Origin of the sequence: Enterococcus sp. (assembly GCF_032555305.1) — a bacterium.
Taxonomy (GTDB): Bacteria; Bacillota; Bacilli; order Lactobacillales; family Enterococcaceae; genus Enterococcus_A.
Genome location: NZ_JAWGOQ010000020.1, coordinates 1 through 57,671, shown reverse-complemented (window position 1 = coordinate 57,671; position 57,671 = coordinate 1). Strand labels below are relative to the sequence as shown.

Here is a 57,671-nt window from a genome sequence, read left to right as displayed (position 1 = left end):
ATTGAAAAGAATTCATTGCTCGATTTCGAACCTAACGAACTGCCAAAAGCAGAACTGGCAGCTAGCTCATAGTAAAGGAAGTATTTTCGTACGCATACCATTCTGCTAAACTACTAGCTCTCTTTAATAAGTTAGAAACAATTTATCCAGTCCACGCTTAGTAAACTGCCAAAAGCAGAACTGGCAAATTCGGTTATATATATCTTAGCGGAAATGAAAGAAAAAGCAAATTTATTTTCTCCTCGACTTCCACAGAAAATAAGAAAAAATTTCTTTCAGAAAGCTTGATTTTTAAGCGAAAGTTCGTATACTAAAATGGTGCTATTAAACATGAAGTTTACTATTAGCAAACAACGAATGGAGGACTGAGAGTATGGAGATTGGTGAGAAGCTGCGAAATCTTAGAATCCAAAAGAATTTGACACAAGAAGAGTTAGGGGAACGAACGGATCTTACCAAGGGGTATATCTCTCAGTTAGAACGTGACCTAAGCTCTCCTTCAATGGAGACTTTTTTTGATATTTTGGAAGTTTTAGGCGTGACACCGGCTGAATTTTTCAAGCAAAAGACTGGTGATCAGAAGATCGTTTATACAGATGAAGACACAACTTTTTACAGCGATGAGGAACACGGTTATCATATTAAGTGGTTGATTCCTGAATCAAATGAAAAGGAAATGGAGCCGATTTTACTTACGTTGGACAAAAAAGGCCAATATAAACAATTTACGCCTTCACAATCGGAGACATTCATCTATGTATTAGAAGGAAAAGTTGCCTTACAATTCGGCGAATCATTATATGAAGCAGAAGCGGGCGAAAGTATTTATTACGAAGCGAGCAAACCTCATCGTTTACAAAATCAAGCGAATAGCATCAGCAAGGTGCTGATCGTCGCTACAGAATCTTATTTATAGAAGAAGGACGTGAAGTCATGGCAAATACAATTATTTCATTTAAAGATGTAATTAAACAATACGACGATGATGATCCCGTATTGAAAAAAATAAATTTTGATATCGAGGAAGGACGTTTTTATACCTTATTAGGACCTTCTGGCTGCGGAAAGACAACGATTTTAAGAATTATCGCCGGTTTCACAGACGTTAGTGAAGGCGATATTTTTTTTGAGGGAAAACGGATGAATGACATTCCCGCCAACAAACGGCAGGTTAACACGGTCTTTCAGGATTATGCCTTATTTCCGCATATGAATGTTTTTGACAATGTTGCTTTTGGCTTGAAGATTAAAAAGCTGTCAAAAAAGGAAATCGAGAAAAAAGTTCTTGAGGCTTTAAAACTGGTTCAATTACCTGGCTATGAAAATCGGGAGATCACTGAAATGTCTGGTGGCCAGCGTCAACGGGTAGCTATTGCAAGGGCAATCGTCAACGAACCGAAAATTTTGTTGTTGGATGAGCCTTTATCAGCATTGGATTTGAAACTACGAACGGACATGCAATATGAATTACGAGCGCTACAAAAACGTCTAGGTATCACCTTTATTTTCGTGACCCATGACCAAGAAGAAGCTTTGGCCATGAGCGATGAGATTTTTGTCATGAACAAAGGAAAGATCGTGCAAAGTGGCACGCCCGTTGATATATATGATGAACCGATCAATCATTTCGTTGCAGATTTTGTTGGTGAAAGTAATATTGTAGCAGGTGAGATGGTGGAGGATAATCTGGTGAAGTTTGTCGGCAAAACCTTTGAATGTGTCGATGGTGGGATGCGTCCAAATGAACCAGTGGAAGTCGTTCTACGTCCAGAAGATTTAACGTTGACCACGCCAGAAAATGGCAAACTGGTGGTTACAGTGGATACGCAATTGTTCCGTGGGGTTCATTATGAGATGAACTGTATCGATGCGGATGGCAATGAATGGATGGTCCATTCGACCAAAAAGGCTAAAAAAGGCAGCAAGGTCGGGCTGTACTTTGAACCAGAAGATATCCATGTTATGCGCTTCAACGAAAGTGAAGAAGATTTCGAAGCGCGCTTGGAAAGCTACGAAGATTAGGGAGGGATTGTAATGAAAAATATGCGTCGCTTTTACTCGATTCCTTATTTCTTTTGGCTGCTGTTCTTTGTGATCGCGCCGGTGATTTTGATCGTCTATCAATCCTTCTTTGATATGCATGGTAATTTTACTTTCATGAATTATCACACGTATTTAACATCAAAGACCTATTTGATGATGACGGTCAACTCAGTACTGTTTGCTTTTCTGATTACCTTGATGACATTATTGATCAGTTATCCAACGGCGTACTTCCTGTCAAAATTGAAACATCGTCAGTTATTGCTTTTGCTAGTCGTCTTACCGACATGGATTAATTTATTACTGAAGGCTTACGCATTTATCGGGATTTTCAGTGCGAATGGTTCGGTCAACGATTTTCTGCGTTTTATCGGAATAGGTCAAAAGCAGCTGCTGTTCACGGATTTTAGCTTTATGTTTGTGGCGGCCTATATCGAGCTGCCCTTTATGATCATGCCGATCTTTAATGCATTGGAGGAAATCAATCCTTCCTTGATTAGCGCGAGTCGTGATCTGGGAGCGAATAACTTTGAGACGTTTCGTCGCGTGATTTTTCCGCTTTCATTAAACGGGGTAAAGAGTGGAGTACAGGCTGTTTTCATCCCATCACTATCCTTATTCATGCTGACTCGTTTAATTGGTGGAAATCGTGTGATTACTTTGGGGACGGCGATCGAAGAGCATTTCTTAGTTACGCAGAATTGGGGGATGGGCTCGACGATTGGAGTGATTTTGATTGTGGCGATGTTCATCGTAATGATGCTGACTGGTGAAAGACGTAAAGGAGGTCGGGTGAAGTGAGAAGAAGAAAATTTTCTTGGGCCAATGTTTATTTGATTTTTGTATTTGTTCTATTGTATATTCCGATCTTTTATTTGATTTTCTATTCCTTTAATCAAGGCGGCAATATGAGTTCGTTTACCGGATTTACTTGGGAGCATTACCAGAGCCTGTTCTCTGATCGACGATTGATCAGTATCGTAGTGCAGACCTTCGTTTTAGCCTTTTTGTCGGCATTGCTTGCGACGATTATTGGAACCTTTGGCGCGATGGGAATTTATTATACCCGTAAACGCAATTCACGCAATATCCTATTGGGGCTAAATAATATTTTGATGGTTTCGCCGGATGTTATTATCGGTGCCAGCTTTTTGATTTTATTTACCATGTTGGGCGGTGTCTTGAAGAACTTCCAACTGGGCTTTGTCAGTGTGCTGCTTTCCCATATTGCCTTCAGTATTCCTATCGTGGTACTGATGGTCTTGCCGAAGCTGAAGGAAATGAATGATTCCATGATCGATGCAGCTAGGGACTTGGGAGCAAATAATTTTCAAGTTTTGCGTAATATTATATTGCCGTTTCTAACACCGGGAATCATTGCCGGCTATTTCATGGCGTTCACCTATTCGTTGGATGATTTTGCGGTGACCTTCTTTGTTACAGGGAATGGCTTTACGACCATGTCAGTAGAAATTTATTCACGGGCACGTCAAGGAATCAGTTTGGAAATCAACGCGCTGTCGACGCTGGTATTCATTTTCTCTCTGATTTTAGTAGTAGGCTATTATTTTATTAGTCGCGATACCTCGAAAAAAGCGAAGAAACGGAAACGCGAATTTGAGGAGGTGGCAGTACTGAAATGAGAAAATTACAGTCACTATTTATCGGTGTTGTCGCCATCATTCTCTTGCTGACTTTTTGGGTGGTTCGCCTGAATCATTCGTCCAATGCCAGCTCTAAGGTATTGAACATTTACAATTGGGGTGACTATATTGATCCTGAACTGATCAAGCAATTTGAGAAAGAATATGGCTATAAGGTCAATTACGAAACCTTTGACTCGAATGAGGCGATGGAGGCTAAGATCAAACAAGGTGGTACGGCTTACGATATCGCGATTCCTAGTGAATACATGATTCAAAAAATGAAAAAAGAAAAATTATTGCTGCCGTTGGATCATTCCAAGATTCACGGTTTAGAAAATATCGATCCGCGCTTTTTAGATTTGGATTTTGATAAGGATAATAAATATTCGATTCCTTATTTCTGGGGAACACTGGGAATCGTCTACAACGACAAATTTGTTTCCAGCGACAAGATCAAGCATTGGGATGATCTGTGGCGGCCTGAGTTGAAGAATAATATCATGCTGATCGACGGTGCCCGGGAAGTGATGGGCTTATCGTTAACGACATTGGGCTATTCTATAAATAGCAAAGATCAGGCGCATTTGCGTCAAGCGACAGATAAATTGGCAAAGCTGACGCCGAACGTCAAAGCGATCGTTGCCGATGAGATAAAAATGTATATGGCGAATGAGGAAAGCGCGGTGGCGGTGACTTTTTCTGGTGAAGCAGCCGATATGATGGCTGAAAACGAGCATCTTCATTATGTAATTCCGCCGGAAGGATCAAATCTGTGGTTCGACAATATCGTGATCCCTAAGACTTCCAAGAATCAGAAAGGTGCTTATGACTTTATCAACTTCATGCTGAAGCCAGATTCAGCCAAACAAAATGCCGAGTATATCGGCTACTCTACACCAAATAAAAAAGCGCTGGCGATGCTGCCGAAGAGTATCTCTGGTGACAAACAGTTTTATCCCGATGACGAGACAATCAGTCACTTGGAAGTATATAAAGATTTAGGCCCGAAGTATTTGGGGATCTATAATGATCTGTATTTGGAATTTAAGATGTATAGAAAGTAGTAGTAAAACTCAGTAAAAATGGCTTAAAATCAATAAAAAAAACTGAAAGAAAACCTCCGTTTTTACTGTCAGTTTTCCAATTTTCTACCAAAAACCCGAAAATAACGTCTAAATAGGCGTTATTTTTCTTTTTCTACCAAAGTTTTCTACCACAAAAACCGTTTTTTCATGAACTCAAATTTAAACAATTTGTCTGAAATTAAAAGATTTTCTTAGCACTCTAGGAAATGTTAATTCGTTATTTTAAAATCCTAGATTTTCACTAATTCTTAGAGAAATGTGGTGATTATTTGGAGTGAGAAACAAAGATCCCCCGAAAGGAAGAGCTAAAAGTGCTAAAATAAGCGAATGGAGAAAAAATAAAAAATGAATAGAACACTGCGAACGGCAGCTACAATGTTTAGTCTGATGACGATTGTAGCTGCTTTTTTTATTGGTCCTATTACCAGTTTAGCCGCAACTGTCTCAAATGAAATTGTCGCAAATTATTCATCCACTTGGCATCTAAGCCGATTTGGTGGATTGCACTGGACAGATGATAAAGTTTGGATGAAAAGAGCTGATGGAGTCGCTGCCTTTTGTATTGAGCACGGAGTGGATTTAACTGGAGGTTCAGGATTTACTCCATCTGAACTTACGATTTCTGAAAAAGATCGACTATCATTGATTTCTTATTATGGTTATCAATTAAATCCTTCGCCATTAAACTATACGGTGGTTCAACACATGGTCTGGGAAGAATTGGGAGATCAATTATTGACTACAACTGTACCTAACTATGGGGGATTAAAAAGTTCGATCTTAGCGAAAGTCAGCAAACACAATGCAAAACCATCTTTTAATGGACAATCTATCGAGTTAAACGTTGGAGATTCTATTACGTTGACCGATAGTGCTGGAGTTTTAAGCAACTATCAGCATTTGGTTGAGAATTCTGCTAATTTAAAAGTTGAGAAAAACGGAAATACTTTAAAATTAACAGCACAATCAAATTCAAAAGAAAAAGGAAAGATTCAATATAATATCGCAAGTAATGAAAACATTGGTCAAAGCTTTGTGTATCAAAAAGGATCAGAACAAAAAGTTGCTACTTTCAAATTAGCAAATGGCGGATCATTCAATTTGAACGTTAAAGTCAATTTGAATGGGAATGTGAGAGCGAAAAAGATTGATCAAGATACAGGTAAAGCCTTACCGAATGCCAAATTGAAGTTTGAGTTTAACGGGCAGTCCAAAGAATTTACAACTGGTAATGACGGTTTAGCTCAAATTAATGACATCAAAGCAGGCACAAAGGTAAAAATTTCTGAGGTCACAGCGCCAAATGGATATGTAAATAAAGGCGAAATCAAAGAAGTAACGATCGAACCAAACAAAACGATCGAAGTTGTTCTTAACAATAAGGAACAATTAGGTCAAGTAAACCTCTCTAAAGTCGGTAGGGAATATGGGACATCGATGTTTAATCAGTATTATAAATTGAATGACGCTGTTTATGGTGTGTATACCAAAGCAGGAAAAATAGTGGGAAGTATGACAACCGACAATAACGGTAAAGCATCTTTAGGGAACTTAAAACTTGGTTCCTATTATGCGTTGGAAGAGAAGGCACCAGAAGGATATGTGTTAAGTACTGAAAAGATTCCTTTTGAACTCACGTATGCTGGACAAACTGCTGATATCTCTTACACGAATATAAAAGCAACTGATCAAGAACAAAAAGGGTCAGCTATCCTCAAAAAGGAGGATGAAAAAACGGGAGAGAAACCACAGGGAGCAGCATCATTGGATGGTGCCGTTTATGAATTAAGACGAGCAATCAACGATGCTTTGATCAGTACGGTCACTACACAGAATGGTGAAGTACAAGTGAACAACATTCCGTTAGATGACTATTATTGGCAAGAAAAAGTAGCACCTGAAGGTTACCAATTAGATAGGACGAAATTACCATTCAAGATCGCTTACGCTGGACATACTGTAGAGGTTTCTACGCAACGAACTGTGGCAAAAGAAAAAGTGATTACTGGCGAATTTGATTTGATCAAATTCGGAAACTATGACTGGAAAGAGAACAGTAAAGGTAAAATCAAACCCTTAAAATATGTTGAGTTTTCTGTTACCAGCGATACGACAAAAAAAGTTGTTGCTACCGGAAAAACGGATAATGAGGGTTATTTGAAATTTACCGAACTTCCTTATGACACCTATACAGTGAAAGAGATCAATACACCGGAAGGTTATGAAACAATTGCACCTTTTAAAATATCAGTCAAAACACAAAATGAAACACATCATTATGCGATTGAAAATAAAGTGATCGAGGAAAAATTGAAAGTTGTTAAAGTGGATGAAGAAACTGGAAAAACTATTCCTCGCAGCGATGCTGGATTCAAGATCAAAAACAAACAGACAAATCAATTTGTTCAAATGCCGAAACTGAACGATGAAGGCCTAACCGACACATTCTTCACCAATGACAAAGGCTTTTTGATTTTATCGGAAGCTTTGGCATATGGAAATTACGAGTTGATTGAAGTGCAAGCGCCAGAAGGTTATGTATTAGCTAAAGATCCAATGCCATTCAAAGTGGATGGTTCACACGATGGGTTGATTGAGATTCAATTCAAAGATAAATCTCAAAAAGGTGCAGCTGTACTTACGAAATTTGCGAAAACGCCATTAGGTGTTGAGAAGCAGGACTCTGATTATGGTGATCTCTATCAATTTATCTTCGATGAGAAAAAAATTTCGGATGTAACGTTTGATATTAAAGCTGCTGAGGATATCACGACAAATGATGGTACGATCCGTGCGAAGAAAGGAGAAGTTGTCGCAACAATGACAACGGACGAAAATGGCGAGTTTATGACACCGTTCCTTTATTTAGGAAAGTATGAAGCCATTGAGAAGTCTGCACCAAATGGAGTAGTAATCGATTCAACTCCGATCCCATTTGAATTGAGATATGCGGCACAACAAGTTGAGCTTACTTCTGTCTCACTGACCGCGCATAATGAATATCAATCTTTACTGATTAAACTTCAAAAAAACCAAGAAGCGATTAATCTATGGGAAAATAATCTTCCAGGATTTATAGAAGAAGAAGGCTCAGAACAAGTCTTTGGTATCTTCACTCGTGAAGAACAAGTCGTAAATGAAGAAGTGACAATTCCTGCTAATGCTTTGGTAGGATTTAAAAAAGTGGAAAAAGGAATCGTGACGTTCGAACTTCAATTACCGCAAGGCAAGTATTACGTCAAAGAACTAGATGCCGGTGATGCTCACGTTCTTGATGAAACCGAATATGATTTTGACTTTATCGCAAAAGACAATCAACCAATCCAAGAAATTGAGATTTGGAAAGATCGTGTTTTGTATGGCAAGAAGCAGATCGGCTCAAAAGTCACTCGTACTACAATCGTAAACAAACTTCACCTGAACAAATTCCAGTTCAAAAAAATTAATGAGAAAGCAACTTTGATTGAAAAGGAAGGGTATCAGTTCGAGCATATTGACAATGCCAAAGCAGCGGCATTCACATTAGAAGATGAAAAGCATCAGGTGATACAAACGATCAAGATCGATGAAGACTCGATCGGAACTGTGAAAAATCTACCTGTCGGGACCTTCTATTTAAAAGAAAAGAAAGCTTCAAGTGATCAGTTCATTCTTTCAAAACAAGTGATCAAGATTGTATCAACAAAAAAAGGCGTTCAAGCCTTTGATGAAAAAGAACAAGAATTGACTCATGATCTCAAGCAACCTGAGATTTTGTTTGAAGTAAGGAACGATTTGATCAAAGGAATTTTTGAATTGACCAAAAAGGATGTTAGCACTGGCGATCTCCTACCTGATACAGGCATTCAAATTTTGGATGAAGATAAAAAAATGATCATTGAAGGTCGGACCGATGATGATGGAATCTTCACCTTTGAGAATCTTCCGAAGGGGAAATATTTCTTCAAAGAATTTGATGCGCCTGATGGTTATCTGATCGACGACTCTCTCCATGAGTTTGAAATCAAAGAACATGGTGAAATCGTGAAATGTGAGATGACGAATAAAAAGGAGGAAAATCCTGGAGTGAAAGTGGAAAGTAATAAGGATACACCGCAGCAATCTTCTAACCAATCATATCCGCAAACTGGTGAAGAACAATCAAGTATCATATTAGCAGTAGGGATTAGCGTTATTGTTATTGCAGGAACTTTGTACTGGTTTAAGAAGAAACGAATGATCGGATAGATGGAATTGACACAATTGAATATGGCTATAACATCACCGAGTTCTCCAGTCTTAATGATTGGAGAATTTGTGTTTGATGATCAATTAGTCATTAAGGATGTCTGTCTCTGTAAGAGTAAGTATGGTAGGTACTTTGTAAAATTTCCAGATAGCAATGGTGAGCGTGTCAGCCATCCTATCAATCAAGATTTTTATCAGTATTTATTGTCTGAAACACTTGCGGATTATCATAAAAAACGCTCGATCCTTGGGAGGAACGTCTATGAGGAGAAGGGTTGCAAAATTGTATGAGATTCAATTTTTAGATGTGGACTCAGTCCAATCAGAATTACAGTTTACGTTAAAAGATTCAGTCGATTGTTTAAGGGAGACAAAAAGGGCATTGTTGCAAGCAGCATATGCAAAAAAAGACGCTCGAAAACTCTCTAATCGATTATTTAAAGAAACAGCCCCTGTCCATATCCAGACGGCAGATATCTTATGGGCTTATTATTCCGCAGAGTTAACAAAAAAGAATCAATCATTGATTCGTAGTTTTTATGTTCATCAGGTATTTATCGAAAAAGATCGAATCATTATTTTTGTCCGTTTTCTCTATGAGAAGGAAAGAAATTGGTTCGATCTACTAAAAAAATAAAGTGAGGAAATTTATATGGATTTAAAACAAATCATTCCCAATATGGAAAAAACATTCGGCACACTTGAGTTTGCCGGCGAAGCTTCAGTTGAAACACGAAGAGAAGACGGAAGAGATAAGGTACTTTCTAGAACCTATAGTTTGTATTCTTCTATTCAAAAAGCGGATTCAATTCTAGTAACAATCCCCGCGATTGCTGGAGAAATCGATTTTGATTATGAAACAAAGGTTAAATTAGTAGAGCCACGGATTTCGGCAGAAGGATACAGAATTGGTGAAAGTGGTTTTACAAATTATGTGTTGACTGCAGATACAATTATTAAAGCCTAAAAGAAAGAAGGAAAATTTATTATGAGATTAGCAGAAGGAATTGTCGTTGATAATGCAAAAACATTTGGAGTATTAAAATTCTCCGCCTTACGTCGAGAAGTATTTGAGCGTGGTAGTGATGGGGAAGTAACCGAACAGGTGAAGGAACGAACCTATGACTTAAAAAGTTCTGGTCAAAAACAAATGATCCAGGTAAGTGTCCCTGCAACTGTTCCATTGAAGGATTTTGCATATAATGAGGAGGTTGTTTTGATTGACCCAATCATTGATACAGTTGCAAATGCCAACTTCCGAGGTGCTGATGTAGATTGGTACATCAAATGTGCAGACATCGCACCTGTAAAAAAACAACAACCAAATAATAACCAACAACAAAAAAATCAATAAGAGAAGAAAGGAAAGAGTGTAGAAAAAATTCTACACTCTTTTTTAGGTGAACTATGCGAGAAATCAACATTGTTTGGTTTGAACAATTTCTCGAAGATTATCAACGACACACACATCCAGAGTTTCGCCAAAGTGAAAGTGCCATTTTAGAGAAATTCGCTGAAATCGGTTATGACTATGATTTCTTTATCATTTCGGTGGATGAAGAGATTGCCGTGGATGGACATGCGAAAATCTATCAGTTTGTGTTGGTTGATGAAGACAGGGTAAAGGCTATGAAATATTCAGGATGGGCTGATGTCTGAGTGGCTGCAACGATTAAATCCGTTTCAGCATCTCAAAAATCGTGGAAAAAGAATTCGATATAAAGATCAACATCTACTCTTCTCAACTTTTTTATTCATTTTAGTATCGATTTATTTTGGAGTACTAACACTAGTTTATTATCAGAAAATCCAAGAGTTTTTTAGAAGCACTATGCCAATCACAGAACGAATGAACCGCACTATTGAAAGCACTGATTGGATAAGATTTGGAGTCATTAGTTTCATCAGCATTTTGAGTTGTTGGGTGATCATATATCTTCTTTATGTTTCGTTTCCGGATAAATATCGCCAATTAATTCATCGACAAAAAATTGCTCGAATGATTATTCAAAACCGTTGGTATGAAGTTGAAACAATCCAAAGTGAAGGCTTTTTTAAAGACTTATCATCCAATCGCTCGAAAGAAAAAGTGTCCTATTTTCAAAAAATATTTTATAAGATGGTCAATGGTTATCTGATCATTTCAGTAGAGATTTCTCTCAATAGTTATCAAGATCAATTGCTCCATTTAGAGAAAAAATTGGAAAGTGGTTTATATTGCGAACTAGTTGATAAAGAACTCGAAGATTCGTATGTAGTTTATACAATGCTGTATGACACAATTTCCAATCGGATCAGTATCGATCAGGTTGAAGCGAAAGACGGTAGTCTGCGATTAATGGAAAACGTTTATTGGAGCTATGACGATCTTCCGCATATGCTGATTGCCGGAGGAACTGGTGGAGGGAAATCATACTTCATCCTTACATTGATCGAAACGTTGTTACGTACAGATGCTCAACTGTATATCCTTGATCCTAAAAATTCCGATTTGGCGGATTTAGCAGTAGTCTTACCAAATGTATATTACCGAAAAGAAGAAATGATGCAGGCTCTAGAGCAATTTTACGAAAAGATGATGGAACGAACAGAAACCATGAAGCAAATGGAAAATTATAGAACAGGAAAAAATTATGCTTATCTAGGTTTACAACCGCACTTTTTGATTTTTGATGAGTATGTAGCTTTTATGGATATGATCGGGCGAGACAGTGCAGCAGTCATGAATAAAATCAAACAGATTGTTATGCTTGGTCGTCAAATGGGCTTCTTTATTATTTTATCTTGTCAGCGACCAGACGCTAAATATCTCGGTGACGGGATTCGCGATCAATTTATGTTTCGCGTGGCGTTAGGAAGGATGAGCGAACTTGGCTATGGAATGATGTTCGGTGAGACGAATAAAGATTTTTTCCAGAAGCGAATTCGCGGTAGAGGTTATGTGGATTCTGGTAATAGTGTGATCAGCGAATTTTATACGCCATTAGTTCCAAAAGGACACGATTTTATTGAAACGATGAAAGAGTTTTATCAACCTGAAACAGAATTAGAATAAAGGAGGAGTTTTTATACGATTCATTGATTTATTTGCCGGCGTCGGTGGATTCCGATTTGGGATGGAGCGTGCCGGTCATGAATGTGTCGGCTATGTAGAGTGGAATAAATATGCTCGTAAAAGCTATGAAGCGATCCACTTAGTCAAAGATGAGTGGACCCGCCATGATATAACAAAAATTACCGATGAAGAATGGAAGGAGTTACATGGAAAAGTTGATATCATTACCGGAGGATTTCCCTGTCAGAGCTTCAGCATCGCTGGAAAACGTCGAGGATTTGAGGATACTAGAGGAACAATGTTCTTCGAAATTGCCCGCGCAGCCAAACAAATCCAACCACGCTTTCTATTTCTCGAAAATGTTAAGGGGTTACTCTCTCACGACAAAGGGAACACGTTTCGAACGATCCTTTCAACGTTGGATGAATTGGGGTACGATGCAGAATGGTGTGTGTGCAACAATAAGTGGTTTGGAATACCGCAAAACCGAGAACGTACCTTCATTGTCGCAAGTCTTAGAGGACTCGGTCGATCAGAAATATTTCCTGTCCAAAGAAAAGACCGAACAACTGATAAAAACAATATAAAGAGAATCAACGATGCTGAAAAAACTAGAAGAATTGCTGGGTTTGATAATCCCAATCGTTTCTATGATATAACTGGCATTTCACCAACCATAACAACACATGAAGAGCCAAAAATTATGGTTGTTGGAAATGTGAATCCAAGTCAACAAGGAATGAGCGGAAAAGTTTATTCCAGTGAAGGCCTTAGCCCGACTTTAACTGCGGGTGAGGGTCAAGGACCCAAAGTAATGATCGTACCTAAAGATCGAGAAAAACTGAAAAAATATATCAAAATCAAGACTGTTTCTTCTGTTCAAGAGGGACAGTCTCTTTTTATCATCGAAGCAACAAAAAAAGGATTTAAGGAAGCTTATGCTGGTGACAGTATCAATCTTGCATATCCAAATTCAAGAAATCGTCGTGGCCGAGTAGGCAGTCAGATCGCAAATACGATCGTTACGAGTGATTCGCAAGGAGTTGTTACTGAGGACCTAAAAATTCGTAAACTTACACCAAAAGAATGTTGGAGATTACAATCATTTCCAGATTGGGCCTATGAACGAGCAGCGGCAGTCGTTTCTGCGAATCAGTTATATAAGCAATCTGGAAACAGTGTTGCACAAGAAGTGGTTTATCAAATTGCTTTACATGCGTTCAAATAGAAAGTAAAGGCGGAATCACAGATGGGATATGAAGAATTGATCGGTACTCTTTATGACACGGCAAGAAAAACAGAGGATGAGGAACTTCAAGAACGATTGTATGATCTTGGCTGGACGGTGAAAAAATGTGGAATTCGTGATGAAAGTGAAGATTCAGAAGAAGAGATTCATTTTACAGAATTGCTACGGCGATTGGAGTCTATGGCGGAACAAGCAAAAGAATTAGCAGATATAATCGTCCTTAACGATTTAAAAGGTAAATTATCTTCCAATGGAATAGATGGTTACCATGGTAAATATTATTGATTAATAGCCACTTCAATTTCTAAAGCAAAGTTATCGACCCAATATCAATTTAAAATGTATATTTAATTTATCGTTCAACATAACCTATTACGTATATAATAATTTCAAATTTATACTTAGATGGGAAAAACGCTTGAAAACATCAATAAATATTCTTTTATAACTAATAAAGTTAATTATTATGTGGTAAAATGATAGAAATATTTATTGAAGGGGCGATACATTTATGGAATTTCACTTGCTAACTAATAGCTCTTATTTACAAAATGATTCATTAGAAAATGGTTTCTACTTAATAAATACTAATTGGGATGACTGGTTTACATACAGCACCTCCCATGCTCTGTGGATTAAAAATGATCATTTGTTGAAGTATATTGGTACAACTAAAATTGGTAGTTTTGATATGCAGACAGGGCAAAGAAGTCCAGAACTGTGTGAAAGATTTTCTGCGTTAAATAATAATTATTTTTCATTAGGCAATGATGAAGCATTTTACATCGAATTAAATAGCTCTGATGTTTCTATGTATAGAGAAACTATTTTATATAAACTAAAAGATATAGCATTCGATGAAGAACTATACTCTAAAGCTAAAGAAACACATGTTTTTAAGGTTTCGTTATCGCGAGACATTTTGACAAAAACCATTGAAGGTCGCTTTAGACGGCTTGCAAAAGGAAATGTCAAACTTTCAAACTATCATTTTTCATACAAAATTAATGATATTGGTGAAACGCTTGATTTCAAAGTAAATCATGATGTATTACCTCCATCGAATATTCACACAATTATTGGAAGAAACGGAGTAGGAAAATCTCACGTTCTAAATAAAATGATTAATAGTATCCTATCAAATGGTAGAGATTTTACATTCGATACCAGTTACGAAGATAATTTTTTCTCTAATATTTTATCAGTCAATTATAGTACATTTGAAAATAAGGAGATATTCAAAAATAATAGTGATAGAAATAAGGGACAAAAATACTATCACTTATCGACTAAATCTGAATCTATAAATAAATATAATTATTTTAATAGCAAGGAGGAACAAATTGTTCCTGAAGGAATGGATGCTCTTTTTATCGAAAGTTTAATTTCTTGTTTTTCAAAAAAGCCAAGAAGGTGGAGCGAATGTATCAAGATTTTATATAGTGATCCAATATTTAAAAGTTTAAACATACTGGATTTATATAATAAATACGCTTTTGATGCAAATTTTAACGATTTTTTACGAGTAACTCATAACCTTTTTAAAAAATTAAGTTCCGGACATAAAATAGTTATACTGACTTTAACTAAACTTGTTGAATTATCTGAGGAAAAGACATTGATTATTATGGATGAACCTGAGATGCATCTTCATCCACCGCTTTTAGGAAGTTTCATCCGGTGCCTCTCTTATCTACTAATAGATGTGAATGGTGTCGCAATATTAGCTACTCATTCACCTATTATTTTACAAGAAACTCCAGTTGATTGCGTTTATAAACTAAGTCGTGACGGAGATTTTCATAAAGCGGAACGTCCATCAATTGAAACTTTTGGGGAAAATATTGGAATACTCACAAGTGAAGTATTTGGATTAGAAGTTATTGATTCTGGATTTCACACCATTATTGATCAAGTCGTAAATTATAATTATAACCTAGATCAATCACGCCAAATTCTTCAAAATCATATTGGCTCCGAAGCAAACAACATTCTTGCTACAAAAATCTACAATAGAGAAATTGGAAATTCAAGGGAGGTACAGGTGGATGAATAAGTTACCTTTACCAGCTTTTAGTATTGAGAATTATTATGATATTCTCATTGAGAATATTCAAAAAAAGAATGCTTATGGGCCGTTGAAACCAATTTATCAAGAAATTAAAGAGGTTTTGTTAATAGAGGAACAAAATTACCAGTCTTTTGCACTTAATGGAAATTTGAAAAGTATTCCGTGTGGAATTTTACCTTCAGAAAAATTAAGTGAATCTGATATGAAATTTCTTTATACAAAATTTAAGAATGAGGGGCGCTCATTCTATGAGGTATTAAGAAACAACACTTTTTTTAAAAAATGTCCTTATTGTGAAAAAAGAGATGTTTCTGAGCTAGATCATTTTCTTTCTCAAAATTCATATCCTATGTTTACAATTATACCAATGAATTTGGTTCCCTCATGTCATGACTGTAATACTGGAAAACTTGATAAAAATTTAGAAATAATACACCCATATTTCGAGGATACTAGAAAGGAAAAATGGATGATTTGCGAAATTAAAGTTATTTTTCAAGTTATGGTAGTAAGTTACAAATTATCATTCAAAAATACAACGTTCTCATCGGATACAAAAAAACGAATTATCAATACAGTTAATATGTTTAAATTACATGTCAATTATGCTACTTGGGCAGCATCCTTGATTTCTAACAAAAAAGGAGTTTGGAAAAGTCAAATTCAAAAAGGAGGGGTATTTGCGTTAGTTAATTTAATAAATGAGGAATATAAGTCAATAAATTCTCAGATGGAATCAGACAACTCATATAAGAAAGTTTTCTATCGTTCATTAATAAATTATTTACAACAAAATTCACCGGATTTATCATTTCTTCAATGATAGACACAATCAAGCAACAGTCGACGAACACGCCTCAGCGTGGGCGGCGAGCTGTAAGCTTGCCTTTGTGGCGCGCGTGCGCGCCACAAAGAAGAAACCCCCAGTATCTAACTAGGGGGGTAGTAAATACCAGATTTATAACTGAATAATCCCTAAGAAGCTTGAATTATCAAGCTTTTTCTTAGAAATAGAAGTGTGAAGTAGAGAAAGATTACTTCACACTTTTTTATTTTGGAGGAATGACTTGCGATTTGAAGAGTTATTGAGAGAAAAGAGACTTGGATATGGTATTTCTCAGCGTAAATTAGCTCTTTCAAGTGGTTACTCCAGAGAGTACATTAACAAAATTGAGCATGGTAAAGAGCGACCATCTGAAAAAGCAATTGAAAAACTGTTAATTACACTTGAACAGCTAAATCCAAATAAAGAATTAGAACTCATCTTTGACTATGTGAGACTTCGCTTTGATACCCACGATGTCAAACATGTGATTGAAGACATTTTGAAGATAAAAATGAAATATATGATTTATGAAGACTATGCCTTCTACGGCTATATTGCAAAATATGAATTTAGCCATATCCAAGTGATGATCTCACCAGAGGAAGATAAAAAAGGAACACTGATCGAGTTAAAAGGACAAGGGTGTAGAGAATTTGAAAGTCTGTTGCTCGCTCAAGATCGTAGTTGGTTTGATTTTTTTATGCAGTGTGAAAAGGAAAAGGTTTTCTATAAGCGGATTGATTTGGCGATTAATGACAAAGCAGAAATTCTTTCAATTCCTTATTTAGCTGAAAAGTGTAAACGGAAAGAATTGAAGTCAAAGTTTCGTTCCTTTCAGGCACTCGGATCAGGAAAATTGACCAGTGAGGATGAGGAGCAGTTTGTTGGTACTACGCTTTATATTGGCTCGCTGAAAAGTGATATTTACTTCTGCTTTTATGAAAAAAATATTGAACAAATGATCAAGAAAGGCATATCGCCAGAAGAAGCTGAAATAAAAAATCGATATGAAATTCGGTTGAGAAATGATCGAGCTTATTACGCAATTCAAGATTTATTGATATATCGGAATTCTGAACAAACTGTTTTCAATATCATTAGTTCCTATATCACATTTTTAGAAGTAGAGAAGGCTAAGAAAAAGTCAAAATGGAAAATGGATGCCATGTGGGAACAGTTTATAGGAGAGAATCGAGAACGTTTGAAGTTGACCACCGATCCTAAACCTGTTGAATTAAATCAAACATTTGCGTGGTTAAGAAGACAAATCGCTCCAACGCTGAAAGTTCTTTTATTGATTGATCGTGAAAACAATACGAATAAAGTGAACGAAATGCTGAATGATACGAATTTAAGCAAGAAACATGAAAAACTACTTGAACAACATACAACGTTGATGAAGGAGTTAATGATCAATGAAGACTGAGTATCCGCTACTCAAAATCAAAGACGATGGAAATCCATTCGTCTTGAATATTTATCTATTTCAGAATCGTCTAATAGGGATAGAAGAAGATCAAGCCTTCCTTCAATTGTTTGAGATGAATGAGTATGGAACACCGACTGACTATTTTTACTGGAGATATACAAAGACTGGCTTCAGCAATCTTTTGGATGTTAAAGGAATGCCAGTTTTACCAGACCATCCGAGATACAATCATTATCGACTTTATATAATGCTTGCCGAATCGGAATTGAAGATAAAAAAGAGAGAATGGAGGTATCGGTTTAGATAGCTTATTAACGAAGCGATTGAAACAAAGTGGGTTCTTGTGTGGTTTAGAAATGGTTGTCTATTATCGAACAATTGGGAAATATACCACTTTATATTTTGAAGAAGAAACAGATGAATTAATTCATCGAAAAGTGTACAGCTTTTACAAGATGAGACATCTTCCAAACGGGAAATCCTATTATAAGGTGTATTGTGACCGAGTTCCATTAAGAGTAGCACTTAGACGAGTTGAGTCTTTTGCACTTTATCTGGAAGTGAATAGAGATATCGTAGGTCGTTGGTTTACCTAAGCAAAAAAATCAAAAGTCTATGAAGGAGAGACTGACACTAAACTATACGAAAGAAGGAATATATATGAATTTTGGACAGAATCTGTTCAATTGGTTTACATCGAATGCCCAATCGCTAGTTTTGTTAGCAATTGCCGTAATCGGTGTTTATTTGGGATTCAAGCGAGAATTTTCCAAATTAATCGGTTTTTTGATTGTTGCAGCAATTGCGGTCGGATTGGTATTTAACACTGCTGGTGTAAAAGATGTACTATTGAGGATTTTCAACACGGTTATTGGTGGTTAATGTGACAATGAGTACCGATGAAATGCAAGTCTACATTGCCAATCTTGGAAAATACAACGAAGGAGAACTGGTTGGCGCTTGGTTCTCCTTTCCAATTGATTTTGAAGAAGTGAAAGAGAAAATCGGATTAAATGCTGAGTACGAAGAATACGCCATTCATGATCAGGAACTTCCTTTTCCCGTGCAGGAGTATACATCAATCATCTGGTTGAATCTTATCTATGACTCTATTCAGGAGATTGAAGACACACCAATTTATGATGAACTTGAAGAGATCCTTCGGTACTGGTTCAGGGACATCGAAGATTTGTTGGATCATAAGGATGATATTATTTGTTATTCTGACTGTTCCTCAATGGAAGATGTTGCATATTACTGTATCGAAGAAACTGGAGTGCTAAGTGCTTTACCAGAAAATTTACGATATTACTTTGATTATGCCTCTTTTGGAAGGGATATGGAACTTGAGGGGAACTTTCTAATTACTTCAAATGGGGTATTTGAGTACACTAGCTAAACAACGGGCAGATCATTTAATGGTCTGCCTTTTTAAGGAGGATTTTATGTTTAAGTATAAAATTTTAAATCAAGAACGGCTTGAAAAGGAGATTGATAGTCTGCATTCCTTTCCGTTACTAAAAGATCAATTAAAGTGGCAGCTATTTGAAAAGGTCATTGCTGATGCGAAAGAAAATTGTCAGTTTTTGTCACCAGAAGAATTGTTTGAAGAAAGAGAGTATGGCGTTTGGTTTCATACAGTGAATTATCCAGAATTTAGAATTGGAATCGCTCGATACGACACCTTCATTATTTATCGTTGTGTTCTTGCGGATAATCGAGGAGATGTTCTCATAACATTGGAATAAGGAGTTCAAGGGATGAAAAAAATTCGAAGTTATACCAGTATTTGGAATGTGGAAAAGGTCATCTACGCGATTAATGATTTAAAATTGCCGTTTCCAATCACCTTTAATCAAATGACTTGGTTTGTATTGTCACTATTTCTCGTCATCTTTTTATCGAATGTCTCACCACTATCATTGATTGATGGAGCACTGCTAAAATATATTGGGATTCCAGGGTTTATCGCTTGGTTTATGTCCCAAAAGTCATTTGATGGGAAGAAGCCTGTGGGATTCATTCGGTCTATTTTCCGTTATTATTCAAGCCCGAATGTGACGTATAGCGAGAAAAAAGTGACCGAGACTCAATTGGTTATAGAAGTAGATGTAACCTATGTTAGGAGTGAAGTAATTGGATTATCCGATTAAGTATATTGAAAACAATTTAGTCTTTAATCAAGACGGGGAATGCTACGCTTATTATGAGCTGACACCATTCAACTATTCCTTTTTGAGTCCAGATGAGAAGTTCAAAGTGCATGACAATTTTCGTCAGTTAGTCGCTCAATATAGAGAGGGAAAGATTCATGCATTGCAGATAAGTACTGAATCAAGCATCAAAGAAATACAAGAGCGATCTAAAGCAACTGTAAAAGGAAAACTAAAAGAAGCTGCTATCGAACACATTGATGGTCAGACTGAAGCGTTGATCGAACTGATTGGAGAAAACCAAGTCGATTACCGCTTTTTTATTGGTTTTAAGTTAATTCTGAATGATCAAGAGGTTAGTCTAAAACACGTTTGGAATGAGTTTGTTCTTGGAGTACAAGACTTTATTCATGGCGTGAATACTAAGCTGATGGGTGATTTCGTTCAAATGAGTGTCGATGAGGTGGATCGTTTCCAAAAGTTGGAACGATTGCTAGAAAATAAGTTGTTACGTCGCTTCAACTTCCGACCTTTAAATAAAAATGATTTTGGCTATATCTTGGACCATCTTCATGGGAAAGATGGAATCGCTTATGAAGAATATGAGTTCCATTTACCAACTGAAGAAAAGGGTAAGCAAAAATTGCTCAAGAAATATGATTTGATCAAACCGACTCGTTGTTTGATTGAACAGAAGCAACGGTATTTAAAAATTGCCAATGATGAAAGTGAGTTATACGTTTCTTACTTTACAATTAACTCGATCGTAGGTGAGCTAGATTTCCCAAATAGTGAATTATTCTACTTCCAGCAGCAACAATTTTCTTTTCCTATTGATACTTCGATGAACGTTGAAGTAGTACCTAATCGAAAAGCCTTGTCAACGGTTCGAAATAAGAAAAAAGAGTTGAAAGATTTAGATAATCATGCGTGGGAAAGTGATAACGAAACAGCAAATAATGTGGTAGAAGCATTAGATTCAGTCAACGAATTGGAAAACACATTAGATCAAACAAAAGAATCCATGTACAAATTGAGTTATGTCATTCGAGTGTCTGCCCCAAATCTGGATGAACTAAAGAAGCGATGCAATGAAGTTAAAGATTTTTATGATGATTTCAACGTGAAACTTGTCCGTCCGTTTGGAGATATGCTAGGTCTGCAGGGTGAATTCATTCCTTCTGCAAAGCGATTCATGAGTGATTACATCCAGTATGTCACTAGTGATTTCATATCATCTCTTGGCTTTGGTGCCACACAAAGTTTGGGTGAGCGAGAAGGTATCTATGTAGGTTTCAATGTCGATACAGGAAGGAACATTTTCATCCAGCCTGATCTTGCGGCACAAGGAATTAAGGGCACGACTACCAACGCACTTGCGGCGGCATTCTTAGGGAGTTTGGGTGGGGGGAAATCCTTCTCCAATAATCTTCTCGTCTACTATGCGGTCTTATTTGGAGGAAAAGCAGTAATCCTCGATCCGAAAAGTGAACGCGGAAATTGGAAAGAGGATCTTGTCCATATTGAAGAAGAGGTCAATATCATCAATCTGACTAGCGAAGAGAAAAATCGAGGCCTTCTTGATCCATTCGTGATCCTTGAAAGTGTCAAAGATTCAGAAAGCCTGGCGATTGATACGTTAACGTTTCTAACTGGTATTTCTTCTCGTGATGGCGAGAAATTCCCAACATTACGAAAAGCGATCCGTACAGTCGCTCAATCCGAGCAACGTGGATTATTGCGGGTGATCGAAGAATTAAGAAACGAAGATTCAGAAGTATCGAATACTATTGCAGACCATATTGAGTCTTTTGTTGATTATGATTTCGCCCAATTGCTTTTCAGTGACGGTAATATCGAAAATACCATTAGTTTAGATAGGCAATTGAATGTGATCCAAGTAGCCGACTTAATCCTTCCTGATGCCAATACAACGATGGAAGAGTATACGACAATGGAAATGTTAAGCGTCTCAATGTTAATGACGATCAGCACCTTCGCCTTAGACTTTATCCATTCGGATACTTCCATTTTCAAAATCGTTGACTTGGATGAAGCATGGTCATTCCTTCAAGTAACTCAAGGAAAAACATTGTCTATGAAATTAGTTCGTGAAGGTCGAGCGATGAATGCCGGTGTCTATTTCGTTACACAAAATGCCAATGATTTGTTGGATGAAAAAATGAAAAACAATATCGGAATGAAATTTGCTTTTCGCTCAACCGATATAAATGAGATCAAGAATACACTCGAGTTTTTTGGATTGGATAAAGAGGATGAAGGAAATCAAAATCGTTTGCGCAATCTAGATAATGGACAAGCCTTATTCCAAGATATCTGGGGCAGGACCGGAGTTATTCAGTTTGACTATATCTTTGAACATCTCTTCCATGCGTTTGATACGCGACCACCAGTTACTGGAGGTGAATAAATGAATAAGAAAAAAATAGTAAAGATACTGCTAGGAATAGTTGGTATCTTTTTTCTTACGATAATAGTTTCCGTCACCGCACAAGCGACAGGTTTGATTGACGAAACGCTCAATAGCAGCAATAACTATTCAAAGTATCCAATAGAAAACTATGCTTTGGACTATTTTGTGGATTCCAGTTGGGATTGGTTGCCGTGGAACTGGGGAGACGGGATTGGAAAATCTGTCATGTACGGGATATATGCGATTACTGATTTGATTTGGTTGATCGGTGTGTATCTTTCCAGTGCGACCGGTTATCTAGTAGGGGAAGCCTATTCATTAGACTTCATCAGTGATACCACTGAAGCTATTGGTCGAAATATCCAAACTTTGGCTGGAATCAATGAGAGTGGCTTCATGTCTACTGGATTTTATCCCGGGTTGCTTCTTCTTTTGATCCTGATAATGGGGATTTATGTTACTTATACCGGTTTGATCAAGCGAGAAGTAACGAAAGCGACAGGAGCATTGATTAGTTTTTTGACGATCTTTGTCCTGTCTGCGTCTTTCATTGCTTATTCGACCAGTTATATTTCTCGAATCAATGATTTTTCAGCAGATATCAGTAAGGCAGCCTTAGATGTTGGCTCCAAAATGACAATGCCGAATAGTAACACACAAGGGAAAAGCAGTGTGGATGCGATTCGTGATTCATTATTTGAGATTCAAGTGAAACAGCCGTGGATGATTTTGCAATACGGAGATTCTGATATTGAAAAAGTAGGTGTCGAGCGAGTAGAGGAGTTAGAATCTACTAGTCCATTTGCCAACAAAGGAAAGGACCGTACAGAGATTATTAAGGAAGAAGTAAATGATCGAGAAAATGACAATATGACGATTACGAAAACAATCAGTCGATTGGGTGTGGCGACATTTATCTTCATATTTAATCTCTTCATATCTGTGTTTATCTTCATACTTACAGGAATCATGATTTTCTCTCAAATCCTATTTATTATCTTTGCAGTCTTTCTCCCAATCAGCTTTTTACTTTCGATGATTCCAAGCTTCAATCATTTGATGAAACAAACGATTATGCGATTGTTCAATGTGATTATGATGCGGGCTGGAATTACACTTGTATTAACGATTTCATTTTCTCTGTCCGCAATGGTCTACAGTCTTACGGCTACTCAGCCGTTCTTTGTCGTAGCGTTTATGCAGATCGTTGTCTTTGCAGGGATTTACTTTAAGCTAAATGACTTAATGGGAATGATGGCATTAAGTAGTTCCGATTCTCAAAATACTACTAATCGGGTAATGAGAAGACCGAAGCAAACCGCAAGTCGCGCTATTCGAAAAATTGTGGTTGGTGGCTTGGCTCTGAAAGGTTTCGATTCTACACGTAAAGAAAGAAATAATAAGAAAGAATCTAAAAGGACAGACCCAACAAAGAATTCAGAACAGAAGGATAAGCAAGCTACTAAAAACCGTGAACAACCAAATAAAAAATCTTTACCTGATAATCGAAAGCAGAAATTCGAGGAAAAAAATATGGAAAGAAAAGGCAAAAATGTTGGAAAACATAGCTCAACCACTCAACAGTTAGAAGATAAGGCAAAACTAGAAGCAGCTAGGAAATTTAAACAATCTAAATTCAGAGGGAACAAACAAAATTTGTCAGGTGAAGAGAAAGATGAATCCAAGAAAACGCAGGAATCTAAACGTAGAAATGCGCCAACCCGCTCTCTAGAAAAACCTAAACGAAAACCGGTTAATCAACGAGCAAGTCAACAAAATATAGTACCGAATTCTCAGAGTGATATTAGAGAGAATCAACAAGATAAAACTCAGTTGAAAAATCAAAATCGTAGATATGGAAAAAAATCTTCGGAAAAAATTCCACCACTAAATCAGACTAATCGTTTGGCAAAAACAAATGAGATGAAACCCTTAGTGAAGGGGCAGGCTATCAAGCGAGAATCCACAATAACGCAGAAAACTAGGAAAACAACGAATAAAACTATATCAAAAAGTAAAAATAATTCCATCAATGGCAAAGGAGCAAAAAGAAGATGAAACGTGTCGTAAAAATTGCGGCACCTTTCATTGGTTTTCTTGCTTTTTTTGGCATTCTTTTATTTGGGATTGTTTTATCTAGTGATGAGGAAGAAAGCAGTTCAATCTCATCTGAAATAGGTAGTCTAACTGTTTCTCCTGAAGTATTAAAACACCAATCATTAGTAGAAAAATACTGTAAAGAGTATGGAATTACAGATCACGTTAAAACTATTCTAGCGATTATGCAGGTAGAAAGTGGCGGTAAAGTCGAAGATGTCATGCAGAGCTCGGAAAGTTTGGGGTTTCCGCCGAACTCTCTAAGCACTGAGGAGTCAATTAAGCAAGGGTGCAAATACTTCTCTGAATTGATCAGAGGGATTAAAGCGAATGGCTGCGACATCAATACAGCGATTCAGTCGTATAATTTCGGCGGCGGGTTTATCAACTATGTTGCAAAGAATGGGAAGAATTATTCGTATGAGTTAGCGGAATCTTTTTCAAAAGAGAAATCAGGCGGAAAAAAAGTCAGTTATCAAAATTCAATCGCTATCCCTGTAAATGGAGGATGGAGGTATGGGTATGGTAATCAATTCTATGTAAAACTAGTCGAACAATATTTAGTCGCATCTGCAAAGTTTGATGATGAGACAGTTCAAAAAATCATGGATGAAGCATTGAAATATCAAGGGTATCCTTATGTTTTTGGCGGAAGCAATCCGCAAACCTCTTTTGATTGTAGCGGTATTGTTCAGTGGTGTTTTGCCAAAGTAGGGATCAATTTACCACGAACAGCCCAAGCACAATACGATGTGACTCAACATCTGTCACTTTCTGAAGCAAAACCAGGAGACTTGATTTTTTTCCATTCGACCTATTCAACATCTGATTACGTTACTCATATTGGAATCTATGTTGGGAATAATCGAATGTATCATGCCGGCGATCCTATTGGTTACACAGATTTATCTGAATCATATTGGCAAGCTCATTTAATTGGAGCAGGTCGAGTAAAATAAACTGTTTTGAAAGGAAATTAGTAAATGAAGAAAATAAAAGTAAAGAATATTGGATTGAGAAAGAAAACAACGACTGTATTATGGGTATTGCTTTTTGGAAGTTTTGTCTTTGGTGTGTATAAGAACTTCACCGCTATTGATCAGCATACTGTTCATGAGAAAAAAGTGATCAAAACTAAGATGGTTGATACAAATCTTATTTCTAGTTATGTAGAAGATTTTGTTCAGGTATTCTATTCATGGAAACCTGAAAAAGAATCATTGGAAAAAAGAAATGCAGCACTGCAACATTTCCTACCGGATGATTTACAGCAATTAAATCAAGAGATGATACGATCCGATATTCCAACGACTTCCACTGTTAAGAAAGTAAAAATTTGGAAAGTGGATCAATTAAATCAAAATGATTATTCTGTGGTATTTTCTATAATACAAGAAATTGATGAGAGTAAAGGAGATAAAAAAGAGCAGAAAGAAATTGATTCGGCATTTTCTGTAAAAGTCAGGACAGATGGTTATGATCGGTTATCAATTTTATCGAATCCGACTATGTCTTCTTTACCCCAAAAATTAGAAATGAAATCGAATCCAGTTCAAGATGATATGAGAGTAGATCAAAAAACAAAAGAAGAAATTTTGGCGTTTTTGAATACCTTCTTTAAAGTGTACCCATCTGCAAAGAAAACGGAATTACTCTATTACGTAAATGATAAAAGCATTAAGGAAATAAATAAAGACTATCTATTTTCTGATATCAACCAAATTAACTATTTTCACAATAAGAATGGCGTGAAGGTTAAAGTTGTTGCGACATATCTTGATCAGAGCACTAAAGCTACTATGCAATATACTTATGATTTAATCCTTAAAAAAACCGAAGAGAAGTGGGTAATTGATTCAGGAATATAGGCTGTCAAAATCATTTATCTGCAGTAAAATATATATAAGATTATTTTAAGTAAGGTGAGATAATGACAATTCGAATGTGTTTAGCATGGATATTCCTCGGGATTATGACATATTTCTTTTATAAAAGACTTCAAAAAACCAAATCAGTTTTGTTAGTCCCAGTATATTTTTTGTTGTTAATAGTAGGGGGACTATTTTTAATTTCTGGATTAGGTGTTGTTATCTATTATATAATCACTGTTTTGTGAAGATGCTAATTCAAGAAGTCTTTAAAAAAAAGTATAAAATATAACCGAACAGACATATGATATCGTAAGTGATAACAATATGCTTGTTCGGTTTCTATTGGTTATTTTTATCAACTTTAAACTTCACTAGAAAAAAATTATTCTTTTTCGTATTTGCTTATGCTCAAACTTTCTTAATATAAGATTTTTCAGATAAGTTTAATACAGCAAATTAACACGTAATTACTTTAGTCATAATTTCTATTTTCTTAACTTTTTCATGATCGGCTTCTTTGTTAGTAATCATAGCAGTGATTTCAGACCAATCACAAATTTTGTATAAACTTTTTCGATCAAATTTGGTATAATCACCCAAAATATAACGCTTTTCAGCATGTCGAATGATTGCTTGATCTACAAAAACATCGGAGGATGAAGGGCTTGTTGGTCCATCTAAATTGCTAAAGCCGTCTGTTCCCAAGAAACACAGGTCTACTTGAATTTGATTGATTTGTGAGACAGTCCATCCGCCAAAAACGGAAGAGCTTCGTTCTCTTAATTCTCCGCCGAAAAGGAAGACCTGATTTTTTGATTTGATCAATAAACTCGCTACTGGGATAGAATCAGTAAAAATCTTATACCCAGATTTGGATGCCAAAAGCTGTGCCAATTCTAACGTAGTGCTGCCAGTGCCGATGATGATTGAACTGTTGTCAGGAATAATCTCTAACGCTTTTTGTGCAATCATTTTTTTATATTGAGCATTTTCTTTTTCCCGAATCTGAAAGGAGTGTTCAATCGCATTTTGTTTTAGCGTCGCACCTCCATGACTTTTTACCAATAAGCCTTTATTCTCTAAATATGTCAGATCCTTTCGAACAGTCTCATATGTAACAGAATATTTTTCAGCTAATTTGCTAACATGGACGGCTCCTTCTTTCATCAATTCTTCTAGAATCAATTCTCTTCTTTCTTCCATTAACAACAATTGGATCACCTCGATTTTATTCTCTACAAGAAATAGCATATCACAAAACCAACTAAAAACAATTCGGAATACAATGTAATTGGTTTTAGTTGGTGTTCAATTTGTTTAATAAGCGGAAAAACAAATAAAAACCAATAAAAAAGTATTGACACCAACTAAAACCAATTGTATGATGTGTTTGTAAATAAGTAAACGGATTCAGGAAGGGGTTTTATCATGAAAACCAAAATTGCACTCGCTTGTGACGATTTAGGCTTTGAGACAAAGGAGGCGTTAAAAAAATATTTGATTGAGGAAAAAAATGCAGAGGTGGTCTATGATCCTGTTCAGGTACCAGAGGACGGAATCAACACATTTGCAAAATTGGCAGATGAAATGTCTGTCTTGATTCAAAAAGATGTCTGTCGCTTAGGGATTTATATTTGTGGGACCGGTATTGGGTTTACTTGCCAAGCAAACAAGCATTGGGGCATTCGTTCAACAGCAGTAACGAATCCATATTCTGCGAAACGCGCACGTTTAAGTAACAATGTTCAAATCATTGGTTTAGGTCTGCGGGTAAATGGGTTAGAATACATGAAGCAGATTGTGGATGCTTGGTATGATGAGCCGTTTGATTTTGAAACTGCTCGAGAAAACTCAAAAAACAATTTGTTGGAAGCAGAAAAAAATGACAATCTATTATTGAAAAAACCAGATCATGTCGCATGGAATATGGGATTCAGACCAGATTAAAGGAGGGAAGCTAGTTTACTAGCGCAAAAAAATGGAATTTATTACACAGTTTATCAATGACTTAGGCAATTTTATTTTCATTCCAATTATTTTTCTAATCTTCATGGTTGCTTTGGGAAGACCACTTGCTGAAGCAATTCAATCAGCAATGAAGGTTGGGATAGGTTTTATCGCTTTATCTATGGTCATCGGATTTATGTTGGAGAAGATGGAACCAGCAATTACTGGTTTAGCAGGGAAGACAGGTTCATCTTTAGATGCCATTGATGTAGGCGGTGCAGCAACTGCTGTTATGGGCTTTGGGTCGAATATGGGAGCTATCATCATCCCCCTCTGCGTGGCTATCAATTTGCTATTGCTTGTATTTAAAATCACAGACTGTGTGAACGTTGATGTCTTCAATCTTCATCAGAATGCTTCTATGGGTGCAATCGTGGCTGTCTACTCAGGAAACTTCTTTTATGGAGTATTGACCGCAGGCTTGTTCCACATTTGGGCATTGATCGCAGCTGATTTAGGTGCAAAGAACAATGAAAAATTCTTTGGTCTGCCACAAGGGGTGTCCATTTCTCACCCGGTAGCGAACACCTATTTATTGTTTGCTTATCCATTCAACTGGATTTTTGACCGTATTCCTGGGTTACGTAACTTAAACGTAACAGCAGAAACCATCCAAAAACGCTTTGGTGTACTAGGTGATCCTACGGTTGTCGGTTTTATGTTAGGTACATTGCTTGGATTGTTTGGACTTGACTGGAACAGTCCTTATCACACAATTATTTCTAGTGTTCAACTGGGAATGTATTTAGCTGCTGTTATGCTGCTGTTGCCAAAAATGACATCGATTATGATGGAAGGTCTAGTGCCATTATCAAATGCGGCTCGTAAAAAATTGGTCAAACGTTTCCCAGACCGCGATATTACTGTTGGGATGGATACTGCGTTGATCGTAGGAAATCCATCAGTTATCTCTTCTGCTTTACTATTGATTCCAGTAATGGTCATTCTTGCCGTCGTATTACCAGGCAACCGCGTGATGCCTTTAGGTGATTTGTCACAATTTGTCTTCTTCATCGCTTGTATGGTACCAGTCTTTAAAGGGAACATCATCCGGACATGGTTATCTTCAGTTATCTTGTTCGGTGGCGGATTATACATTGCTTCTTGGATGACACCAGCTACAAATGAATTATTCCAAAAATTTGGTGCAGGAGCACAAGAAAATGTGATGTATTCTTCATTGAATCCATCAGCCAATCCATTTACCGGCTTGTTTGCGGCAGCATCTCATATTGGAATCTTCGGTTATATCTTGATCGGCTTACTGTTGATTTCGATCGGCTACCTATTGAAAAAGAAAGAACGTTCACAGCTTCAAAATGATGTAACGGTGTAGTATATTAAAATAACAATTTATAAGAAAGCGGGAATAAAAATGGATAAAAAAATCTTAGTCGTATGTGGAAATGGAATCGCATCATCATCAATCATGGTCTCAGTTTTAGAAGACTATTTAAAAGAACAAGGAATTAATGGTGTGGATGTACAGAAATCATCTTTGATGGATTGCAACGCGGAAAAATACAATAGCTATGACTTGATTGTTTCTTCAACTAAGATCGACAACCCAGACGTAACTACCAAAGTTATTGTGGGTGCAGGGTTACTTACTGGGATTGGCGAAGACGAGATTTTTGATGAAGTAAAAGCAGAAATGGCAAAGTAGGGTAAACAAATGGAAATTTTTGTGAATGATGCTGCGAATGATGTGAAGAGCTATCAGGAGGCTATCCAGTTGTCAGGTGGAAAACTTGCTGAGGCTGGCATGATCGACCCTCAATATATCGATGCTTGTATTGATCGAGAAACGGATTTTCCCACCGGCTTGCTTTTAGCGGACGGTGAAGGGATCGCAATGCCTCATGGTAATTCAGACTTGGTAAAAAAAGACAGCTTAAGTGTTGTTCGAGCGGAGAATCCGATCGAATTTGGCAGAATGGAAGACAAGGATCAAAAGGTCAACTGTTCCCTAATCTTTAATCTTGCCTTAGCTTCAGGGCAACAGCATTTAAGTATTTTACGAAAACTGATTGGGCTATTTCAAGATGAAGCATTTGTCAAAACCTGTCAAACGGCTTCTAAAGAAGAAGTACAATCATTTATCGCTAATCAATTAGCAGAATAATTTTTTGACGGATGGGGCATTTACCATCCGTCTTTCTTTAAGAAGGGGAGGATAATGAAAAATGAAATTTTTTAATGAGATTATTGATGAAGTCATGAAGATCGGAAACGAAATAAGCGATCAGCAGGTTGATGATTTCCTAACGTCAATTCAATCGGCAAAGCATATTTTTTTAGAAGGTGCAGGCCGTTCAGGATTAATGATTCGTGGGTTTGCTAATCGACTACTGCATTTAGGCTATTCAGTGAGTATTGTCGGGGAGATCAGTTCGCCCCATACTAAACCAGGAGACCTTTTTATTATTGGTTCTGGTTCTGGCGAAACGACCAGTTTGGTTCATCAAGCGGAAATTGCGAAAACGAACGGCGTTTTGATTGGTCTCGTCACTACGAATGCTGATTCGACTTTAGGTAAATTAGCTGATAGTATCATTGTGATTCCTGCTCAATCTAAACAGTCTGATGCCGCAACGTTGCAACCAATGGGTTCTCTGTTTGAACAAACAAGCTTGTTCCTATATGATAGTTTGGTTTTACATTTAATGGAAAAAACGGGCGAGACAAACCAAACGATGAAACCACGTCATGCCGATTTAGAGTAATTTTTGTATAATTGTATGAAAATCCAGCTGCTTGGTTTCTAACAAAAATGCCTTGTTTGGTCATTTTGCTGTAGTTATTGCAAGTGTCTGGATTTTTTACTGGAGAAATTTAACCTTAAGTATTGTTTTCTTAAATGATGATAAAGTTTAATTTAATGAATATACAGATTGTATTGCTTGTTATTGATCAACGGCAATTTGTAGTTCATCCCAATCAATAAATTTTTTTTTACATTTTTTGTGCGAAAAAAATTCGCTTTAATCCTTGAAAGCGCTTATTATTTTTATGAAGGGAGATGATATCGTTGAGTGATCGTAGTTTAGACATTCTGCAGCAACTAATTAAGCAAAGAAGCATCCAGGAAACGGAATTATCAAAGATGTTTGATCTTTCAGCCAGACAGTTATCTTATAGTATTGATGCTATCAATGAAAAATTGATGGAGAATCAGCTGCCTGTCATTGAAAAACGCCAGGGGTGCTATTACGCGAAAAATGAAGCGGCAGAATACTTAACGATCCAACAATCCATTCAGGATATTATTTTTTCTAAAGAAGACCGCGTTTATTTACTTCTTATTATGATTCTGACACGAACCGAAGAATTATCGTTGGATCATTTTTGTATTGAGTTGCAAATCAGTAAAAATACCGCGTTGGCAGATATCAAAAAGGCCAAAGAGCTTTTAGCCAAGCATCAGCTGAAAATTGAGTTCTCTCGTAAAAAGGGGTACGTCATTGATGGAAATGAATGGGATAAGCGCATTGTTCTTTTTCACGCTATCACGAGAATCTATAAGTATTATGGCGAAAAAGTGACGGAAGAATTACTGGAAGGCTCAAAAAAATATCTAGAACAGGTCAAAAATGATGTCCTAAAAATCGAGAAATACATTGGTGTGAAGTACACCGATGAAGATTTTTATCCGTTGATTTATTTTATCGCCTCATTGTTTATTCGGATCGAACGCGGGCAATTAATTGATGCGGCTAGAATAAGTGAACGTGAAGAAATCGAGCGCACCAAGGAATATCAATCGCTTTCCTATATTACAACAGACTTTCCGGATTTACCTGAGGATGAAAAGATTTTTATCGCACTGCAATTATTGAGCTCAAACGTCCGTAATAAAGGAATGGTCTCAGAAAAAGAACTACCATTACTGGCAAACTCCTTATGGGAATTCTTGATCGAGTTTGAAACGAATACATTTTTAGTACTATCTGATAAGAAGGATTTATTGAAAAAGCTGTTGAACCACTTTAAACCTGCTTATTATCGAATCAAGTATGATCTTTCAACTGAAAATGTCTTGTATGACAAGATTCGCTCAGAATACAAAGTCCTGCATGACTTTGTTCGTCAATCGATCGGACCATTGGAAGAGTTCTTTGAAACAGAAATTGCGGATGAGGAAATTGCCTACATCACATTATTTGTCGGCGGTCACTTGATTGGCAACGATCACAATGATCTGGAAGAAAAGATTGTTAAAGCGGTGATCTTGTGCCCAAATGGTATTTCCATGTCCAAACTGATTGAAAAGAAATTGAAGGATATTTTCCCCGAGTTCTTATTCTATCCGACCAATTCAGTGAGAGAATATAAGACCTTCGTTTTGCCTCATGATATCGTATTTTCAACGGTACCAGTGGAATCAGAAAAAAAAGTGTATTTGATCAGTGAAATTCTCAGTAAGGGTGAGCAGTTAAGATTGCGCCAAGACGTGATCAAAGATTTGTATCACTTGGACTTTTCTGGTGTTCGATCGACAGACATTCTGACTGTTGTTAAACAATACGTGACAATGGATAAGAAAGCTGAAGGAACGATCTTAGAGGCGCTAGATTCTCTTTTACTAGGAGAACAAAAGGGCGCTAAAGCTGACGAGATGATTTCTAAGAATGAGTTATCGCAAGTCATTAAGGAAGAAAATATTCTATTCATTGAAGATGATGTCTCGTGGGAAGCCATTTTACGCAAAGCGAGCCAATGCTTGATTGATCAACAAATCGTTACTGACGATTACACATCCGCATTACTAAAGGAATATCGCGATCAGCCGGCGTATATCATGCTGCGGCAGCGAATCGTATTGCCTCACTTAGACCCCATGCTGATCGAACAAAAATTGGGCGTATGTATCGTTGTGTTGAAACAAGGGGTGCAATATCAAGATAAGAAAATTCATGTCGTCACTGTCTTGACCACACCAGATAAGACGAGCCATTTGACGATTTTGTACCATATCAATCGAATGGCAAAGGATGCAGAGTTCATTGAACAGCTAATCGCGCTGGAGGATGAAGGTAAAATTAAAAAGGCAATCCAAGGATTTTCTTCAGAGCAAGAAGATTGATTGAGATGAATAAAAGATGCGAGAAATCGTGTCTTTTTTTGTTTGCTTTTCTCGAGAAAAAAGCTCGATAAAGTTGAGAATAAGCTTCATCACAATGGCACTTCTCAAACCGACATTTTTTGGACAAAACGCAGATAGAATTATTTGTTGAAAGCGCTTATGATTTAGTCAAGGAGTTAGCAACTAACTCGAATAAGTAAAAAAGGAGTAGGGTTCATGCTAAAAGATTATGTGAAAGAAGAATTGGTTTTTCTTAATCTAACTGTTTCTGATCGAGCTGAATTGTTTAAAAAGCTTTCAACACTTTTTCTCGATAAAGGATATGTCAATGAAGGCTTTTACGATTTCATCGTTGAACGGGAAGAAAATTATCCAACAGGGTTAGATCTAAAAACTCACACCGTTGCTATCCCACATGGCAATCCAGAATTTATCAAACAGTCGTTTATTTCAGTCGTTACGTTAACGCAGCCAATTAAAATGAAGAAAATGGAAAATGCTGATGAAGAAATTGAGGTCGATTTGTTCTTTGTCTTAGGATTAAATGATGGGACGCAACACTTGCAGATTTTGAAACAAGTCATTGGATTAATTCAACAAGAAGAATTTGTTCAGGCAATCAAGGAAGCGAAGACAACTGAAGAAGTAATGAAAAAAATCAACGGCATGGCCGTAGAAAAATAATGGAGGAAACAAAGATGAAAAAAGTAAATATTTTAGTAGCATGTGGAAGTGGCGTCGCAACATCAACAGTAGCAGCAGATGAGGTCAAAGCCTTATGTAAAGAAAATGACATCCATTTTAGCTTAAGCAAATGCAGCATGGTGGAATTACCAACGCAGAGTCAAAATGCCGATATCGTTTTGACGACTAACAATTTCAAAGGTGACTTGGATGTGCCAGTTATGAGTATTATGGGCTTTGTCACAGGGATCAATGAAGCTAAATTAAAGAAAACACTGCTGGAAAAACTGCAAGAAATTCAAAATGCATAAAAAAAGTATACAGTTCCACTTTTGCCTGAGAAACGAAGTGGAACAGTATACCTCATAAAACGCTTGAACTTATTTTAACACATACAGATGAAAAAGTGATTTTTCAACTATTGATACCAACAATTGAATGGATAGAAATATTAAAAGGAACAGGACTTATTAGGAGGATAAAATGGATAAATTAATTGAGATTGTACAGACAATTACCGGAATGGGCGCTTCGGCAATTTTACCAATCATTATCACTATTTTAGGATTGGTTTTCAGGATGAAGTTAGGCGATGCGATCAAAGCTGGGTTAACAGTTGGTGTTGGTTTTATTGGATTGACCTTAGTTGTTGGACTTTTAAATACATCGTTAGACCCGGCAGTTGATTATTACTCAAAAATGGGTTCAGGGTTTACGATTACTGATATTGGCTGGCCAGCTGTTGGTGCAGCATCATGGATGGCACCCTTTGCCGGACTTGCAATTCCGATCGGCTTAGTCTTGAATCTGTTATTGGTTCGTTTGAAGCTAACGAAAACCTTGAACGTTGATATTTGGAATTACATGCATTTTCTAGTACCAGGAGCTTTGGCATATTTCATCTTCGATAATTTCTTTATCGGATTAGGTGTGACGGTTGCTTTATCAGTCCTTTCACTGTTCGTAGGAGACTGGGTAGCACCAATGTGGCAGGAATATTATGGCTTGGAAGGGACTACTTGTACGACGATTATTCATACAGGATGGACTTTTGTGGCTGCTTGGTTAATGAACAAAATTATTGATTTTATTCCAGGCTTGAACAAATTGGATGTCAGTTTAGAAGGCGTGAACAAGAGAATTGGTGTGTTAGGTGAACCAGTTATTATCGGTACGATCGTAGGGGTACTACTAGGCTTGCTGACACGTCAAGGAATTACTGAAATCATTCCAATGGGGATGGGTGTTGCCGGTGTTATGGTCTTGATGCCGCGTGTAGTTAGTGTATTGATGGATGGTTTGTCTCCAATTGGAAAAGCAGCGAAAGACTATATGCAAAAACAAATGGGTGATGACGCTGACTTAAACATCGGGATGGACGTTGCGCTAGGGTTAGGTGATCCAACAACGACTACAGTTACAGTTATCTCTATTCCGTTAGTAATGCTTTGCGCACTTGCTTTACCTGGTGTAAAAACATTCCCGATCGGAATTTTGATGTCAATCATTTACATGTCCGTTATGACTGTTATGGCAAGTAAAGGGAATATCTTGCGTTCGATCATTACTACCGTTCTCTTCTGTGTAATCGTACTATACTTGGGCGGCTATGTAGCACCAGGAGCAACGGAAATGCTGAATGGTGCAGGTGTTGGTCTTAAGGGGCAAGGAACAGACTTCGTGTTAACTGGACCATGGAGCATTTTGATGTACTGGTTGAGTACGATCTTTGGATAGGAAAAGGAGAAGAAAACATGGCACAAATTTTACCTTCAATTTTTGGTGCAGATATTATGCATTTACAGGACGATATTGATTTTTTGGAAGCAGAACAAACAGAGATTTTACACGTAGACTTAATGGACGGCAATTTTGTTTCGAATATTGCTTTCGGACCAAACCAAATCGCAGCGATGAAGCAGAATTCAAAAATGATTTTCGATGTTCATATGATGGTGGATCATCCGAAAAATCATTTGGATGATGTGATTGTCACAGGAGCGGAAATGATCTCAGTCCATTACGAATCAACTCCGCATATTCATTCGATGCTGCAAAAGATCCGCAAAGCAGGACGGAAAGCAGGCGTAGTCATCAATCCAGGAACCCCGGAAGCAGTCCTAGAATATTTGTTGGATGATATCGATTATATTTTGATCATGACCATTAATCCAGGCCAACCCGGACAAACCTTCATTCGCAAAAGCTTAGAAAAAATTCGCAACACGAAAAAAATGATCGGTAATCGCAAGATTCAGATCGAAGTCGATGGCGGTGTGAATCAGGAGATTGTGAAGGAATGTGCCGAAGCTGGCGCAGAACTGATCGTTGTTGGCGGAGCCTTGTTCTCAAATGACAAAAAAGCACAATATGACGCGCTAAAAGACGCAGTTAAATAATCGTACTAAGCTGTAGAAAGGAATGTCGGTAAGGAAAGGCATCCTTTCTACAGATAAGTCATCTGTCTTAAAAGAGAAAATATACAAAACACATAAAAGGAGCAATTTTAAAATGGAAAACTTTGAAGGAAAAGTAGCGTTAATTACTGGAGCAGCACATGGGATCGGTAAAGGGATCGCTGAGAAATTTGCGGCAGCGGGCGCACATACCGTGATCGTGGATTACAATCCAGAAACAGGAACGAAAACAGCAGCTGAAATTACAGAAAAATATGTCAAATCTTTGTTTATCCAAGCGGATGTTTCGGACCCACAAGCGTTGGTAGATGCTCGTGAAAAAGTTTTCAAAGAATTTGGTTGCATCGATATTCTCGTGTTAAATGCAGGTGTAGCTTTTGCCAATAAGATGAATGACATCTCCTTTGAAGAATGGAACAAGACATTAAGCATCAACTTGACAGGTTTGTTCAACACAGTGAAAGCTTTCTACGATGATTTCCAAACAAATAACGGTTCAATCGTCTATATCAGTTCAGGGTCAGCGTTAAGCGGAACAGGTGGCGGCGTCTCTTATCCAGCTTCTAAAGCGGGTGGCGAAGGCTTGATCCGTGGGTTAGCCAAAGAGCTTGGTCCTAAAGGGGTTAATGTTAATGCGATCGCACCACGTTTGATTGATACGGGTGAAATGATGCGGGTGAATTATCCAACCCAAGAAAGTCTAGATGCTGTATTGCAAAAAATTCCGGTTCGTCGTCTTGGTACGATCGAAGATGTTGCTAATCTTGCTTTCTTCTTAGCTGATCCAGCAAACTCATACATCCAAGGACAAACAATCTTGATGGATGGCGGCAGAACAATCGCATAAGGAGGAGACACGTGAAAAATTATACGCTAGATATTTTAAATGAATTGACGCAAAATGCGGAGAAAATTGAGACCACAGAAATCGCTGAGTTTATTGACCAGATTAAGAAGGCGAAGCACATTTTCCTAAATGGGGCAGGACGTTCAGGGATCGCGATTCGAGCCTTTGCCAATCGTTTGATGCACCTTGGTTATTCAGTTAGTATTGTTGGGGAGATTAGCTCTCCGCATTCTAAACCAGGCGATTTATTAATTATTTGTTCAGGTTCAGGCGAGACTGGCAGTTTGAAAAGTTTAGCCGAAAAAGCCAAACAAAGTGGTGTGGATTTGGCTTTAGTAACGATGAAAAAGGATTCGACGATTGGTCGTTTAGCCGATGCTGTCTTGGTACTTCCAGGAACGACTAAAGAAGACAATGCGCGTGGTGATGACTTTGCGCAGCCAATGGGATCAGCGTTTGAACAGTTAGCTTTTCTGACTTTCGATGGTCTGGTGTTGAATCTGATGGACGACACTGGTGAGACATCTGAGACGATGTTTGTCAGACATGCGGATTTTGAATAATAATCTTGAGAGTACGGTCATAGATCGTGCTCTTTTTATTTGAAAACACTTAATCCCAATTCATCAGGCGGGTTTTAACATTTTTTGGGAAGAAGAGAGGTAGCATTTCGAAGGTCACGGCTTTATGCTTTTACATAAGAAGTAAATGTAAAGGTGGGGGATCAAATGGAGAAAAAGCAAGCGGTCATTTTTGATATGGATGGTGTACTACTAGACACAGAACCTGTGTCTAAACAGGCCTTTAAGCAGGCGTTTGAAGCAGAAAAAATGTCATTAGATGAGCAGACGTATCAGGAAATATTGGGCAGAAGCTTGACGGATATCAGTGTCTACTTATCAGAAAAATATCAAGATCCGTTGATTGGCAAAAAGATCATCAAGGAGCGTGACCAATTCTTTTTGGAGTACTATCAGCAGCACAAGGTCGATGTCTTAGCTGGTGTTGTTTCATTTTTGGAGTATTTGAAGCATCGAGAAATCAAAACAGCTGTTGCCACATCGTCTCATCAGAAAACGGCGGAATATTTACTGAAACAGGCTGATATTTATCACTATTTTGATGCGTATTCGTACGGTTCAGAGGTTAAGGAAGCGAAACCGAATCCAGAAATATTTCTGAATGCGGCAAAAAAAATTCAAGTTGAACCGAGGGACTCCTATGTTGTGGAGGATGCAGAAGCGGGTGTTTTAGGAGCTGTTGCGGGGGGATTCACGCCCATTTTTATTCCTGAAATAAGCGCTTCTCAGTCGACAGAGGCTCCCTGTGATTGTTTGACTTTTCGTACAATGGAGGAATTCCATCTTCATTTTATTGAATCCAGATTTCAAACAGCCCATCTTTCAACTTAATCACTTTATGAAAAGCGATGCTTGTCGGCATTGTTTTTTTTATTTTCAGAACTATAAAATGGGGCAGGCTAGTCATTAAGAGACTGAGCGAAATCTGTTTTAGATAAAAGAACAAAATCTTCCATTATCTTCTGTATTCCAAATTTTGTACTTTTTCTTCTTTATAGAATTTACTTTTTTTAAAAGGACGTTTTAAACAGTTATTTTGCTTAAAAAAAGTATAGTTGATGATGCTCAAAAAGATTAAATTTGACTATATACAAAAAAGGAGGAAGTAGGAATAATTCTAACTGAACGAGTTCGCGTAATGATTCAGTGGAGACAATAATGACTAAATAGTAACTGGTCTTATTGAAGAGATTTGTTTTTCTATCAAAATTTCATTATGGAGGGTTTAGATGAATCAAAAAGTATTAAATTCATTTCTTGATAATAGTAAGTTTAATGGATTTCATAAAGTATTGTTGGCGATTGGCTTCTTTGTCATCACGTTTTCTGGGTATGAGTTGTCAGTTTTTGGATCAATCGTACCAGTTGTTATTAAAGAATGGAATATCAGTACAACACAGGTTGGTTTTATTGGAAGTTCAGCTATGTTTGGGATGATGCTAGGAGCCATTTTACTAAGCTTTTTAGCAGATAAGTTTGGTGTAAAGAAATTATTGATCGTATCTATTTTTATCTTCAATTTTTTCATTGTCTGTGCAACCTTCACTAATAATGGGCTAATGTTTGGAATTTGCCGATTCATGGCCGGTGTTGGTAGTGGCGGAGCAACACCAATCGTTATTTCCTTATTAACGGAGTATTCCCCAAAAGCAAACAAAGCAAAGATGGTCGCCTTTGCTATTTGTGGAAATCAAATTGGTGGAATCTTAGCTCCATTAGTGGCAATGAATGTTATGCCACAATTTGGTTGGAAGCCTGTATTATGGCTCTCTATTTTACCATTATTACTAATTCCTGTTTTCATCAAGGTAATACCTGAGTCGGCTCGCTATTTATCGCAGAGTGATCAAATAGATAAATTAAACGCGACATTAACGAAAATCGATCCTAATTATCAAGAAATCTTGGAGTCAACAGCTAAAGCTATTTCCTATGATGATGAGGATGAGGATGAAAGAAACACAGAAAAGGTTTCTTACCTAAAGCTGTTCAACAAACGATATGCATTAGGAACAGTCCTCATTACATTGATTTATATTTGTGGACTGCTTACCATTAATGGAGTAAATGTTTGGTTGCCACAGGTTATGAACTCAAACGGCTATGCGTTAGGCTCTAGTTTAACATTTTCCGTAGTGTTAAATTTGGGCACGCTTTTAGGAACTATTCTTTGGGCAATTATGGTAGATAAAGTTGGTTTTAGAGTATTGATGCCAATCATTTATTCAGTTGGAGCAATCAGCTTGTTTGGTATGGGAATTAAGGCAAATCTATTGGTTCTTTATCTGTTTGTTGGTTTAATCGGTATGTTTGCATTTTCGGCACATTCATTAATGAACACCTTTGCGTCTCAATATTATCCAGCCGAAATTCGTACTACAGGAGTAGGTTTTGCGAATGCGACAGGTCGAATTGGTGGAATGTTAGGGCCAATCGTTGGTGGAATGTTGCTTACAGCAAATGTCTCAATCACTATGTGGTTTTTGGTTTTTGCGATACCAGGTATTGTTGCCGCTATATCAATAACATTAATTAATATTCAAACTAAGCATTTTAAACAAAAAGAAAATGTGATTCCAGAAAATACGGTTGTGGAAAAATAAGATCTTATAGCAATCAAGCGACTTTGCTTGATTGCTTTTTATGTCCACAAAGCAAGATTTAACTATTAAATTTTGTTCTATACGGAATGAATGATTTCCAGAACAAAAATAAGGATAAATATTTCAATAAATATTGAATAAAACTTCCAATGCTTTAGCGATTTAGTGACATTAGAATAAGGATATGAAAGAACAGAAAGAAGGAAGAATCATGAAACTAGGAATCGTCAGTGCGATTTTTGATCAAAGTAATTTTGAAGAGATGATCGATATCGTAGCAGAAAATGGTCTTGATTGCGTAGAAGTGGCTTGTTGGCCGGCAGGAAAAGCAGAAAGGCGATATGCGGGAGTTTCCCATATCGACACGAAAAATTTGACGGAGGAAAAGGCGACAGAGATTTTAGCCTATTGCAAGCAAAAGAAGGTAGAAATCTCTGCTTTAGCCTATTATCCCAATCCGTTAGATGAGAATCTGGAAAAACGCCAAGAAGCGATCGATCATTTGTACACCTTGATCGATGCGGCGAGTTTGATGGACATCAATTTGGTCACCACATTTGTCGGGCGGATGCAAAGTAAATCGGTCTCTGAGAACTTGAAGGAAGCGGCTAAAGTTTGGAATCCGATTGTTAAATATGCTGAAAAGAAAAAAGTGAAGATCGCGATTGAAAATTGTCCGATGCTCTTCACGGAAGATGAATGGCCAGGCGGGCAAAATATTATGACCTCACCAAGTAACTGGCGAAAAGTTTTTGAATTGATCGATAGCGATTATTTCGGGATTAACTACGATCCTTCGCATTTTATTTGGCAGCAGATTGATTATCTTCGTCCATTGTATGAGTTCAAAGAAAAGATTTTTCATGTTCATTATAAGGATATCAAAATTTATGCCGATAAATTGGCTGACGTTGGTGTGATGGCAACACCGTTAGAATACATGAGTCCGAAATTACCTGGTTTAGGCGATGTTGATTGGGGTAACTATGTGTCGGCGTTAACGGATATTGGTTATGAAGGGTATACCTGTATTGAAGTAGAAGATAAAGCTTTTGAGAAAACCTATGAGGACGTCAAAAAGTCGGTCACTTTAAGTACGAAATATTTACGAAATTTCATTATTTAGAGAATTTTTACGAAGAGGACGAGACATTCGTTCTTTTTTTTAGGAGGAAAAGCAATGGTTAAACAAATGATCGGTATTGATGTAGGTGGAACGTCGATTAAGTTGGCTTTGATCGATGTCTATGGGGAGATCCATAAAAAATGGCAAATACCAACTGATATCACAGAAAATGGCAGAAATATACCAACTGATATCGTTCGGAGCATTCAACAAATGGTCCTTGAGCAAAAGAATCATCAAACGGAAATCATCGGGATTGGTATTGGAGTTCCCGGACCAATCTCACCTGATGGACAGACAGTCGTTCGCGCTGTAAATCTAGGTTGGGAAGACATGCCGTTAAAATCGGCGATTGAAAAGGAATTGGATATTCCAGTTGTACTTTTAAATGATGCGAATGCGGCAGCACTTGGTGAGATGTGGAAGGGTGCTGCGAGAGGAAAATCCAATTTGGTCTTTATCACTTTAGGAACAGGCGTCGGCGGAGGGATTATTCTAAATGGAAAAGTGATTAATGGCGTCCATTCATCTGGCGGAGAAATTGGACATATCCCTGTTTATTCGCAAGAACAGAGAACCTGTGGTTGTGGGAATATCAATTGCTTGGAGACCTTTGCCTCGGCAAACGGACTCGTAAAAACGATGCAGAATCTGTTGGGGGAAAATCAAAAAAATCTTTCAGCCGTGGATATTTTTACTTGGATTGAGGCAGGGAATAAAAAGGCAATGTCCGCTTTAACGATTACAGTGAATTATTTAGGGCAAGCGATCGCTGGAATCATGAATACGGTTGATGCGGAGGAGGTAGTGATCGGTGGAGGGTTATCGGGAGCGGGTGACGCATTGCTGAATCCATTGAAAGAAAAAATCGATCAATTCATTTTTCCGGCGATTCGCGGAAACTACAGTGTAAGTAAAGCACAACTTGGAAATGACGCGGGAATCTATGGAGCGGTCTATTCGTATCTGTCCAGTAATGAGATACTAACTGTGGAAGAAACCTTGCTGCGATGACAAAAAGAAAACAAAGGATTGTGACAAAAAGAGTACTCACAGTCGGACGAGACAAAATATGATAGTTAAATATTGTCCTTTTTTAGAAACAGTTTAGTTGGGATAGAAAAAGAAGAGTGAAATTGCAGTATTAATGAGTAAAAATGCAATGGAGCGCGTTTACAAAATAGCTTAAATTATGAGTATAGCAAATAACAAAAGGGAGGACATTTAAATGTTCGATAATTTTTTAATTCGAAAAGACAGTTTGAAAAACGATGTTGACCAAGATGGCAATGTCGTGGGCTTTCAATTTGCGGCAAGAAACGCTAACTACCGAGGAGTATTTTTATCCCTTCACAATGGCTACTATATTAAAGTAGATGACACTGAATACCCAAGAGAATTACAAACCTTTGAAGTCAATGGAAAAGAACCTCGTGATTTTGAAGAAATCAAAACAGCCGTATGGGAGCATTGGGATTATGACGATGAAGGAATCGTTCATGTGAAAAAACCAGGCGGATTAGCTCTTGGAAAACATGTATTAGCCTTCCAACAATCGGTTCTAGCAGCATACGGATACATGCCAACAGATGAGGAATGGGTAAAAAATCCCCCAGTTCCCGGTTCAGGTGCTGGATCAGATAAGACACGCAACATCGTAAAATACGAATTGGAATTGCAAGCATAGAAGGGAGCAATTAGTAATGGGAAAAATTAAACGCGGCGTTTCATTTTACAGTTACCAACAAACGCAGTTTTTTAAAGAGTTAGATTTAGAAGGACAGGTTAAAGAAGTCGGCACAAATCTTTTCGGAGCGGATGGGATCGAGATTCTAGATGAGATGTCCCTTCGACAATATCCAAACCCGCCAGAGGAATTTTTCGATCAATGGTTTGAATGGATGGATAAATACAAAACGACTCCTGTAACAATGGATGTGTTCCATGATGTTTTACAATTTCGTGATCATGTGATGAGCTATTCAGAATCAGCGGAGCGTTTGAAAAATGATATTCGCTTGGCGAAACGCTTGGGCTTCAAAAATGTTCGAACGCTAGCAACCACACCAGTGGAAATCATGATCGAAGCTCTACCAGTCGCGGAAGAATGCGACATTAAGTTAGGCAAAGAGATCCATGCACCGATCCCGATCAATGGTCAGTATGTAAACGAGATCGTAGATTATGCCAAGAAATCTGGAACCAAACACTTGGGACTTGTTCCTGACTGGGGCATCTTCGCTTTTCGACCTTCTGAAGCGGCGTTGGAATGGTACATGCGTCAAGGAGCGAAACAAGAAAGCTGTGATCTAGTCGTTCAATTATGTATGGACAATCATTTAGGCAAGAGCAATGAATTAAATGAAATTGATCTTTCCTTATATAGTGCTGGGAATGTCCAATCTCTGTTCCACCGTTATTTGAAGCATGATGAAGCACCTGCTGATTTATTGCCAGCTTTCAAAAAAATGCAACAAATGATCCGTGACAATGTGCCAGATTATACTGATATTGATTTCGAGGTGATGTCACAAGCGTTATTGCTTTCCAGAACGAAACCAGAGGATTTGGGAGCGATTATGCCATATATCGTAAGTATCCATGGGAAATTCTACAATATGTCTGAAATCCCTGGAAAACCTGGTCAATATCAAGATATTGCCATCGATTACGAAGGCCCGATCAAGTTCTTGAAGGAAAACGGCTATGAAGGCTATATCAATTCAGAATATGAAGGTCAGCGCTACTACCAAGATCGCACAGAAAAAGAATTGAACAGTGAAATTGAACAAGTGAGAAGACATCAAGAAATGCTAAAACGATTGATTGGTGAATAGGATGAGTAAACAAGAAATGATTTATGTAGGCGCGTGGGGCGCGGATATCCAAGGGGTGAATAATCCCGAAGCCGGTGATGGTGGGATCAAATCCTACGCTGCGGATACGTTTGAACTAGTCAGCAAAGTAACACCAGATGTCAATGTCGGCAGTATGGCAGTCGCTAAAAGTGGTCAATTTATTTATGCCACGGATGAGCGCAAAGATCTAGGTGGTGTGCATGGAAATGGCGGCGGTATCGCTGCTTATGCGGTTGATGCAGCTGGAAAGCTTTCCTTTTTAAATGAAGTTTCTTCGGCCGGCGCCTATCCTTGTTACATTACAGTGGATAGTCACAATAGATACGCCTTTGCGGCGAATCACGGCAATCATGAAGAAGTGATTACTCGCAGCGTGAGAACAGAACAAGGAACCTATGTCGCCAAACGCTTCTTCGATGAAGGCAGCATCGCAATGTTTCCGATCAAAACAGATGGTAGTTTAGGGGAATGCTGCGAGCTTAAGGTTTTGGAAGGTTCTAGTGAGTTGCCGCTATTCCAATGGACGAGTCATCCTCATAGTGTTTGTCTCGATCCAACTGAAAACTATCTGCTTTGTGCAGACAAGGGTTGCGATCTGATCCATGTTTACTCGATCGATTATGAAGCAGGAACCTTGAAGGAAGTCTGGGCTCAAGAAACCGAAAAAGGATCAGGACCGCGACATATCGCGTTCCATCCAACCCAGCCGATTCTTTATTGCAACAGTGAGCAAAACCATACAGTCCATAGTTACTCTTTTGATCCACAAACAGGCGAGATGAATCATTTAGATCGGGCAGTTACAGTGTCGGATGACTATCAGCCAAAGAACGATCCAACTGATATCTTTGCTCACAATCAAACCGCCGATCTGAAAGTCCATAAATCTGGCAACTATTTGTATGTATCAAATCGCGGTGATGACAGCATCGCAAGCTATCGTCTGAGCGAGAACGGAAAAATGGAATTAATCGAGATTGTTTCTTCCGGCGGAGCGATTCCTCGCAGCATCAATTTTGATTTAGCGGGTGATCATTTATATGTCGTAAACCAACGTTCTGGAACGATCAACAAGTTTTCAGTCGATGAAACTAGTGGAAAACTAACCAATACAGGCTCAGAAATTCAAGTCAATAATCCAGTGAACATTCAATTTAGTGAGAGATAGAAAGAAGGAAGAGATAAATGGAAAAACTAAAAATCGGTATTAACGGTACAGGCGGTATTTGTAACAACAAGCATCTGCCGTCCTTAGAAAAAGTAGCAGATAAAGCAGAAGTCGTTGCACTATGCGATATCGAAGAAGAAAAGGCGTTAGCAACGGCTAAGCGTCATAATCTGACAGACGTCAAAATCTACACAGACTACAATGAATTATTGAAAGATCCAAGTATTGATATTGTTCATGTATGTACTCCAAATGTTTCACATTGTGAGATCACAGTCGCAGCGTTTGCGGCAGATAAGCATGTTTTGTGTGAAAAGCCAATGGCCGCAACGACTGAAGATGCTCGAAAAATGATGGAAGCATGGAAAAAGAGCAATAAGAAATTTACTGTTGGCTATCAAAATCGCTTCCGTCACGACGTGCAGGTGTTGAAGAAATCGTGTCAAGCCGGTGATTTAGGCGATATTTATTATGGTGAAGCCAACGCGATTCGCCGTAAAGCCGTGCCAACTTGGGGCGTATTCCCAGACAAATCAAAACAAGGCGGCGGACCACTAATCGATATTGGTACGCATGCATTGGACATCACGTTGTGGTGCATGGACAACTACGAAGTGGATAGCGTGAGCGGCCAAGTCTTCTATAAATTAGGCAACTTACCGTCAGCGGCTGAAGGCAATACCTATGGTGCTTGGGATACTGAAACCTTCGAAGTAGAAGACTCAGCGATGGGCTTTATTAAGTTCAAAAATGGTGCGTTGATTAACCTGCGAGCATCGTGGGCATTGAACTACATGGATGCCAGAGAAGCAGCAACGACGCTTTGCGGAACCTTAGAAGGTGCTGAAATCAAATACGGCGGCAGCTACGAAAACGCGGAACTATGGTTCAACCATACGCGACATGGAAAAATGAGTGAGGAAACTTTATCTGGTGAAGCCTTAGTGGACTATTTCGAAGGCGTCAATGAGCCAGCCGGTGTGGTTGAAGCGAAGCAATGGATCGATGCGATTTTGACAGATGGCGAGCCGTGCGTGAAGCCAAGTGAAGCCTTCAAAGTTACGCAAATTTTAGATGCGATCTACCAAGCTTCTGATGGAAACCAGACAATCAAATTAGCGATGGAATAAGCTGAATAAGACGGTCAGGGATTGGCCGTCTTTTTTGAAAAAGAAAGGACGGAATTATCATGAAATACAGATATGCAGTAGTCGGCTACGGCTTTATCGGTCGCCGACATGTAGCCACACTAAAAAGTATAGACAATGTAGATTGCGTAGCGGTTTGTGACACAAATCCGCAACGATTAGAAGAAGTACGTGGAATTTATCCAGAGATCGAGATCTACGGAAAGATCGACCAGCTATTGGAAGAATCAGACATCAACGGTGTAATTATCTCAGCCAATAATAATCAACACAAAGAACTCGTGATCAAAGCTGCGAAAGCTGGGATGAATATCATTTGTGAAAAACCAGCTGCTATGACAGTCAGTGATTTTGATGAGATGATGGAAGCGGTGAATGAGGCGGGTGTTACATTGACGGTTCATCAGCAACGTCGCTTTGATAAGGATTTCCAAACAGTCAAGAAATGCTACGAAGACGGGTCTTTAGGTGAGGTTTATACGATCAAGAGCTCGTTATACGGCTACAATGGCAATATGCATGATTGGCATGTTTACAAATCAGAGGGCGGCGGCATGCTGTATGACTGGGGCGTCCATCTGATTGACCAGATTTTATATATGATGGATAGTCCATTAAAAGCAGTCTTTGCGGATATTCGCAATGTAATCAATAAAGAAGTCGATGATTATTTCAATATCCTGCTGCGTTTTGAAAATGGTGTGACGGCTGAGATCGAACTAGGAACCTATTACCTATCGGATCAAAAAGACTGGTTCGAACGTCACTGGTATATGGGCGGCAACACTGGAAGCATGTACGCTAATAAGTTCGATCCAGAGGGCAAGGTCGTTCGTACAACGAAACTATTGCAAAACGTGAATGAAGATCAAGATAAATCAGCCAAGTCTTATGGACCAACGCGGTCATTTGGCGTGCCGGAACCAGGGCTGATCGTGACTGAAGACATTCCGAAGGTTGATAGCGAACACATTGAATTTTTCGAAAACTACTTTGCTGCTCTAGAAGGAAAAGCAGAGTTGCTAGTCAAACCACAAGAAGTTCGCAAAGTATTGGAAGTCATGGAAGCCTGCTGGAAATCAGCGGAAACATTTTCTAGTGTAGCTTTTGAAACGTCCGTTGAAGCAAAGGTTTAGTTATTAGGAGGAATCGACATGCAAGAAAATACAGTAAGCAAGTTTATTGATAACAGCAAGCTAGGAAGGTTTCATATCACCTTAGTTGCTTTAGGCGTTTTCCTGATTGCCTTTACCGGGTATGGTGCGACTGCCTATGGGTCAATCATTCCTTCGATCATTTCGGAGTGGCAACTAAACGCTACCGTTCTAGGATATATGGGGAGCTTATCGGAATTTGGCTCGATGTTTGGTGCAGTGATTTTGAGTATTATCAGCAATCGTTTGGGAGTCAAAAAAGTATTAATCAGTTCAGTATTGATATTCTGTGTCTTTACCTTTGGACAATCAGTAGTAAATACACCAGTTCTGTTCGCAATCTTTAGATTTTTGGCAGGCTTCGGGTTCGGTGGCGTTATTCCATTGGTGATTTCGCTGCTTTCTGAATATGCGCCGAAGACCAGCAAAAGCAAATCAGTGGCGATCGCCCTGTGCGGAAATCAAATCGGCTCGATTATCGCCTCTTTGTTAGCGATCGTGATTCTGCCTCGATTAGGCTGGCGTCCAGTATTATGGATGGCTTTTATTCCAGTATTGTTCTTAGTATTTATCATTAAACTGGTACCAGAATCTGCTCAATATCTGGTGAAACATCAGGAAACAGAAAAGCTGAAAAAAGTTTTAGAAAAAATCGATCCAGACTATGAAACGAAAATCGATCTTGAACAATTAAACAGCTCAGCAAATGAAGATGTTCAATCTGAAAAGAAAGTCTCTTACTTTGCGCTATTTAACAGCCGCTTTATTCTAGTTACTTTATTAGCGTGTATCATCTATATTATGGGACTGCTTTTCATCAATGGTGTGATCGTCTGGCTGCCAGGTGTAATGGTCCAGAATGGATTCTCTTTAGGCTCTAGCTTAGCCTTCTCGATTTTCTTAAATGTAGGAACCATCGCAGGAACGGTCGTATGGGGAGCGGTTGCCGATCGCAAAGGCTTCAAGGTTCTTTTGCCGGCGATTTACGGTATCGGTGCAATTGTATTGATGCTGATGGGGGTAAAAACCAATATCATCGTACTGTATCTATTTGTTTTCTTAATCGGTTTCTTCTTATTCTCAGCGCACAGCTTAGTAAATGCTTTTGTTTCACAGCATTATCCAGAAGAGCTGCGGACCTCTGCAGTTGGTTTGGTGAACAGTGTCGGTCGACTTGGTGGAATCTTTGGTCCAACATTGGGTGGTCTGCTCTTATCCGCAAATGCTTCGATCAGTACGTGGTTCATCACTTTTGGCGCTACCGGATTGATTGCTGCTGCTTCCTTCGTGGCGATCAATTTGATTACCAAAGCAAAGGAAACCAAAATGGATAAAGTAGATGCCGTAAAAGGTTAAATAAAAAAGAAGCAGTTGGTAAATGATTATCAACTGCTTCTTTCTTTAAGCATACCTTTTATACGCTGGTTAACGAAATGAAACCGGTTTGCTATAATGAATGAACAAGAGTTAGGAGGGAAAAGATGGAAAAAGATTACCTCTCTTCAGATGTATTAATGGATGTCGAATTTACAACACAAACAGAAACCAAAATTCATTATCACGAAAATTTCGAGTTACTATATGTGTTAAATGGTGAATTATCGATGACAGTTGAAGGTGAAGAGTATCAATTGAAGCAAAAAGATTTGATCATTGTTAATTATAATCGCAAGCATCGTTATACAGGGTCTGATGATCTTTTTCTCGCTCGTTTTGTCCTTTCATACAGCAAAGTCAAAGAATTATTAGCTAAAGATATGATTCTGTTTTGGTGCAATTCCACTTTAGAAAAAAACGAGTCCTATGATGAAATGAGAAAAATCATCGATCAGATTTTAAATCAGCAGATTGTCACGAATCAGAAAAATCAAATCTACAAAATGAGTCTGTATTACCAGCTGCTTCATGTAATTTCTAAAAATTTTCTTTTGACCTCAGAAAATGTTCGCTATCAATCAGAAAAGAAAAATGATAGCCGTATGGAAGAAATTTTCCAATTCATTCGAGCGAATTATCAGAAAAGCATTACGTTGCAGGAATTAGCTGATCATTTCTTTCTCTCAACGGCCTATCTTTCAAAATATATCAAGAAGAAATGCAACGTCAGCTTTACGGATTTGGTCAATTCTGTGCGGCTTACACATTCAATGACTGATTTGCTTTATACGGACGCTTCAATTATGAAAATTGCGATGGACAATGGATTTGCGAGTGTCGCAGCTTACAATAAAGTATTTAAAGAAGCTTACGACATGACCCCCTCCTTGTTTCGGAAAAATGCCGTAACTACAGAAAAAAATGAATCGGATTCACAAGATGACGGTCAAATGCGTGAGAGACTGAACAGTTATCTGAATGAAAATCAGATCACTGATGATCAAGAGGAAGAAAGTCACGATCGAAATATCTCATTTTTGTTGGATCATCAGAAAGCTTACAAACAGACTAGTTATTACAGTAAGCTAATCAATGCTGGGACAGCGATTGATTTAACCAAGTCTGATTTTCAGGAACAAATCATTTACCTAAAGAAGAAACTTGGAGCAGAATATATACGTTTTTGGGACATCTATGACCCCAATCTCTATCTAGATATTCATGCATCAAAGGAAAACTTAAACTTTAGCAAGCTGGATACAGCGATAGATTTTCTCGTCAAGAATCAGCTAAAGCCTTATATCGAATTGGGGTTCAAACCTATTCGACTATTGAAAAACACACAAGATGCATTAGTGGAGATTCCAAGAAATGAAGATTTCGATTCACCAGAAGAGATGCAGCACTTTTTCAGAGAATTACTTCGACACTTTATTAAGCGCTATGGTTCAGAAGAAGTACAAAAGTGGTATTTTGAATATTGGAAAAAAGAAGACATTGCTTTTCTAGATTTACGCTATAATTATTCACCTCAAACTAAAGAGGTGCATCGCAATTATTTTTCAAGTTTCGACAGAATCGCTGGGACCATGAGAAAAATTTTGCCGGATATTAAGATTGGCGGTGGCGGCTTCCCGGTGCAACATTATGGAAATAAAGGCTTTCGTGATTTATTGTCCTTATGGCAGGAATACGATGAAAAACCGAATTTCTTAACAATCACTTGCTATCCTTATCAATTAGAAAAAGAGTCAGATAATTACTACGAAAAAAAATCAACAGATATTTTCTTTGTTAAACACAATTTAGAGGTCGTCAAAGAAGCATTAGCACAAAGTTCATTTCCAGAGACGCCGATCCATGTTTCAGAGTATAGTCTGACACTCTCCAATCGAAATCCAGTCAATGATCACTGTGCGAAAGGGAGTTATCTGATTCAAAATATGATTTCAACGATCGGTGGCGCTGAGTTGTTTGGACATTGGCTGGGTACGGATATCTATGCGGATCTTCAGGATTCTCAAGGCTTTCTATTTGGAGGCTGCGGATTACTCACGAAAACAGGAGTAGCGAAACCGGCCTTTTATGCACTTGAATTTTTAAATTCGCTATATGAAGATATCTATTATAAAGAAAAACATTGTGTTGTCACAGGAAACACCAGAGGCTCTTTTCGCATCGCTTGTCACAACTATCGTAAATTGAATTTCAATTACTACTTAACAGATGAGAGCAAAATTCAGTTAGAAAATTTGTCTAATTTCTTTGAAGACAATGAATCCTTAACGTTGAATATCGATATTAACGGTGTTGAAAATGGCGCTTATGTCATTAAATCACGGGTTGTAAACCGCACACATGGCAGTGTTCAAGACGAATGGAGTCGCTTCGACTTAAAAGAATTAAGTATGAATGAACAGGACTATTTGCATCGTATCAGTACCCCACGGCTGCTAAATACAAAAGTAAAAGTTGAGAATAATCGTTTGCAATTTTCAGTTCATTTAAAACCTCATGAAATCCGGTATTTGCATGTAACAATGGAATAATTCGTAACCTGAAATATCTCTAGATGAATCAGAGGTATTTCAGGTCTTTTATTGGACAAAATTTGACAGTCATTTTTTTGCTTTTTTTACAACTAGGCCATTTCTAAAGAAGAAATCAGCCTAATTCCCTCACTATTTTGTCCATAACTTCGGCGGAGTTGGCTATTAATAAACGCTATTATTATCATTAAGAGAACGTTGAGAGACTAACTGCACGCAGATTACTTGAAGAAGAAAGGACCTAGATTGAGATGAGTGAAAAAGAGCAAATTCATGGGATTACACAAGGAGAGATTGTTCCGTTAAGCGAAGTGAAAGATCCGATCTTTTCAGAGGAGATGATGGGAAAAGGGGTAGCAATGAAACCGAACTTAGGGGAAGTCTACGCTCCTTTTGACGGTGTTGTAGTTAGTGTATTTCCAACAAAACATGCGATTACCTTGAAGAGTGATCTAGGCTGTGAAGTATTAATTCATGTGGGAATTGATACAGTCAATTTGAATGGTGAACTTTTGGAACCATTGGTTTCTGAAAATGATCGCGTAAAAACAGGCGATCAGATCATGCGTTTCGATTTGGCTCAAATTAAGGAAAGAGGATATGATTCGGTCATTCCGTTAGTAATCCTGAATACACCGGATTATAAAACAATTGAGGTTACTGATGAAGAAAATGGGGATCGTGAGACGCTTTTACTAGATATTGAAAAAGCTGAGATACCAATTGAAAAAAAGGAAATGAACTCCAAAGAATATAATTTAGAGCATGCGATTATTCGTACATTGGGCGGTAAAGACAATATCGTTTCACTTGGTCATTGTGCCACTAGATTAAGGATCAACCTAAAAGATGAATCAGCTGTAGACGAAGGCAAGCTTGAGAAAGTTCCAGGTGTATTAGGTATCGTTAAATCCATGGGAGGATTGCAAATTGTTATCGGTAATACCGTCAATCAAGTCTATGACAATATTCAAAAACTCTACAATATAGAAAGTTCGACAGAGGAAATGAAAGAAAAAGGATCGGTTCCAAATCGGATTTTGAATGTACTATCCGATATTTTAAGTCCTGCCGTTCCATTGATTATGGCTAGCGGATTCATTTCTGCAATACTGGTCATTATGACTCGATTGGGAATGGATCAGGAAAGCTCCACTTATGTAATCTTAAATGGCGCCGCCAATGTCGTTTTCTATTTCTTACCAATGATGCTAGCCTACACTGCATCGAAACGCTTTAAATGCAATACGATTTATGCGCTATTTTTAGGCGGACTGTTTTTACATCCGAATATCCTAGGGTTTGCCCAAAAAGGCGGGACCATGGATTTGTTTTACTTACCTGTGACAGCTGTGGATTACTCTTCTAGTTTATTGCCGATCATTTTAAGCGTATGGGTTCTGTCATACGTCGAAAAACTAGCCGACAACTATGTTCCTGATGCGGCTAAATATGTTTTTAAACCCTTTGCAATCGTGGTGATCATGTTACCAATCGCTTTATGCATTACAGGACCAGCAGGATTTTTATTGGGTGAAGGGATCGGTAGTATCTTGACCTTGATCTATAGTCATGCAAGCTGGTTAGCGATTTTATTGGTTGCTTCTTTTGCTCCATTGTTGGTCATGACGGGGATGCATATCGCTTTGACTCCGATAATTATTTTGACAAACTTTGAGAACTTAGGATATGACAATATGCTTTTGATTGCTTTTATAGGGATGAATTTTTCACAATTTGCGGTGGCCTTAGCCGTGATGTTTAAGACGAAGAAACGTAATTTAAAACAGCTTGCAGCAAGCTGTGCGATTACGGCATTTTTAAGTGGTATAACGGAGCCAACTCTTTATGGAATAAGTGTGAAGTTGAAAAAACCATTTTATGCGACCTTTATCGGCTGTATTGCGAACGGAATCTTTTGTGCTATCGCCAATGTTAAAGTCTTTTCATTTGCACCACCATCATTCTTTACGTTACCGATTTTTATGAATCCTGATGGGTCGAATACGAACTTTATGTTGGCCTTATGCACGATTGGGATCACGATTATAGTGACTTTTGTAGCAACCTGGGTTTTAGGATTTGATGATTCGATTTTTGAGACAGAGGGTTAAGAGGGAAAGACATGGAGAAAAAATTATTCGTTTTTGACCTTGATGGAACTTTACTAACAAGTAAAAACCAGCTACTTCAAAGTACGGTATTAGCATTGGATTACTTGCAGAGAAAACACACAGTGATGTTGGCGACAGGACGAAGTCGTTTTCTCATCAAACCTATTTTAGATGAATTAACTATAAAAAATTATATTGTATGTAATGGTTCTGCTGCTTTTCTCAACGATAGACAAGTATTTAAGAGGACACTGGAAAAAAATAAGTTAGAAGATTTACTTAGTCATTTCAAGGAACAAAAAATTGATATTGCATTAACAGGACTAGATAATTTTTGTCGGATATCTTCGTTTCAAGTTTCTCAAATGGAACAAGCAATGCGCTCTATCGGCGGAGAAGTTCCTAGCTATTTACCAGATTACCACTTAAAAAATGATATTTATCAGGGATTGGCATTCTATGATCCGCAACTTGATGAGAGAATACAGAGTGAATTTTCGGATTTTCGTTTTGTTCGCTGGCATCCTTCATTCGTTGATATTGTTCCTAATCAAGGATCAAAGGCAGTCACAATGCTGACTATTGCACAAAACTTAGGAATAAAAACTGAGAACATTATTGCTTTTGGTGATGAAGCAAATGATATTGAAATGTTAACAGCTGCTGGGTTGGGGATAGCCATGGGCAATTCTAATACCTCAGTAAAAGCAATCGCTGATTTTGTGACCAAATCGAATGATGATGATGGTATCGTGTATGCGTTAGAAAAGTTCGAGCTATTATAAAATGAGGGTGGAGAATGTTAATTTTTCCACCTTTTTTGTGTCGTAAAGTAATTACTATATCTTGTCTTTAATTGTACCTTAGTCTTAATTTTAAAAGGAAACTGAGCAAAATGTATCGAAAGAATGAGCAAGATACAGACAGCCTTCGAATGAAGCATGTCTTATGATTAGACTATAGCAATGTTAAGCGAATCGAAAGAAATACTGTAGTTTTTGTCGCTTTTAATCAGGAGGTAGAAAGTGAAGTATTTAGTAATTTGTATAAATAGAGATAAAACAAAAGAAGAAAAAAATTTTAAAACTTGTCGTGAAGCACTGTGCTTTGCGACCAATTATAATAAGATAAAGTCCAGCAAAATTTACAAAGATGGTTGCTTGATTCAGAAATTTATCTATTAGTTATTTTAATATTAAATACTTTATTCTGTATAAGCCATTGGAATTACGGATCATCAGACAATTATGTATTGTAATTTTTGTTGATTGATTTCTATTTACAAATTTATATTTTTACTTCTTTCAAATTAAGCAAGAAGAGTTTCAAACCAATATTTTTTTTGAGAGAGTTTTACAATTGCAGAACGCAGTTAATATCAGAGATATGGGTGGATATGAAACAAATGAAGGTAAATTTTTTAGAGGAGATCATTTAGCGCATTTAGATGAAAGTGATATTAAGCTATTGGAAAAAATGAATATTAAAATGATAGTTGATTATCGTTCGGAATTTGAACAAAAATGATACCCAAGTATAGTAATCGGTTCTGTAAAAAACACATATCAATGCGATCAAAAATCAAGTTTTTCAGAATGTTCCGCAAAAGCAGCTAACCTAAAAAAAGAAAATATAAATATGGTCAATGAATTAATTAATGGTGAAGTTGACTCGAAATATGTGAACGATAAAGGTGATAACGTTAAAGAAGGGTACAAAGAATTAGTTACTTCTGAAACTGCTCAAGAGGCCTACTCCAGGTTTCTAAAAATATGTGCTGAATCGGAAAATACCCCCTTAGTTCATCATTGTAGAGGTGGAAAAGATCGAACAAGACTGGGAGCAATGTTTTTACTTTTGGCGTTAGGAGTAAAAGAAGAGTTTATAGTTCAAGATTACATTCTCACAGTCATTATTAGAGAAAAAAGGAATCAGGTTAAATACGAGCAGTATAGAAAATTGACACAAAATAAAGACCATTTAGACTATCTGATGACAATTTTAGCCACGAGGAAAGATTTTATTCAAACCAGTATTGATTTGGTAAAAAACATGTATGAATCTGTTGAGCTATACATGACTCAGCATTTGAAGTTATCGCTAAGTGAAATGGATAAATTGATACAATTGTATTTGGAAGAAGGCAAATCAATTTCACAAGAAAACTAAGTTCATAGTATCTTCAAAGTATAATATCGCAATTGATAGCCCTAGGTTCAGTGAGTCTCGCATTTTCGACTCTTTGAATCGAGGCACTGCTATTTTTTTTATACTAGTTACTCAATGAGTTTGATAAGTATTATTATTAGTAGTGCATTTAGAATAGGAATTACAATTGCGTTGACTTATCTATTTAGGTAAAAGATTCTGAAAAGTAATCTACATTTATTGGAGAAGTTTAATTTTGAAAAGAATTAGAGATCGGTTAGGTCACTTAGTTGATAAGGATTGATTTGTTAATTTAAAAGTAATATTTTTAAGATAATGTACAATCGGCAATTGACGTCGGTTGTACATCTTTTTTAAACAGTAATGTAAGTATAAGAACGATAAGACTTGTGATCGAGTTAGGAAGTACTTGTAGAAAAATCCTGAGATTGATTTTTCTGTTTCTTGACATTTATTAAGTGGAGCTATTTTGATCATCAATCTTCAAATTGGAGTGATGTTATTAGAAAGAATACAAAAATGATTTACATGGAAACTCCATCAAATCCTACTTTAAGAATTACAGATATTAGATCAGTCGCGACTATTGCTAAACGCAATGACATCATAACTGTTTGTGACAATACTTTTATGACACCCTATTATCAGAACCCATTGGACCTTGGTGTAGATATTGTCATTCATAGCGGGACAAAATTCCTCAACGGCCATAGTGATGTAGTCGCGGGATCAGTGATTACCAATAGTCCAATACTACATCAGAAAATAGTAAATCAACGCACCCTTCTTGGAGGAATACTGGGGGTTGAAGATGCATGGCTTTTAATGAGAGGAATTAAGACGCTAGGTATTCGAATGGAGCGTTCGGAACATAATACTCTTTTGATCGTTAGTTTTTTAAATAGAAGTAACAAAGTAAAAAAAGTTTATCACCCTTCATTGAATAGTCATAAAGGGAGAAAAATTCATATAAAACAGGCCAGAGGTTTTGGTAGTGTACTGAGCTTTGAATTGGAAAATGTTGATGCAGTTGAAAGCTTTCTTTCAAAAGTAACTATTCGCCTTGTAGGGGTTAGCTTGGGTGGTGTAGAAACTATTTTATCCTATCCGTGGATAATGTCTCATGCGGGCCTATCTGAAGAGGAAAGATTAGCTCGAGGAGTTACTCCAGAATTAATCAGGTTTTCTGGTGGAATTGAAGATGTTGCTGATTTGATTATGGATATGGAACAGGCATTGCAGTAAAGAAAAAATCTAAAGGAGGACAATATGATTGCTATGGTCAATCATATTGTCCTCCATTTTTTTTTGCAAGGATGAGAAAAACTAAAAGAGTGGAAGATTAACAATGAGTTCTAGCATCAATGCTGTTGCAAATATAAGTGATAAATACATATTGGTTTATCGTAATATGCTAGAAGAACAAAATGAACAAAAAGAAGTTGATTGAATTTAGTTTGATTCATTATGAGCACTCGAATTTTTGAAATTTACTATATGGATCTGTGTCAATAAAGTGGACTCATTTTTTGAGAATCTTTTTGAAACCAATCCACACTCGAGTTGTTTCATGATTTCAGAAAATCGTCAAACCAAA

General features: G+C 37.6%; 53 protein-coding genes and 1 pseudogene. 53 read left to right on the top strand and 1 reads right to left on the bottom strand.

Going from position 1 to position 57,671, the window contains the following annotated elements:
* Positions 1 to 373 precede the first annotated feature (373 nt).
* From E6139_RS14655 to E6139_RS14535, 25 genes are all read left to right on the top strand, one after another.
* Entirely contained in the window at positions 374 to 916 is a 543-nt protein-coding gene (locus E6139_RS14655; protein WP_316403846.1) for an XRE family transcriptional regulator, read from the top strand.
* A gap of 17 nt (positions 917 to 933) precedes the next feature.
* A complete protein-coding gene (locus E6139_RS14650) occupies positions 934 to 2,022 on the top strand; it encodes an ABC transporter ATP-binding protein (protein WP_316403845.1) in 1,089 nt (362 codons plus the stop codon).
* Between the two features lie 12 nt (positions 2,023 to 2,034).
* Complete coding sequence (locus E6139_RS14645) at positions 2,035 to 2,844, top strand: ABC transporter permease (protein ID WP_316403844.1); 810 nt, start codon at positions 2,035 to 2,037, stop codon at positions 2,842 to 2,844.
* Positions 2,841 to 3,686 (top strand): ABC transporter permease, encoded by an 846-nt coding sequence (locus E6139_RS14640; RefSeq protein ID WP_316403843.1) that lies wholly within the window; start codon positions 2,841 to 2,843, stop codon positions 3,684 to 3,686. The genes E6139_RS14645 and E6139_RS14640 overlap by 4 nt, the downstream gene beginning before the upstream one ends.
* Positions 3,683 to 4,753 (top strand): ABC transporter substrate-binding protein, encoded by a 1,071-nt coding sequence (locus tag E6139_RS14635; protein ID WP_316403842.1) that lies wholly within the window; start codon positions 3,683 to 3,685, stop codon positions 4,751 to 4,753. The genes E6139_RS14640 and E6139_RS14635 overlap by 4 nt, the downstream gene beginning before the upstream one ends.
* A gap of 366 nt (positions 4,754 to 5,119) precedes the next feature.
* Entirely contained in the window at positions 5,120 to 9,001 is a 3,882-nt protein-coding gene (locus tag E6139_RS14630; RefSeq protein ID WP_316403841.1) for a SpaA isopeptide-forming pilin-related protein, read from the top strand.
* Between the two features lie 262 nt (positions 9,002 to 9,263).
* Positions 9,264 to 9,638 (top strand): hypothetical protein, encoded by a 375-nt coding sequence (locus E6139_RS14625; protein ID WP_316403840.1) that lies wholly within the window; start codon positions 9,264 to 9,266, stop codon positions 9,636 to 9,638.
* A gap of 15 nt (positions 9,639 to 9,653) precedes the next feature.
* On the top strand, positions 9,654 to 9,968 hold the full coding sequence (locus E6139_RS14620; RefSeq protein WP_316403839.1) for a YdcP family protein: 315 nt from the start codon (positions 9,654 to 9,656) through the stop codon (positions 9,966 to 9,968).
* A gap of 21 nt (positions 9,969 to 9,989) precedes the next feature.
* A complete protein-coding gene (locus tag E6139_RS14615) occupies positions 9,990 to 10,355 on the top strand; it encodes a YdcP family protein (protein ID WP_316403837.1) in 366 nt (121 codons plus the stop codon).
* 53 nt (positions 10,356 to 10,408) lie between these two features.
* The gene (locus E6139_RS14610; protein ID WP_316403836.1) at positions 10,409 to 10,660 is read left to right on the top strand and encodes a hypothetical protein; all 252 of its coding nucleotides are present in this window, start codon (positions 10,409 to 10,411) and stop codon (positions 10,658 to 10,660) included.
* Positions 10,653 to 12,056, top strand: coding sequence for an FtsK/SpoIIIE domain-containing protein (locus E6139_RS14605; RefSeq protein ID WP_316403835.1), 1,404 nt, complete (start codon positions 10,653 to 10,655; stop codon positions 12,054 to 12,056). Before E6139_RS14610 ends, E6139_RS14605 begins: the two co-directional genes overlap by 8 nt.
* 13 nt (positions 12,057 to 12,069) lie before the next feature.
* On the top strand, positions 12,070 to 13,284 hold the full coding sequence (locus E6139_RS14600) for a DNA cytosine methyltransferase (RefSeq protein WP_316403886.1): 1,215 nt from the start codon (positions 12,070 to 12,072) through the stop codon (positions 13,282 to 13,284).
* Between the two features lie 21 nt (positions 13,285 to 13,305).
* Positions 13,306 to 13,590 (top strand): hypothetical protein, encoded by a 285-nt coding sequence (locus E6139_RS14595; RefSeq protein WP_316403834.1) that lies wholly within the window; start codon positions 13,306 to 13,308, stop codon positions 13,588 to 13,590.
* A 226-nt stretch (positions 13,591 to 13,816) separates the two neighbouring features.
* The gene (locus E6139_RS14590) at positions 13,817 to 15,361 is read left to right on the top strand and encodes an AAA family ATPase (protein WP_316403832.1); all 1,545 of its coding nucleotides are present in this window, start codon (positions 13,817 to 13,819) and stop codon (positions 15,359 to 15,361) included.
* A complete protein-coding gene (locus E6139_RS14585; protein ID WP_316403831.1) occupies positions 15,354 to 16,199 on the top strand; it encodes a hypothetical protein in 846 nt (281 codons plus the stop codon). Before E6139_RS14590 ends, E6139_RS14585 begins: the two co-directional genes overlap by 8 nt.
* A 244-nt stretch (positions 16,200 to 16,443) precedes the next feature.
* Positions 16,444 to 17,628: an XRE family transcriptional regulator gene (locus E6139_RS14580; protein ID WP_316403830.1), complete on the top strand. Its 1,185-nt coding sequence runs from the start codon at positions 16,444 to 16,446 to the stop codon at positions 17,626 to 17,628.
* Positions 17,618 to 17,938 carry a hypothetical protein gene (locus E6139_RS14575; protein WP_316403829.1) on the top strand — a complete coding sequence of 107 codons (321 nt, stop codon included), beginning with the start codon at positions 17,618 to 17,620 and terminating at the stop codon, positions 17,936 to 17,938. The genes E6139_RS14580 and E6139_RS14575 overlap by 11 nt, the downstream gene beginning before the upstream one ends.
* A 353-nt stretch (positions 17,939 to 18,291) precedes the next feature.
* Positions 18,292 to 18,513, top strand: coding sequence for a hypothetical protein (locus tag E6139_RS14570; RefSeq protein WP_316403828.1), 222 nt, complete (start codon positions 18,292 to 18,294; stop codon positions 18,511 to 18,513).
* Between the two features lie 7 nt (positions 18,514 to 18,520).
* Complete coding sequence (locus E6139_RS14565; RefSeq protein WP_316403827.1) at positions 18,521 to 19,030, top strand: antirestriction protein ArdA; 510 nt, start codon at positions 18,521 to 18,523, stop codon at positions 19,028 to 19,030.
* Between the two features lie 46 nt (positions 19,031 to 19,076).
* Positions 19,077 to 19,379 (top strand): hypothetical protein, encoded by a 303-nt coding sequence (locus E6139_RS14560; RefSeq protein ID WP_316403825.1) that lies wholly within the window; start codon positions 19,077 to 19,079, stop codon positions 19,377 to 19,379.
* Between the two features lie 12 nt (positions 19,380 to 19,391).
* Positions 19,392 to 19,784: a conjugal transfer protein gene (locus E6139_RS14555; RefSeq protein WP_316403824.1), complete on the top strand. Its 393-nt coding sequence runs from the start codon at positions 19,392 to 19,394 to the stop codon at positions 19,782 to 19,784.
* Positions 19,768 to 22,215: an ATP-binding protein gene (locus E6139_RS14550; protein WP_316403822.1), complete on the top strand. Its 2,448-nt coding sequence runs from the start codon at positions 19,768 to 19,770 to the stop codon at positions 22,213 to 22,215. The genes E6139_RS14555 and E6139_RS14550 overlap by 17 nt, the downstream gene beginning before the upstream one ends.
* The gene (locus E6139_RS14545) at positions 22,216 to 24,276 is read left to right on the top strand and encodes a CD3337/EF1877 family mobilome membrane protein (protein WP_316403821.1); all 2,061 of its coding nucleotides are present in this window, start codon (positions 22,216 to 22,218) and stop codon (positions 24,274 to 24,276) included.
* A complete protein-coding gene (locus E6139_RS14540; protein ID WP_316403820.1) occupies positions 24,273 to 25,274 on the top strand; it encodes a bifunctional lysozyme/C40 family peptidase in 1,002 nt (333 codons plus the stop codon). The genes E6139_RS14545 and E6139_RS14540 overlap by 4 nt, the downstream gene beginning before the upstream one ends.
* Positions 25,275 to 25,298: 24 nt before the next feature.
* Complete coding sequence (locus E6139_RS14535; protein WP_316403818.1) at positions 25,299 to 26,183, top strand: conjugal transfer protein; 885 nt, start codon at positions 25,299 to 25,301, stop codon at positions 26,181 to 26,183.
* A gap of 459 nt (positions 26,184 to 26,642) precedes the next feature.
* Here E6139_RS14535 and E6139_RS14530 read toward each other — a convergent pair whose 3' ends face one another.
* Positions 26,643 to 27,437, bottom strand: a complete 795-nt coding sequence (locus tag E6139_RS14530) for a DeoR/GlpR family DNA-binding transcription regulator (RefSeq protein ID WP_316403816.1) — start codon at positions 27,435 to 27,437, stop codon at positions 26,643 to 26,645.
* A gap of 177 nt (positions 27,438 to 27,614) precedes the next feature.
* Here E6139_RS14530 and E6139_RS14525 point away from each other — a divergent pair, with 177 nt between their 5' ends.
* The 28 genes and pseudogenes from E6139_RS14525 (at position 27,615) to E6139_RS14390 (ending at position 57,319) form a co-directional block, all read left to right on the top strand.
* On the top strand, positions 27,615 to 28,133 hold the full coding sequence (locus E6139_RS14525; RefSeq protein ID WP_316403815.1) for an RpiB/LacA/LacB family sugar-phosphate isomerase: 519 nt from the start codon (positions 27,615 to 27,617) through the stop codon (positions 28,131 to 28,133).
* Between the two features lie 31 nt (positions 28,134 to 28,164).
* Positions 28,165 to 29,529, top strand: a complete 1,365-nt coding sequence (locus E6139_RS14520; RefSeq protein WP_316403813.1) for a PTS galactitol transporter subunit IIC — start codon at positions 28,165 to 28,167, stop codon at positions 29,527 to 29,529.
* Between the two features lie 39 nt (positions 29,530 to 29,568).
* Positions 29,569 to 29,859, top strand: a complete 291-nt coding sequence (locus tag E6139_RS14515; protein WP_316403811.1) for a PTS sugar transporter subunit IIB — start codon at positions 29,569 to 29,571, stop codon at positions 29,857 to 29,859.
* Positions 29,860 to 29,868: 9 nt separating this feature from the next.
* The gene (locus E6139_RS14510; RefSeq protein WP_316403810.1) at positions 29,869 to 30,318 is read left to right on the top strand and encodes a PTS sugar transporter subunit IIA; all 450 of its coding nucleotides are present in this window, start codon (positions 29,869 to 29,871) and stop codon (positions 30,316 to 30,318) included.
* Between the two features lie 61 nt (positions 30,319 to 30,379).
* Positions 30,380 to 30,919 (top strand): 6-phospho-3-hexuloisomerase, encoded by a 540-nt coding sequence (gene hxlB, locus E6139_RS14505; protein ID WP_316403809.1) that lies wholly within the window; start codon positions 30,380 to 30,382, stop codon positions 30,917 to 30,919.
* A 296-nt stretch (positions 30,920 to 31,215) separates the two neighbouring features.
* Complete coding sequence (locus E6139_RS14500) at positions 31,216 to 33,279, top strand: BglG family transcription antiterminator (protein WP_316403808.1); 2,064 nt, start codon at positions 31,216 to 31,218, stop codon at positions 33,277 to 33,279.
* A gap of 216 nt (positions 33,280 to 33,495) precedes the next feature.
* On the top strand, positions 33,496 to 33,963 hold the full coding sequence (locus E6139_RS14495) for a PTS sugar transporter subunit IIA (protein ID WP_316403806.1): 468 nt from the start codon (positions 33,496 to 33,498) through the stop codon (positions 33,961 to 33,963).
* Positions 33,964 to 33,977: 14 nt separating this feature from the next.
* Positions 33,978 to 34,274, top strand: a complete 297-nt coding sequence (locus E6139_RS14490) for a PTS sugar transporter subunit IIB (RefSeq protein WP_010746997.1) — start codon at positions 33,978 to 33,980, stop codon at positions 34,272 to 34,274.
* Positions 34,275 to 34,446: 172 nt separating this feature from the next.
* A complete protein-coding gene (locus E6139_RS14485; RefSeq protein ID WP_316403805.1) occupies positions 34,447 to 35,700 on the top strand; it encodes a PTS transporter subunit IIC in 1,254 nt (417 codons plus the stop codon).
* 17 nt (positions 35,701 to 35,717) lie between these two features.
* Entirely contained in the window at positions 35,718 to 36,362 is a 645-nt protein-coding gene (gene rpe / locus E6139_RS14480) for a ribulose-phosphate 3-epimerase (RefSeq protein WP_316403804.1), read from the top strand.
* Positions 36,363 to 36,474: 112 nt separating this feature from the next.
* Positions 36,475 to 37,227 carry an SDR family NAD(P)-dependent oxidoreductase gene (locus tag E6139_RS14475; RefSeq protein ID WP_316403803.1) on the top strand — a complete coding sequence of 251 codons (753 nt, stop codon included), beginning with the start codon at positions 36,475 to 36,477 and terminating at the stop codon, positions 37,225 to 37,227.
* An 11-nt stretch (positions 37,228 to 37,238) separates the two neighbouring features.
* Complete coding sequence (hxlB, locus tag E6139_RS14470; RefSeq protein WP_316403802.1) at positions 37,239 to 37,790, top strand: 6-phospho-3-hexuloisomerase; 552 nt, start codon at positions 37,239 to 37,241, stop codon at positions 37,788 to 37,790.
* Between the two features lie 165 nt (positions 37,791 to 37,955).
* Complete coding sequence (locus E6139_RS14465; RefSeq protein ID WP_316403800.1) at positions 37,956 to 38,639, top strand: HAD family phosphatase; 684 nt, start codon at positions 37,956 to 37,958, stop codon at positions 38,637 to 38,639.
* Between the two features lie 398 nt (positions 38,640 to 39,037).
* Entirely contained in the window at positions 39,038 to 40,411 is a 1,374-nt protein-coding gene (locus E6139_RS14460) for an aromatic acid/H+ symport family MFS transporter (protein WP_316403799.1), read from the top strand.
* Positions 40,412 to 40,622: 211 nt separating this feature from the next.
* Complete coding sequence (locus E6139_RS14455) at positions 40,623 to 41,537, top strand: sugar phosphate isomerase/epimerase family protein (RefSeq protein ID WP_316403798.1); 915 nt, start codon at positions 40,623 to 40,625, stop codon at positions 41,535 to 41,537.
* 54 nt (positions 41,538 to 41,591) lie between these two features.
* Positions 41,592 to 42,551 carry an ROK family protein gene (locus tag E6139_RS14450; RefSeq protein WP_316403797.1) on the top strand — a complete coding sequence of 320 codons (960 nt, stop codon included), beginning with the start codon at positions 41,592 to 41,594 and terminating at the stop codon, positions 42,549 to 42,551.
* 214 nt (positions 42,552 to 42,765) lie between these two features.
* Positions 42,766 to 43,224 carry a DUF6379 domain-containing protein gene (locus E6139_RS14445; protein ID WP_316403795.1) on the top strand — a complete coding sequence of 153 codons (459 nt, stop codon included), beginning with the start codon at positions 42,766 to 42,768 and terminating at the stop codon, positions 43,222 to 43,224.
* Between the two features lie 16 nt (positions 43,225 to 43,240).
* Positions 43,241 to 44,374 (top strand): xylose isomerase, encoded by a 1,134-nt coding sequence (locus E6139_RS14440; RefSeq protein WP_316403794.1) that lies wholly within the window; start codon positions 43,241 to 43,243, stop codon positions 44,372 to 44,374.
* A gap of 1 nt (position 44,375) precedes the next feature.
* A complete protein-coding gene (locus tag E6139_RS14435) occupies positions 44,376 to 45,563 on the top strand; it encodes a lactonase family protein (RefSeq protein WP_316403793.1) in 1,188 nt (395 codons plus the stop codon).
* A gap of 17 nt (positions 45,564 to 45,580) precedes the next feature.
* The gene (locus E6139_RS14430) at positions 45,581 to 46,693 is read left to right on the top strand and encodes a Gfo/Idh/MocA family oxidoreductase (RefSeq protein ID WP_316403792.1); all 1,113 of its coding nucleotides are present in this window, start codon (positions 45,581 to 45,583) and stop codon (positions 46,691 to 46,693) included.
* A 59-nt stretch (positions 46,694 to 46,752) separates the two neighbouring features.
* Positions 46,753 to 47,847 carry a Gfo/Idh/MocA family oxidoreductase gene (locus E6139_RS14425; RefSeq protein ID WP_316403791.1) on the top strand — a complete coding sequence of 365 codons (1,095 nt, stop codon included), beginning with the start codon at positions 46,753 to 46,755 and terminating at the stop codon, positions 47,845 to 47,847.
* A gap of 18 nt (positions 47,848 to 47,865) precedes the next feature.
* Positions 47,866 to 49,221: an aromatic acid/H+ symport family MFS transporter gene (locus tag E6139_RS14420; protein ID WP_316403790.1), complete on the top strand. Its 1,356-nt coding sequence runs from the start codon at positions 47,866 to 47,868 to the stop codon at positions 49,219 to 49,221.
* 125 nt (positions 49,222 to 49,346) lie between these two features.
* The gene (locus E6139_RS14415; protein ID WP_316403789.1) at positions 49,347 to 51,791 is read left to right on the top strand and encodes a GH39 family glycosyl hydrolase; all 2,445 of its coding nucleotides are present in this window, start codon (positions 49,347 to 49,349) and stop codon (positions 51,789 to 51,791) included.
* Between the two features lie 251 nt (positions 51,792 to 52,042).
* Positions 52,043 to 53,905, top strand: a complete 1,863-nt coding sequence (locus E6139_RS14410) for a glucose PTS transporter subunit IIA (protein WP_316403788.1) — start codon at positions 52,043 to 52,045, stop codon at positions 53,903 to 53,905.
* An 11-nt stretch (positions 53,906 to 53,916) separates the two neighbouring features.
* On the top strand, positions 53,917 to 54,690 hold the full coding sequence (locus tag E6139_RS14405; RefSeq protein ID WP_316403786.1) for an HAD family hydrolase: 774 nt from the start codon (positions 53,917 to 53,919) through the stop codon (positions 54,688 to 54,690).
* A gap of 240 nt (positions 54,691 to 54,930) precedes the next feature.
* The gene (locus E6139_RS14400) at positions 54,931 to 55,089 is read left to right on the top strand and encodes a hypothetical protein (RefSeq protein ID WP_316403785.1); all 159 of its coding nucleotides are present in this window, start codon (positions 54,931 to 54,933) and stop codon (positions 55,087 to 55,089) included.
* Between the two features lie 175 nt (positions 55,090 to 55,264).
* Positions 55,265 to 56,074 (top strand): annotated as a pseudogene (locus E6139_RS14395) (tyrosine-protein phosphatase).
* A 444-nt stretch (positions 56,075 to 56,518) separates the two neighbouring features.
* Positions 56,519 to 57,319, top strand: a complete 801-nt coding sequence (locus E6139_RS14390; RefSeq protein ID WP_316403784.1) for a PLP-dependent aspartate aminotransferase family protein — start codon at positions 56,519 to 56,521, stop codon at positions 57,317 to 57,319.
* The last annotated feature ends 352 nt before the right edge of the window (positions 57,320 to 57,671 follow it).

Bases quoted from the DNA above. Each gene is read 5' to 3' on its own strand.
- E6139_RS14465 (WP_316403800.1), top strand. From the start codon at position 37,956: ATGGAGAAAAAGCAAGCGGTCATTTTTGATATGGATGGTGTACTACTA.
- E6139_RS14445 (WP_316403795.1), top strand. From the start codon at position 42,766: ATGTTCGATAATTTTTTAATTCGAAAAGACAGTTTGAAAAACGATGTT.
- E6139_RS14575 (WP_316403829.1), top strand. From the start codon at position 17,618: ATGAAGACTGAGTATCCGCTACTCAAAATCAAAGACGATGGAAATCCA.
- E6139_RS14485 (WP_316403805.1), top strand. From the start codon at position 34,447: ATGGATAAATTAATTGAGATTGTACAGACAATTACCGGAATGGGCGCT.
- E6139_RS14570 (WP_316403828.1), top strand. From the start codon at position 18,292: ATGAATTTTGGACAGAATCTGTTCAATTGGTTTACATCGAATGCCCAA.
- E6139_RS14560 (WP_316403825.1), top strand. From the start codon at position 19,077: ATGTTTAAGTATAAAATTTTAAATCAAGAACGGCTTGAAAAGGAGATT.
- E6139_RS14520 (WP_316403813.1), top strand. From the start codon at position 28,165: ATGGAATTTATTACACAGTTTATCAATGACTTAGGCAATTTTATTTTC.
- E6139_RS14440 (WP_316403794.1), top strand. From the start codon at position 43,241: ATGGGAAAAATTAAACGCGGCGTTTCATTTTACAGTTACCAACAAACG.
- E6139_RS14460 (WP_316403799.1), top strand. From the start codon at position 39,038: ATGAATCAAAAAGTATTAAATTCATTTCTTGATAATAGTAAGTTTAAT.
- E6139_RS14610 (WP_316403836.1), top strand. From the start codon at position 10,409: ATGCGAGAAATCAACATTGTTTGGTTTGAACAATTTCTCGAAGATTAT.
- rpe (WP_316403804.1), top strand. From the start codon at position 35,718: ATGGCACAAATTTTACCTTCAATTTTTGGTGCAGATATTATGCATTTA.
- hxlB (WP_316403809.1), top strand. From the start codon at position 30,380: ATGAAATTTTTTAATGAGATTATTGATGAAGTCATGAAGATCGGAAAC.
- E6139_RS14565 (WP_316403827.1), top strand. From the start codon at position 18,521: ATGAGTACCGATGAAATGCAAGTCTACATTGCCAATCTTGGAAAATAC.
- E6139_RS14630 (WP_316403841.1), top strand. From the start codon at position 5,120: ATGAATAGAACACTGCGAACGGCAGCTACAATGTTTAGTCTGATGACG.
- E6139_RS14490 (WP_010746997.1), top strand. From the start codon at position 33,978: ATGAAAAAAGTAAATATTTTAGTAGCATGTGGAAGTGGCGTCGCAACA.
- E6139_RS14645 (WP_316403844.1), top strand. From the start codon at position 2,035: ATGAAAAATATGCGTCGCTTTTACTCGATTCCTTATTTCTTTTGGCTG.
- E6139_RS14430 (WP_316403792.1), top strand. From the start codon at position 45,581: ATGGAAAAACTAAAAATCGGTATTAACGGTACAGGCGGTATTTGTAAC.
- E6139_RS14415 (WP_316403789.1), top strand. From the start codon at position 49,347: ATGGAAAAAGATTACCTCTCTTCAGATGTATTAATGGATGTCGAATTT.
- E6139_RS14435 (WP_316403793.1), top strand. From the start codon at position 44,376: ATGAGTAAACAAGAAATGATTTATGTAGGCGCGTGGGGCGCGGATATC.
- E6139_RS14590 (WP_316403832.1), top strand. From the start codon at position 13,817: ATGGAATTTCACTTGCTAACTAATAGCTCTTATTTACAAAATGATTCA.
- E6139_RS14410 (WP_316403788.1), top strand. From the start codon at position 52,043: ATGAGTGAAAAAGAGCAAATTCATGGGATTACACAAGGAGAGATTGTT.
- E6139_RS14420 (WP_316403790.1), top strand. From the start codon at position 47,866: ATGCAAGAAAATACAGTAAGCAAGTTTATTGATAACAGCAAGCTAGGA.
- E6139_RS14530 (WP_316403816.1), bottom strand. From the start codon at position 27,437: ATGCTATTTCTTGTAGAGAATAAAATCGAGGTGATCCAATTGTTGTTA.
- E6139_RS14425 (WP_316403791.1), top strand. From the start codon at position 46,753: ATGAAATACAGATATGCAGTAGTCGGCTACGGCTTTATCGGTCGCCGA.
- E6139_RS14455 (WP_316403798.1), top strand. From the start codon at position 40,623: ATGAAACTAGGAATCGTCAGTGCGATTTTTGATCAAAGTAATTTTGAA.
- E6139_RS14540 (WP_316403820.1), top strand. From the start codon at position 24,273: ATGAAACGTGTCGTAAAAATTGCGGCACCTTTCATTGGTTTTCTTGCT.
- E6139_RS14405 (WP_316403786.1), top strand. From the start codon at position 53,917: ATGGAGAAAAAATTATTCGTTTTTGACCTTGATGGAACTTTACTAACA.
- E6139_RS14495 (WP_316403806.1), top strand. From the start codon at position 33,496: ATGCTAAAAGATTATGTGAAAGAAGAATTGGTTTTTCTTAATCTAACT.
- E6139_RS14515 (WP_316403811.1), top strand. From the start codon at position 29,569: ATGGATAAAAAAATCTTAGTCGTATGTGGAAATGGAATCGCATCATCA.
- E6139_RS14620 (WP_316403839.1), top strand. From the start codon at position 9,654: ATGGATTTAAAACAAATCATTCCCAATATGGAAAAAACATTCGGCACA.
- E6139_RS14510 (WP_316403810.1), top strand. From the start codon at position 29,869: ATGGAAATTTTTGTGAATGATGCTGCGAATGATGTGAAGAGCTATCAG.
- E6139_RS14585 (WP_316403831.1), top strand. From the start codon at position 15,354: ATGAATAAGTTACCTTTACCAGCTTTTAGTATTGAGAATTATTATGAT.
- E6139_RS14595 (WP_316403834.1), top strand. From the start codon at position 13,306: ATGGGATATGAAGAATTGATCGGTACTCTTTATGACACGGCAAGAAAA.
- E6139_RS14525 (WP_316403815.1), top strand. From the start codon at position 27,615: ATGAAAACCAAAATTGCACTCGCTTGTGACGATTTAGGCTTTGAGACA.
- E6139_RS14625 (WP_316403840.1), top strand. From the start codon at position 9,264: ATGAGGAGAAGGGTTGCAAAATTGTATGAGATTCAATTTTTAGATGTG.
- E6139_RS14615 (WP_316403837.1), top strand. From the start codon at position 9,990: ATGAGATTAGCAGAAGGAATTGTCGTTGATAATGCAAAAACATTTGGA.
- E6139_RS14500 (WP_316403808.1), top strand. From the start codon at position 31,216: ATGATATCGTTGAGTGATCGTAGTTTAGACATTCTGCAGCAACTAATT.
- E6139_RS14605 (WP_316403835.1), top strand. From the start codon at position 10,653: ATGTCTGAGTGGCTGCAACGATTAAATCCGTTTCAGCATCTCAAAAAT.
- E6139_RS14635 (WP_316403842.1), top strand. From the start codon at position 3,683: ATGAGAAAATTACAGTCACTATTTATCGGTGTTGTCGCCATCATTCTC.
- E6139_RS14535 (WP_316403818.1), top strand. From the start codon at position 25,299: ATGAAGAAAATAAAAGTAAAGAATATTGGATTGAGAAAGAAAACAACG.
- E6139_RS14650 (WP_316403845.1), top strand. From the start codon at position 934: ATGGCAAATACAATTATTTCATTTAAAGATGTAATTAAACAATACGAC.
- E6139_RS14545 (WP_316403821.1), top strand. From the start codon at position 22,216: ATGAATAAGAAAAAAATAGTAAAGATACTGCTAGGAATAGTTGGTATC.
- E6139_RS14475 (WP_316403803.1), top strand. From the start codon at position 36,475: ATGGAAAACTTTGAAGGAAAAGTAGCGTTAATTACTGGAGCAGCACAT.
- E6139_RS14450 (WP_316403797.1), top strand. From the start codon at position 41,592: ATGGTTAAACAAATGATCGGTATTGATGTAGGTGGAACGTCGATTAAG.
- E6139_RS14555 (WP_316403824.1), top strand. From the start codon at position 19,392: ATGAAAAAAATTCGAAGTTATACCAGTATTTGGAATGTGGAAAAGGTC.
- E6139_RS14655 (WP_316403846.1), top strand. From the start codon at position 374: ATGGAGATTGGTGAGAAGCTGCGAAATCTTAGAATCCAAAAGAATTTG.